Source organism: Maritimibacter fusiformis (assembly GCF_008086115.1).
In the GTDB taxonomy this organism is placed as follows: Bacteria; Pseudomonadota; Alphaproteobacteria; order Rhodobacterales; family Rhodobacteraceae; genus Muriiphilus; species Muriiphilus fusiformis.
The window spans coordinates 1-56133 of record NZ_VSIY01000001.1; the positions used below are offsets into that span (position 1 = coordinate 1).

The 56133-nt window shown below is 62.6% G+C and carries 53 protein-coding genes, 2 tRNA genes and 2 pseudogenes (1 of these 57 only partly in view); 31 read left to right on the forward strand and 26 right to left on the reverse strand.

Translation table 11 applies throughout. The features are described 5' to 3' along the window. Window positions 1-48: 48 nt before the first annotated feature. Together FVF75_RS17670 and FVF75_RS00010 are read left to right on the forward strand one after the other, a co-directional pair. A pseudogene (locus FVF75_RS17670) lies at window positions 49-452 on the forward strand (transposase); the annotation flags it as partial. 228 nt (window positions 453-680) lie between these two features. Next, window positions 681-1478 (forward strand): site-specific integrase, encoded by a 798-nt coding sequence (locus FVF75_RS00010; protein ID WP_148375693.1) that lies wholly within the window; start codon window positions 681-683, stop codon window positions 1476-1478. A gap of 91 nt (window positions 1479-1569) precedes the next feature. Here the strand turns inward: FVF75_RS00010 and FVF75_RS00015 are convergent. Further along, a tRNA-Leu gene (locus FVF75_RS00015) sits at window positions 1570-1655 on the reverse strand. A 278-nt stretch (window positions 1656-1933) separates the two neighbouring features. Here FVF75_RS00015 and FVF75_RS00020 point away from each other — a divergent pair. The 5 genes from FVF75_RS00020 (at window position 1934) to FVF75_RS00040 (ending at window position 5733) form a co-directional block, all read left to right on the forward strand. Beyond that, window positions 1934-2512: a YqaA family protein gene (locus FVF75_RS00020; protein ID WP_148375694.1), complete on the forward strand. Its 579-nt coding sequence runs from the start codon at window positions 1934-1936 to the stop codon at window positions 2510-2512. Then, the gene (locus FVF75_RS00025; protein ID WP_148375695.1) at window positions 2509-2997 is read left to right on the forward strand and encodes a disulfide bond formation protein B; all 489 of its coding nucleotides are present in this window, start codon (window positions 2509-2511) and stop codon (window positions 2995-2997) included. The genes FVF75_RS00020 and FVF75_RS00025 overlap by 4 nt, the downstream gene beginning before the upstream one ends. 81 nt (window positions 2998-3078) lie before the next feature. Next, on the forward strand, window positions 3079-3864 hold the full coding sequence (gene surE, locus FVF75_RS00030; RefSeq protein ID WP_148375696.1) for a 5'/3'-nucleotidase SurE: 786 nt from the start codon (window positions 3079-3081) through the stop codon (window positions 3862-3864). After that, window positions 3861-4505, forward strand: coding sequence for a protein-L-isoaspartate(D-aspartate) O-methyltransferase (locus FVF75_RS00035; RefSeq protein WP_148375697.1), 645 nt, complete (start codon window positions 3861-3863; stop codon window positions 4503-4505). The genes surE and FVF75_RS00035 overlap by 4 nt, the downstream gene beginning before the upstream one ends. A gap of 88 nt (window positions 4506-4593) precedes the next feature. Then, complete coding sequence (locus FVF75_RS00040; protein WP_148375698.1) at window positions 4594-5733, forward strand: LysM peptidoglycan-binding domain-containing protein; 1140 nt, start codon at window positions 4594-4596, stop codon at window positions 5731-5733. A 39-nt stretch (window positions 5734-5772) separates the two neighbouring features. Here the strand turns inward: FVF75_RS00040 and FVF75_RS00045 are convergent, their stop codons facing one another. Next, window positions 5773-7317, reverse strand: a complete 1545-nt coding sequence (locus tag FVF75_RS00045; protein WP_148375814.1) for a helicase HerA-like domain-containing protein — start codon at window positions 7315-7317, stop codon at window positions 5773-5775. A 464-nt stretch (window positions 7318-7781) separates the two neighbouring features. Here FVF75_RS00045 and FVF75_RS00050 point away from each other — a divergent pair, with 464 nt between their 5' ends. Beyond that, window positions 7782-8417, forward strand: coding sequence for an invasion associated locus B family protein (locus FVF75_RS00050; RefSeq protein WP_148375699.1), 636 nt, complete (start codon window positions 7782-7784; stop codon window positions 8415-8417). A 72-nt stretch (window positions 8418-8489) separates the two neighbouring features. On the opposite strand, the gene FVF75_RS00055 is transcribed toward FVF75_RS00050, so the two are convergent. The 3 genes from FVF75_RS00055 to FVF75_RS00065 form a co-directional block, all read right to left on the reverse strand. Beyond that, window positions 8490-9701, reverse strand: a complete 1212-nt coding sequence (locus FVF75_RS00055) for a beta-ketoacyl-[acyl-carrier-protein] synthase family protein (protein WP_148375700.1) — start codon at window positions 9699-9701, stop codon at window positions 8490-8492. An 8-nt stretch (window positions 9702-9709) separates the two neighbouring features. Beyond that, window positions 9710-9976 (reverse strand): acyl carrier protein, encoded by a 267-nt coding sequence (locus FVF75_RS00060; protein WP_148375701.1) that lies wholly within the window; start codon window positions 9974-9976, stop codon window positions 9710-9712. A gap of 95 nt (window positions 9977-10071) precedes the next feature. Then, a complete protein-coding gene (locus FVF75_RS00065; RefSeq protein ID WP_148375702.1) occupies window positions 10072-11691 on the reverse strand; it encodes a L,D-transpeptidase family protein in 1620 nt (539 codons plus the stop codon). 335 nt (window positions 11692-12026) lie between these two features. Between FVF75_RS00065 and mepK the strand changes: the two genes are divergently transcribed. From mepK to FVF75_RS00105, 8 genes are all read left to right on the forward strand, one after another. Beyond that, the gene (mepK, locus tag FVF75_RS00070) at window positions 12027-12596 is read left to right on the forward strand and encodes a peptidoglycan L,D-endopeptidase MepK (protein ID WP_148375703.1); all 570 of its coding nucleotides are present in this window, start codon (window positions 12027-12029) and stop codon (window positions 12594-12596) included. Between the two features lie 123 nt (window positions 12597-12719). Continuing rightward, complete coding sequence (locus tag FVF75_RS00075) at window positions 12720-13460, forward strand: glutamine amidotransferase (protein WP_148375704.1); 741 nt, start codon at window positions 12720-12722, stop codon at window positions 13458-13460. Window positions 13461-13517: 57 nt separating this feature from the next. Beyond that, window positions 13518-15554, forward strand: a complete 2037-nt coding sequence (locus tag FVF75_RS00080) for a tetratricopeptide repeat-containing sulfotransferase family protein (RefSeq protein ID WP_148375705.1) — start codon at window positions 13518-13520, stop codon at window positions 15552-15554. 9 nt (window positions 15555-15563) lie between these two features. Further along, window positions 15564-17639 (forward strand): tetratricopeptide repeat-containing sulfotransferase family protein, encoded by a 2076-nt coding sequence (locus FVF75_RS00085; protein ID WP_148375706.1) that lies wholly within the window; start codon window positions 15564-15566, stop codon window positions 17637-17639. After that, entirely contained in the window at window positions 17636-19618 is a 1983-nt protein-coding gene (locus tag FVF75_RS00090; protein WP_148375707.1) for a tetratricopeptide repeat-containing sulfotransferase family protein, read from the forward strand. The genes FVF75_RS00085 and FVF75_RS00090 overlap by 4 nt, the downstream gene beginning before the upstream one ends. Window positions 19619-19751: 133 nt before the next feature. Continuing rightward, window positions 19752-20177 carry a hypothetical protein gene (locus tag FVF75_RS00095; RefSeq protein WP_148375708.1) on the forward strand — a complete coding sequence of 142 codons (426 nt, stop codon included), beginning with the start codon at window positions 19752-19754 and terminating at the stop codon, window positions 20175-20177. Further along, window positions 20174-21538, forward strand: coding sequence for a relaxase/mobilization nuclease domain-containing protein (locus FVF75_RS00100; protein ID WP_148375709.1), 1365 nt, complete (start codon window positions 20174-20176; stop codon window positions 21536-21538). Before FVF75_RS00095 ends, FVF75_RS00100 begins: the two co-directional genes overlap by 4 nt. A 20-nt stretch (window positions 21539-21558) precedes the next feature. After that, window positions 21559-21777: a hypothetical protein gene (locus FVF75_RS00105; RefSeq protein ID WP_148375710.1), complete on the forward strand. Its 219-nt coding sequence runs from the start codon at window positions 21559-21561 to the stop codon at window positions 21775-21777. 28 nt (window positions 21778-21805) lie between these two features. On the opposite strand, the gene FVF75_RS00110 is transcribed toward FVF75_RS00105, so the two are convergent. Together FVF75_RS00110 and FVF75_RS00115 are read right to left on the reverse strand one after the other, a co-directional pair. Next, a complete protein-coding gene (locus FVF75_RS00110; RefSeq protein ID WP_148375711.1) occupies window positions 21806-22255 on the reverse strand; it encodes a hypothetical protein in 450 nt (149 codons plus the stop codon). After that, entirely contained in the window at window positions 22252-22488 is a 237-nt protein-coding gene (locus FVF75_RS00115) for a hypothetical protein (protein WP_148375712.1), read from the reverse strand. The genes FVF75_RS00110 and FVF75_RS00115 overlap by 4 nt, the downstream gene beginning before the upstream one ends. Window positions 22489-23020: 532 nt before the next feature. On the opposite strand from FVF75_RS00115, the gene FVF75_RS00120 reads away from it, so the two are divergent. Next, window positions 23021-23200 (forward strand): hypothetical protein, encoded by a 180-nt coding sequence (locus tag FVF75_RS00120; RefSeq protein ID WP_148375713.1) that lies wholly within the window; start codon window positions 23021-23023, stop codon window positions 23198-23200. Window positions 23201-23233: 33 nt separating this feature from the next. Here the strand turns inward: FVF75_RS00120 and FVF75_RS00125 are convergent, their stop codons facing one another. The 7 genes from FVF75_RS00125 to FVF75_RS00155 form a co-directional block, all read right to left on the reverse strand. Next, window positions 23234-23665, reverse strand: a complete 432-nt coding sequence (locus tag FVF75_RS00125) for a hypothetical protein (protein ID WP_148375714.1) — start codon at window positions 23663-23665, stop codon at window positions 23234-23236. A 134-nt stretch (window positions 23666-23799) separates the two neighbouring features. Further along, window positions 23800-24708 (reverse strand): ArdC family protein, encoded by a 909-nt coding sequence (locus FVF75_RS00130; protein ID WP_148375715.1) that lies wholly within the window; start codon window positions 24706-24708, stop codon window positions 23800-23802. Between the two features lie 370 nt (window positions 24709-25078). Next, window positions 25079-27166, reverse strand: coding sequence for an RNA-directed DNA polymerase (locus FVF75_RS00135; protein WP_148375716.1), 2088 nt, complete (start codon window positions 27164-27166; stop codon window positions 25079-25081). Window positions 27167-27188: 22 nt separating this feature from the next. Beyond that, window positions 27189-30599: a DEAD/DEAH box helicase family protein gene (locus FVF75_RS00140; protein ID WP_148375717.1), complete on the reverse strand. Its 3411-nt coding sequence runs from the start codon at window positions 30597-30599 to the stop codon at window positions 27189-27191. An 8-nt stretch (window positions 30600-30607) separates the two neighbouring features. Next, window positions 30608-31195: a restriction endonuclease subunit S gene (locus tag FVF75_RS00145; protein ID WP_148375718.1), complete on the reverse strand. Its 588-nt coding sequence runs from the start codon at window positions 31193-31195 to the stop codon at window positions 30608-30610. Further along, on the reverse strand, window positions 31195-32733 hold the full coding sequence (locus FVF75_RS00150) for a type I restriction-modification system subunit M (RefSeq protein ID WP_148375719.1): 1539 nt from the start codon (window positions 32731-32733) through the stop codon (window positions 31195-31197). The genes FVF75_RS00145 and FVF75_RS00150 overlap by 1 nt, the downstream gene beginning before the upstream one ends. Further along, window positions 32702-32914: a hypothetical protein gene (locus tag FVF75_RS00155; protein ID WP_222861175.1), complete on the reverse strand. Its 213-nt coding sequence runs from the start codon at window positions 32912-32914 to the stop codon at window positions 32702-32704. The genes FVF75_RS00150 and FVF75_RS00155 overlap by 32 nt, the downstream gene beginning before the upstream one ends. Before the next feature lie 807 nt (window positions 32915-33721). Here FVF75_RS00155 and FVF75_RS00160 point away from each other — a divergent pair. From FVF75_RS00160 to FVF75_RS00185, 6 genes and pseudogenes are all read left to right on the forward strand, one after another. After that, the gene (locus FVF75_RS00160) at window positions 33722-34771 is read left to right on the forward strand and encodes a hypothetical protein (RefSeq protein WP_148375720.1); all 1050 of its coding nucleotides are present in this window, start codon (window positions 33722-33724) and stop codon (window positions 34769-34771) included. Between the two features lie 324 nt (window positions 34772-35095). Next, on the forward strand, window positions 35096-35350 hold the full coding sequence (locus FVF75_RS00165) for a hypothetical protein (protein WP_148375721.1): 255 nt from the start codon (window positions 35096-35098) through the stop codon (window positions 35348-35350). Window positions 35351-35382: 32 nt separating this feature from the next. After that, window positions 35383-35610 carry a hypothetical protein gene (locus FVF75_RS00170; protein ID WP_148375722.1) on the forward strand — a complete coding sequence of 76 codons (228 nt, stop codon included), beginning with the start codon at window positions 35383-35385 and terminating at the stop codon, window positions 35608-35610. 113 nt (window positions 35611-35723) lie between these two features. Next, complete coding sequence (locus tag FVF75_RS00175; protein ID WP_148375723.1) at window positions 35724-37367, forward strand: type IV secretory system conjugative DNA transfer family protein; 1644 nt, start codon at window positions 35724-35726, stop codon at window positions 37365-37367. 35 nt (window positions 37368-37402) lie between these two features. Next, entirely contained in the window at window positions 37403-37963 is a 561-nt protein-coding gene (locus tag FVF75_RS00180; RefSeq protein WP_148375724.1) for a hypothetical protein, read from the forward strand. Between the two features lie 24 nt (window positions 37964-37987). Then, window positions 37988-39019: pseudogene (locus FVF75_RS00185) on the forward strand (recombinase family protein); the annotation flags it as partial. 30 nt (window positions 39020-39049) lie between these two features. Here FVF75_RS00185 and FVF75_RS17675 read toward each other — a convergent pair. The 7 genes from FVF75_RS17675 to FVF75_RS00215 form a co-directional block, all read right to left on the reverse strand. After that, the gene (locus FVF75_RS17675) at window positions 39050-39316 is read right to left on the reverse strand and encodes a hypothetical protein (RefSeq protein ID WP_246137954.1); all 267 of its coding nucleotides are present in this window, start codon (window positions 39314-39316) and stop codon (window positions 39050-39052) included. Between the two features lie 208 nt (window positions 39317-39524). Beyond that, window positions 39525-39601: transfer RNA gene (locus FVF75_RS00190), tRNA-Arg, on the reverse strand. 78 nt (window positions 39602-39679) lie between these two features. Then, the gene (locus FVF75_RS00195) at window positions 39680-40393 is read right to left on the reverse strand and encodes a class I SAM-dependent methyltransferase (protein ID WP_148375725.1); all 714 of its coding nucleotides are present in this window, start codon (window positions 40391-40393) and stop codon (window positions 39680-39682) included. 215 nt (window positions 40394-40608) lie between these two features. Then, complete coding sequence (gene rpsI / locus FVF75_RS00200) at window positions 40609-41103, reverse strand: 30S ribosomal protein S9 (protein WP_148375726.1); 495 nt, start codon at window positions 41101-41103, stop codon at window positions 40609-40611. 2 nt (window positions 41104-41105) lie between these two features. Further along, on the reverse strand, window positions 41106-41570 hold the full coding sequence (rplM, locus tag FVF75_RS00205; RefSeq protein WP_148375727.1) for a 50S ribosomal protein L13: 465 nt from the start codon (window positions 41568-41570) through the stop codon (window positions 41106-41108). 155 nt (window positions 41571-41725) lie between these two features. Then, window positions 41726-42688: an SLAC1 anion channel family protein gene (locus FVF75_RS00210; RefSeq protein WP_148375728.1), complete on the reverse strand. Its 963-nt coding sequence runs from the start codon at window positions 42686-42688 to the stop codon at window positions 41726-41728. Between the two features lie 72 nt (window positions 42689-42760). Then, a complete protein-coding gene (locus FVF75_RS00215; protein ID WP_148375729.1) occupies window positions 42761-43183 on the reverse strand; it encodes a PaaI family thioesterase in 423 nt (140 codons plus the stop codon). 57 nt (window positions 43184-43240) lie between these two features. Here FVF75_RS00215 and FVF75_RS00220 point away from each other — a divergent pair, with 57 nt between their 5' ends. Further along, window positions 43241-44035, forward strand: a complete 795-nt coding sequence (locus tag FVF75_RS00220; RefSeq protein WP_148375730.1) for an enoyl-CoA hydratase — start codon at window positions 43241-43243, stop codon at window positions 44033-44035. Here the strand turns inward: FVF75_RS00220 and FVF75_RS00225 are convergent. The 3 genes from FVF75_RS00225 to FVF75_RS00235 form a co-directional block, all read right to left on the reverse strand. After that, on the reverse strand, window positions 44032-44577 hold the full coding sequence (locus FVF75_RS00225; RefSeq protein WP_148375731.1) for an RSP_2648 family PIN domain-containing protein: 546 nt from the start codon (window positions 44575-44577) through the stop codon (window positions 44032-44034). The genes FVF75_RS00220 and FVF75_RS00225 overlap by 4 nt on opposite strands. After that, window positions 44574-45770: an RSP_2647 family RNA methyltransferase gene (locus FVF75_RS00230; protein WP_148375732.1), complete on the reverse strand. Its 1197-nt coding sequence runs from the start codon at window positions 45768-45770 to the stop codon at window positions 44574-44576. Before FVF75_RS00230 ends, FVF75_RS00225 begins: the two co-directional genes overlap by 4 nt. A 95-nt stretch (window positions 45771-45865) precedes the next feature. Next, the gene (locus FVF75_RS00235; protein ID WP_148375733.1) at window positions 45866-46456 is read right to left on the reverse strand and encodes a DUF6778 family protein; all 591 of its coding nucleotides are present in this window, start codon (window positions 46454-46456) and stop codon (window positions 45866-45868) included. Window positions 46457-46739: 283 nt separating this feature from the next. Between FVF75_RS00235 and edd the strand changes: the two genes are divergently transcribed. Next, the gene (gene edd, locus FVF75_RS00240; protein WP_148375734.1) at window positions 46740-48545 is read left to right on the forward strand and encodes a phosphogluconate dehydratase; all 1806 of its coding nucleotides are present in this window, start codon (window positions 46740-46742) and stop codon (window positions 48543-48545) included. Between the two features lie 10 nt (window positions 48546-48555). Continuing rightward, on the forward strand, window positions 48556-49200 hold the full coding sequence (gene eda, locus FVF75_RS00245) for a bifunctional 4-hydroxy-2-oxoglutarate aldolase/2-dehydro-3-deoxy-phosphogluconate aldolase (protein ID WP_187392940.1): 645 nt from the start codon (window positions 48556-48558) through the stop codon (window positions 49198-49200). A 76-nt stretch (window positions 49201-49276) separates the two neighbouring features. Here the strand turns inward: eda and FVF75_RS00250 are convergent, their stop codons facing one another. Together FVF75_RS00250 and FVF75_RS00255 are read right to left on the reverse strand one after the other, a co-directional pair. Then, on the reverse strand, window positions 49277-49546 hold the full coding sequence (locus tag FVF75_RS00250; protein WP_148375736.1) for a hypothetical protein: 270 nt from the start codon (window positions 49544-49546) through the stop codon (window positions 49277-49279). Continuing rightward, the gene (locus tag FVF75_RS00255; protein ID WP_148375737.1) at window positions 49543-52341 is read right to left on the reverse strand and encodes a bifunctional [glutamate--ammonia ligase]-adenylyl-L-tyrosine phosphorylase/[glutamate--ammonia-ligase] adenylyltransferase; all 2799 of its coding nucleotides are present in this window, start codon (window positions 52339-52341) and stop codon (window positions 49543-49545) included. The genes FVF75_RS00250 and FVF75_RS00255 overlap by 4 nt, the downstream gene beginning before the upstream one ends. Before the next feature lie 102 nt (window positions 52342-52443). Here FVF75_RS00255 and FVF75_RS00260 point away from each other — a divergent pair, with 102 nt between their 5' ends. From FVF75_RS00260 to FVF75_RS00280, 5 genes are all read left to right on the forward strand, one after another. Continuing rightward, window positions 52444-52914, forward strand: coding sequence for a YbaK/EbsC family protein (locus FVF75_RS00260; protein WP_148375738.1), 471 nt, complete (start codon window positions 52444-52446; stop codon window positions 52912-52914). Window positions 52915-53027: 113 nt separating this feature from the next. After that, window positions 53028-53504, forward strand: a complete 477-nt coding sequence (locus FVF75_RS00265; RefSeq protein ID WP_148375739.1) for a DUF2852 domain-containing protein — start codon at window positions 53028-53030, stop codon at window positions 53502-53504. 68 nt (window positions 53505-53572) lie between these two features. Then, window positions 53573-54028 (forward strand): RDD family protein, encoded by a 456-nt coding sequence (locus FVF75_RS00270; RefSeq protein WP_148375740.1) that lies wholly within the window; start codon window positions 53573-53575, stop codon window positions 54026-54028. Between the two features lie 110 nt (window positions 54029-54138). Continuing rightward, window positions 54139-54969, forward strand: a complete 831-nt coding sequence (locus FVF75_RS00275; protein WP_148375741.1) for an arginyltransferase — start codon at window positions 54139-54141, stop codon at window positions 54967-54969. A 269-nt stretch (window positions 54970-55238) separates the two neighbouring features. Beyond that, window positions 55239-56133, forward strand: partial view of an acetolactate synthase 3 large subunit gene (locus tag FVF75_RS00280; protein ID WP_148375742.1) — the 5' portion only. 860 nt of this gene lie beyond the right edge of the window; 895 of the gene's 1755 nt are visible here — the first part of the coding sequence; its start codon is at window positions 55239-55241; the stop codon falls past the right edge of the window.

Consider the following 56133-nt stretch of genomic DNA (forward strand, 5'->3'; position numbering starts at 1 on the left):
TAAGAACATCATCATGTTCTGGAGGCTGACCATGTTCTGGAGGCTGACATGGCGCAGCATTTTCTCCTGTCCGCGGCGGCACGAACATTGTCGCTCAAGGTGATTTTCTCGGAAGGCGAAGACGTGGCGTATCGCCGGTTCTGTCGGCTGCGCTGGCCCGAGACGGGGGGAAAGCCGATCTGCCCGGTCTGTGGCTGCATCGATGTCTATGATCTGAGTACTCGACGTCGATACAAGTGCGCGGCTTGTCATCCGCTGCCCGGCAGGCGATTGCGAAGCAATCGGCCGAGAGGGGCCAGTTCAGCGTAACCTCCGGCACCATCTTTGCCTCGCGCAAGCTGTCATTTGTCGATCTGCTCGGGGCGATTTGCCTGGTCGTGAACGCCTCCAAGGGGCTGTCGGCGGTCCAGCTCTCCCGCGATCTCGACGTGCAGCACAAGACGGCGTTCGTGCCGATGGACCAGAAACCGACCATGCATTAACATTCAAACCGGATCACCCTATGGGGGCAGACCAAGAGGAAAGAACATAATATCAAGTTCTGCTGGGAGGGCGATCCTCGAAAACTTGATGATGAGTACTGGGCGGCACAGGCGGGCAGACATCCAACACAACGAAAGCCGTCCAAGCATACTTGGGCTAAATTTATCCGCGAGTGGCGTAGCGACGCACGTACCCAGATGAAGCTCTCCGCTGGCACCAAGAAGTCGTATAATTGCGAGTTCGAGAAGATACTCGAAAAGAACGCCGATAAGCCGATGTCTTCGACGACCAAGTCAGCCATCCGGAAAAAACACAACGCCATGGCAGCGACGCCAAGAGCAGCCGACTGGATGTTGCAAGCCGTTTCTATTCTTTGGAACTATGCAAAAGACAAGCGGGACTGGCCGCTTGGAGACAATCCGGCCCAGGGTGTCGACAAATACGGCTCACAGCGAGAATTCTTAGCGTGGCCAGATTGGATGCTCGAGGCGCTTGCCAACGCGCCCGGCGACGTGCGGATCGCCGGGGAATTGATCCGTGGGACCGGACAGAGGCCTGCTGCGTCGATCAAGATACTCAGAAGCGCTTTCAAGGGCGAATGGGTTACCGTCACAGATGAAAAGGGCGATGAGACATTCGATATCTATTGCCCTGCCCGCCTGAGAAAGTTGGTCGAGAGCCTCGAGGAAGGCCCGAGGCATGTGCTTGCGAAGTCGGAGAATGCGCCGCGCTCCTATGACGTTGTAGAAAAGCCATTCCGTACATGGCGCAACACTCTCGCGGAAATCGCCGAAAAACACGACGATGACGCACAACGCTACAGTCTCCATGATCTCCGGAAGCGCGCATGCGTTGAACTTGCCGAATCTGGGTGCTCGGATGCAGAATTCCAGGCCGTGACGGGCCAGAGCCTTGAAACGGTTGCAAAGTACCGAAAAGAGGCGAACCAAAAGGCGATGTCTCAAACAGCGCAAATGAGGCGGTTCAAAGAGTGAAGTAGGAATCAGCGGTGGGAGACACGCAAAAAACGGAAAAGCCGCCGATTAAGGATCGGCGGCTTTCTCTTTCAAAGTCATAGACTTGAAATGGTACCCGAGGTCGGACTCGAACCGACAAGGCCGTTAAGCCGGGGGATTTTGAATCCCCTGCGTCTACCATTCCGCCACTCGGGCCCGTCAGGGCAAACCGGCGCGCGTCCCGCGCCGGGTTGCGGGAATATTGCAGGGCTTCGCACCGGGGGCAAGGCCCCGATTTCAAACTGCGGGCAAGGCCCCGATTTCAAACTGCGGGCAAGGCCCCGATTTCAAACGGCGGGCACGACCCCGATTGCAAGCTGCGGACAAGGCCCCGAATGCACCGGCACGCCACAAGCGCACGGCCCCGCCCGTCTGCCCCTTGACCCGCCCCGCCTGTCGTGGTGCATAGCCTGAAACGAGCAGGCTGGCGGCACATGCTGAGACGACTTTACGACTGGACGATCCGGCTGGCCGAAAGCCCGCATGCGCTCTGGGCGCTGGCAGTGGTGGCTTTTGCCGAAAGCTCGGTCTTCCCGATCCCGCCCGACGTGATCATGATCCCGATGATCATCGCCCGGCCAAACCGCGCCTTCCTGATCGCCGGTGTGGCGCTGGCGGCCTCGGTGACGGGCGGCATCGCGGGCTATCTGATCGGCTGGGGGCTGTTCGAGAGTGTCGGCCGCCCGGTGCTGGCCTTCTACCACATGACCGACAAGTTCGACGAGTTCCGCACCGCCTACAACGACTGGGGTGCCTGGGCCGTGCTGATCGCAGGCGTCACGCCGTTCCCCTACAAGGTCATCACCATCCTGTCGGGCGCGACAGGGCTGAATTTCGCGGTCTTCATGGTCGCCTCGGTGGTGGCGCGGGGCCTCAGGTTTTTCGTGGTCGCCGGGCTCTTGTGGAAATTCGGCGCACCGATACGTGATTTCATCGAAAAGCGTTTGGGCTTGATGTTCATCCTGTTCGTCGCTTTGCTGCTGGGCGGATTCTACGTGGTGAAATACCTATGAAAACCCTCACGTCCCGGCAGTTGATCCTGATCGCCACGCTGGTCTCGGTGGTCTCGATCCTCGGCGCCTGGACCTTCGAGAGCCTGGGCTATGCGCCTTGCAAGCTGTGCTACTATCAACGTTACCCGCATTACGCCGCCATCGTGATCGGCGCGCTGGCGCTGGTGTTCGGGCTGCGCTGGCTGGCATGGGCGGGCGCATTGGCCGCGGCGATCACCTCGGGCATCGGCTTTTTTCACACCGGGGTCGAACGCAAGTGGTGGCCTGGCCCGGCCTCGTGTTCGGGGCAGGACGTGGCGGGCATGTCGACCCAGGATCTTCTGGCCCAGATCACCGAGGCGCCGCTGGTGCGCTGCGACGAGATCCCGTGGCGCCTGTCGGACCTCATTCCCTGGGACGTGCTCGACCTGTCGATGGCGAATTTCAACGCCGTCGGCTCGCTCGTCCTTGTGTTCATCTGGATCGCCGCTGCCCGCCGGGCCTGACGGTCTGATCGCAAGGCGCCCCTGCCCGCTTGCCGCGCCCGCCCGCCTCGCCTATTGAGGACAGGCAGAACGGGGCCTTTCATGCGAATTCTCATCACCAACGACGACGGTATCAACGCGCCCGGCCTGGCCGTGCTCGAAGAGATCGCCCACGAAATCGCGGGCCCCCGGGGCGAGGTCTGGACCGTGGCGCCGGCGTTCGAGCAATCGGGCGTCGGCCATTGCATCAGCTATTCGCGCCCGATGCTGGTGGCCGAGCTCGGGCCCCGCCGCTTTGCCGCCGAAGGCTCGCCCGCCGATTGCGTGCTGGCGGCGATTGGCGACGCGATGCCCGGCCGGCCCGACCTGGTGCTGTCCGGCGTCAACCGGGGCAACAACGCCGCCGAGAACGTGCTTTATTCCGGCACCATCGGCGCGGCGCTCGAGGCGGCGCTGCAATCGCTGCCGGCCATTGCCCTGTCGCAGTATCTCGGCCCCGAAACACAGGATGCCGACGACAAGTTCGAGGCCGCGCGCCGGCACGGCGCGGAGGTGGTGCGCGCGCTGCTCGACAAGGCGCCGTGGGAAAGCAGCAATGACTACCGGCTGTTCTACAACGTGAATTTCCCGCCAATCCCGGCGGCAAGAGTTCAGGGCGTGCGCGCCGCGACGCAAGGCTGGCGCCCCGACACCGTGTTCACCACCGAGGCCCAGACCGCGCCCACCGGGCGGCGGTTTCTGTGGGTCAAGGGCGGCCCGCAGCACCGCCCTACGGCACCGGGCAGCGACGCCGCGGCCAATCTCGAAGGCTATATCTCGGTCACGCCGATGCGCGCCGATCTGACCGCGCATGACCAGATCGACACACTGGCAAGGGTTTTTGCATGACGCCGCCGGCCTATGATGCCGAACACAAGATGCAATTCGTCTTTGCGCTGCGCTCCAAGGGCGTGACCGACAAGCGCGTGCTGGCGGCGATGGAGGCGATCGACCGGGGCCTGTTCGTCAAGGGCGTCTTTGCCGAACGCGCCTATGAGGACATGCCGCTGCCGATTGCCTCGGGCCAGACCATAAGCCAGCCCTCGGTGGTCGGCCTGATGACCCAGGCGCTGAAGGTCGAGCCGAAAAACAAGGTGCTGGAGGTCGGCACCGGCTCGGGCTACCAGGCCGCGATCCTGGCCAAGCTGGCGCGCCGGGTCTACACCGTCGACCGGCACCGGCGGCTGGTTCAGGACGCGCGCGAGATTTTCGACCGGCTCGATCTGCACAATATCACCGCGATCATCGGCGACGGCAGTTTCGGCCTGCCGCAGCAGGCACCGTTCGACCGGATCGTCGTCACCGCCGCCGCCGAAGACCCGCCCGGCCCGCTCTTGGCTCAGATGGCGATCGGGGGTATCATGGTTTTGCCGGTAGGACAGTCCGACGCGGTGCAAAGCCTGATCAAGGTCACGCGCCACGAAACCGGATACGACTACGAAGAGCTTCTGCCGGTGCGCTTCGTGCCCCTTGTCGAAGGGTTGGGGTAGCGGCATCGACCACCAGGGGCCGCAGGGGTGCCGCTAGAGCACCGCGGTCAGAAAAATCGGCCCGAAGCGGCCGGAAGAGGACGAGAGCATGGGTTTCCCGAACGGACAATTTCCGCGCGCGGCTGTTGCGGTGGCCGCGCTTGTGGCGTTGGCGGGCTGCGCCGACAACGGATACGATTTCGATCTGCGCGGCATGGCCGGCGGGTTTTCCACCACCGAAGCGGCCCTGAACGCGCGCACCGCCGAGCGGCCGCAACCGGACGCGCGCGGGGTGATTTCCTATCCGACCTACCAGGTCGCGGTGGCCCAGCGCGGCGATACGCTGGCCAGTGTCGCCAACCGCGTCGGCCTGCCGGTGAACGAGGTCGCGCGCTACAACGGCATTCCGGCGGAAACGACCCTGCGCGCGGGCGAGATCATCGCGCTGCCGCGCCGCGTCGATGGCATGAGTGCGGCACCCACCGCCGCGGGCACCATCGACGTGACCACGCTGGCGGGCGATGCGCTCGACCGGGTCGGGACCACGCCGACCGCCCCCGCCGCCGCTCAGCCCGGCGCCGAGCCGGTGCGCCACCAGGTGCAGCGCGGCGAGACCGCCTATTCCATCGCCCGGCGCTACGGCGTGTCGGTCCGGTCGCTGGCCGACTGGAACAGCCTCGATTCCGCCCTGACGGTGCGCGAGGGGCAATATCTGCTGATCCCGGTGGTGCTCGAACGCATGGCCAGCGCCGTTGACGGCAGCCCGCCGGGCGTCGGATCGGCCACCCCGATCCCGCCCTCCGCCGCCGCCCCCCTGCCCGATGAGACCGCGGCACCGCTGTCGCCCGATACCGGGCCGACCTCGCCCGACCTCGGCGAAAGCCGCACCGCCGCCTCGTCCGCGCGCATGGCGATGCCGGTCGACGGCAAGATCGTGCGCGCCTTCGAGAAGGGCAAGACCGACGGCATCGACATCTCCGCCACCGCCGGAAGCGCCGTGCGCGCCGCCGCCGATGGCACCATCGCCGCGATCACCCGCGACACCGACCAGGTGCCGATCCTCGTGATCAAGCATTCCGGCAACATCCTGACGGTCTATGCCGGGATCGACTCGATCAAGGTCAAGAAAGGTGACCGGGTGACGCGCGGACAGGCCATCGCACAGGTGCGCGCCGCCGATCCGGCCTTCCTGCACTTCCAGGTGCGCGAGGGCACGGTGTCGGTCGATCCGCTGGATTATCTGAACTAGGGCCGGTGCGGGCGACGCGGCCCGCGCTGACCGGACCGCTCAGCGCCCCTTGAACAGCGTGCCCAGGATGCCACGCACCATGCGCCGGCCGGTGGTGCCGCGCAATTCCTTGACCACCGCCGTGGTCAGGGCCGCCCCCATCCGGCTGCCGGTCGACTTGCGCGAGGCCGGACGGCTGGCTTCCCGCCCGTTCGGGTCGTAGCGCCGCGCCTGCCGGTATTCGCGCGCCTCCACCTCGGCACTCTCAAGCGCGCGTTCCTCCGCCTCGGCCGCCTTCGCCGCCTCTTCGGCGCGCTTGGTGAGGATCTCGTGGGCGCTTTCGCGGTCGATCCGGGTCTCGTATTTGCCCGCCACCGGCGAGGCGGCGATCACCGCCATGCGTTCAGCCACGTCGATCGGGCCAAGCTGCGACGACGGGGGCCGGATCAGGGTGCGCTGGGCCACGCCAGGCGCGCCCTTCGGCCCCAGCATCGAGGTCACCGCCTCGCCCACGCCAACCTCGCGGATCACGTCCTCGATCACGAAATCCGGGTTGTCGCGATAGGTCTGGGCGGCCTGGCGCAATTCCTTGCGGTCCTTGGCGGTGAAGGCGCGCAGCGCGTGCTGCACCCGGTTGCCAAGCTGGCCGAGGATATCGTCTGGCACGTCGGCGGGGTTCTGGGTGATGAAAAAGACCCCGACACCCTTGGAACGGATAAGCCGCGCCACCTGTTCGACCTTGTCTATCAACGCCTTGGGCGCGTCCTCGAACAGCAGATGCGCCTCGTCGAAAAAGAACACCAGCTTGGGCTTGTCGGGGTCGCCGACCTCGGGCAACTCCTCGAACAACTCCGACAACAGCCAGAGCAGGAAGGTCGCATAGAGCCGGGGCGCGCCCATCAGCCGGTCGGCGGCCAGAATCGAGATCCGCCCGCGCCCGTCCGGGTCGGTGCGGATGATGTCGGCAAGCTCCAGCGCCGGTTCGCCGAACAGGTTCTGACCGCCCTGGTTGTCGAGCACCAGAAGCGCGCGCTGGATCGCGCCGACCGAGGAGGTCGCGACATTGCCGTAACGCAGGCTGAGGTCGTCGGCGTTCTGCCCGACCCAGATCAGCAGCGATTGCAGGTCGCTGAGATCGAGCAGCGGCAGGCCCTGTTCGTCGGCGACCCGGAAGGCGATGTTCAGAACCCCCTCCTGCACCGAGGTCAGTTCCAGCAGTCGCGCCAGCAACAGCGGCCCCATCTCGGCCACGGTGGTGCGGATCGGGTGGCCCTGTTCGCCGTAGAGATCCCAGAACGTGACCGGGAAGGCATCATAGCCGTAGTTGTCGAAACCGATGGTGCCGGCCCGCGACATGAAGGCATCATGCAGCTTGAAGCCCTCCGACCCGGCCTTGGCCAGCCCGGCAAGGTCGCCCTTCACGTCCGACAAGAACACCGGCACCCCGGCGGCCGAGAAACCTTCGGCGAGGATTTGCAGCGTCACCGTCTTGCCGGTGCCGGTGGCCCCGGCGATCAGCCCGTGGCGGTTGGCATATTTCAAGGCCAGCCCCTGCCTGGTGCCGTAGTCTTTGCCGCCGCCACCGATGAAAACCTTGCCGTCCATGTCATCCATGCCGTGCTCCTGCCCCGCCTGCCATCGTTCGGTCCGAAAATACATTCTTAAGGGTTTTGTGCCACAGTTTATCCACCCGGACCCGCGTTCGTGCGGTCCGGGCGTTTCCTCCCTGTCAGACTGGCCGTGCCCCCGGGCGCGGCCTTTTTTGTCGGACCCGCTCATCCCGGTGATCCGTCAAAAACTCCGCATTCACTTGCTCGTGACTGTTGACCCCTGCGACCTTCTGTCGTAGCGTCGCGCCACAAGCCGGCCAGTCCGGCAGGGAGTGCAAAAACGGGAAAAAGGGTCCTTGCTGCGGGCCCTTTTTCTTTTCAGTGTCCGGCGCGGTGTGGTCGGCCAGGCAGGTCGGCGATTTTCCCCGTCCCCCCGCTCGCCCCGGATTTCACGCCTGACAGCCCAGCCCTGCCGTGATAAGCAGCGGCGGAGAATTTCAACAACACGGGATACCTGGAATGGCAAACGTTCTCAAACCCCTCGGCCTTGCCGCCCTGATCGCGCTGGCCGGCCCCGCCCTGGCCCAGGATGACGGCCTGCCGCCGCTCGACATGGGCACCGACGCAGAAGCCGCCCCGGCGGCGGACGGCGCCGCGCAGGAGCCGCCCACCTATGTCGACGAGGTGTTCGACGACTGGCAGCGCGAATGCCTGCGCCTGCCGGAAGACGCCGAGCAGGACGATCCGTGCCAGATCACCCAGATGCTCTATCAGGAGCCGGGCGAAAACCCGGTCGGCAAGATCACCATCGGCCGCCTGCCCGCGGGCGGCGACGCCGTGGCCGGCTCGACCATCATCGTGCCGCTCGGCACCCTGATCCCGGCGCAGCTGACGCTGGGCGTCGATAGCGCGGCGGCCAAGCGCTACCAGTACCGGTTCTGCGAATCGGTTGGCTGCGTGGCTCAGATCGGGCTGACCAATGCCGATATCGCGGCGTTCAAGGCGGGCAAGGTGGCCAATATCACCGTGGTGCCGATGCAGGCGCCGGACGTGGAAGTGACCCTGCCGGCCTCGCTCAAGGGCTTCACCGCGGCCTACGACTCGCTGACGGTGCCGCCGGCCCCGGCTCCGGCCGAGGAACCCGCGGCGCAGTAAACTGCCGCCAGACAGAAACGCACCGCCGCGCGAGCCTCTCGCGCGGCGGTTTTTCTGTTCACATGGCAAACGCTACGGGGCGCGGCCCAGTGCCAGGACCGCGTTGAGCCCGCCGAAGGCAAAGGCATTCGACAGCACCGCGGCCACGCTGGCCTCGCGCGCCTCGTTCGGCACGACATCCAGCGCGCATTCCGGGTCGGGTTCCTGATAGCCGATGGTGGGCGCGATCACGCCGTCGCGCAGCGCCATGATACAGGCCAGAAGCTCGACCGCCCCGGTGCCGCCGATGATGTGGCCGTGCATCGCCTTGGTGGACGAGATCATCAGCCGGTCGGCGTGGCGGCCAAACACCTCGGACACCGCGGCGCACTCGGTCTTGTCATTGGCCGCGGTGCCGGTGCCGTGGGCGTTGATATAGCCGATGTCCTCGAGGCCGATCCCGGCATCGCGGACCGCGCCCGCGATTGCCCGCGCAGCACCGGATTTCGACGGCATCACGATATCGGCGGCATCCGCCGTCATCGCGAACCCGGTCACTTCGGCGAGGATCTCGGCGCCGCGCGCCTTGGCGTGTTCCATCTCCTCGAACACGAAAACCGCTGCTCCCTCGCCCTGAACCATGCCGTTTCTATTGGCCGAGAACGGGCGGCAGGCGTCCTTGGACATCACCCGCAGCCCTTCCCAGGCCTTGATGCCGCCAAAACACAGCATCGCCTCGGAGCCGCCGGTGACCATCACGTCGGCCATGCCGGCGCGGATCATCATCATCGCCTGGCCCATCGCGTGATTGGAACTGGCGCAGGCGGTCGAGACCGCGAAACTCGGGCCGCGCAGGTTCCACTGCATCGAGACATGGCTGGTGGCGGCGTTGGGCATCAGTTTGGGCACCACGAAGGGATGGACCCGGTTCTTGCCCTCCTCAAAGACGGTGCGGTAGTTCTCGTCGGTGGTGTTCATCCCGCCCGCCGAAGTGCCGAGGATCACCCCCGAACGATCGGCCAAGGCGCCGGCAAACTCCAGCCCCGCCTGCTCCAGCGCCTCGCCCGCCGACAGCAACGCGAACTGGGTGAAGCGGTCGTAGAGCGCGATTTGCTGCCGGTTGAAATGGTCCTCCGGCACATAGTCGTGGATCTGTGCACCGATCCGGATCGACAGCCGGTCGACATCGCGAAACGCCAGGTCGGAAATTCCCAGCCGCCCCTCGCGCATCGCTTCGAGGGTTTCGGGCACATTGCGCCCAAGCGCGTTGATCGTGCCCGCGCCGGTGATGGCGATCCGTCGCACCCGTCGCCTCAGGCTTTCCGGTCGGCGATCAGCCGTTCGACAGCGGCGACGATGGCGGCCACCGACGAGACGTCGAACTCACTCTCGCCCGGCGCGTTGGCGTTGAACGGCACGGTGATGTCAAAGCTCTCTTCGATGGCGAAGATCGACTCGACCACCCCCAGGCTGTCGATACCGAGGTCGTCCAGGGTGTGGTCCATGCGCAGTTCGGACGGATCGCGCACCGCCTGCTCGGCGAGAATCTCGACCACTCTGGTCCGGATTTCGTCTGACATACGCTCGATTTTCCCCACGCTTTCGTGAGGCGTGTTTAGTCCTTTTGCCCGATCAAGGGAACAGAAAACCGCGCGCCGGCGGCGCGCGGCAAGCCTCAGCTTTCCAGGCCAGGCAGGGTCACGCCGGCCTGCACCAGGGCGTTCCAGACCTTGGCATCGCGGCCATAAACGTCTTCGCGGTAGTTCATCCGGCCGCGCGCATCGGTGAAGGCCGTGCGATAGACCAGATGCGTCGGCACCGGGGTTTCGAGCGAGATCCGCGTCAGCTGCCCGGTATCGAGCACCCGGTGGAACGTGCCCTGCGGGTCGTCGGTCTGGGCGGCCAGCAGCGCATAGGCAAACTCGAACGGTTTTTGCAGCCGGATGCAGCCGTGGCTGAACGCCCGGCGTTCGCGCAGAAACAGCGATTTCGACGGCGTATCATGCAGATAAACGTTGAAGCGGTTGGGGAACATGAACTTGACCAGCCCCAGCGCATTGCCCCGACCCGGCGGCTGGCGCAGGTCATAGGGGAAGTTGCGGGCGCTGTAGGCACCCCAGTTGACCGCGCTGCGCGGCACCACGCGCCCGGCGCCGTCGATCAGTTGCAGATGCGCTGCGCTGGCCCCGCCCGAAGCGATCATGCCGGGCAGGTATTCACCCACCGAGATCGAGCGCGGCACGTTCCAGGCCGGGTTGACCTCCATGTATTCCATCACGTCGGAGAACTCGGGGCTCTGCGTATCGGCGGCGCGCTGGCCGATGACCGAGCGGGTCTCGAAGGTGATCTTGCCACCGTCCACGATCCGCGCGGTGTAGTCGGTGAGGTTCACCCAGACATAACGCTGCGAGCGGTCGATCGACAGCCAGCGCTCGCGCTCCATCGCCACGATCACCGACTTCAGGCGCTCGCCGATCGGGGTGTTGATCGCCTGGATCGTGTTCGGCCCGGCAACGCCGTCCGGCTCGAAGCCCATGTCCTCCTGCACCATCTGCACGGCACGCTGGATATCGGCGTCATAGGTCATGGTGGCCGACCGGCCAAGATAGCCCATCGCGATCAGCCGGTTGCGCAGCGCGACGACGGCGGGCCCGCTTTCGCCCGGGCGCAAGGCGCCCGCGTTCACCGTCGGCCCCCAGCCGCCGGCGGCCAGCAGACGCTCGAGCTCGAGCTTCTTGCGCATCAGCCGGGCGTATTCCTCGGAGGTGGGCACCAGGCTGCGCATGAACTCTTCGGGGTTGTCCGCCGCCAGGAAACTCTGCAGCAACTCGGTGCCATCGCGCCGGTTAGGATCGCGCGCCATGTTGCGGTCGATCTGCTTGGGGATCAGGATGCCGGTCTGGATCTGGTGGGCGTAGGTCAGGAACAGCCCGGTCAACTCCACTTCGATCCGGCCAAGATCCCGCTGGCTGGAGACATCGCGCATCGAGGCCAGCAGCCGGTCGGTGTCGTAATTCGTCACCGGCAGCCCGTGCGCCTCGGCCGAACCGATCGCCTGCAAGAGCGCAACCAGCCGTGCCCGCTCGCCATTCGATTGGCCGGTCCAGACCGGGGCATAATCGATCTCGCGGTAGAAGGCCGCGACCTCCTCGTTGTCCACCGCCGCTTCGGCGACCGCCTGGGCAAAGGCGGGAAACCGCATGTCATAGGTGTCGGCCTGGGCCGGAGCGGCAAGGCCGACGGCCAGCGCGGTCAGGGCGGGGAAGAGAAACGAAGTTCGCAGCGGCAGCAGCATAGTCAAACCCTCGAAATGTTACACAACCTTGGCGGGCGGATTCCCGTTTTCTTCAAATTTGCGCGCGATTTCCGCAGTCTGTCCACTCACAAACCCGCCAGATCGACGGATTTGCGGCTCCTGCGGCAGGGCTGCGACAATATGGGCACGGTTTACCGGGGCGAAAGGTCTTTCAGCAGGATTTTGCCGATTTCGCTTGCGCAGTGGCGCAGAGGGAACAAACGGCTTGGACCGAGATTCGTGTTGTGTCATAAACTTCCCAGCGTCTGGGGATGAGGCGCAGAAACGGTCGCCAAGAATGGCGGCCAGGGCAGATACGGGACGCACTGGGACAGATGACAGATACCAGCTCAAACGGCATCAGCCGTCGTGCGCTGCTGGGTGTATTCGCGGCCACCGCCGTGAGCGCAGCGCCGACATTCTCCAAGGCAGCAGGCTTCTTGCGTGGCGCGGGCGACATTCGGCGCCTGGCGATGTACTCGGGCCGCACCGGCGAAATGGTCGACACGATCTACTGGATCGAGGGCGACTACATTCCCGACGCGCTGAACGAAGTCACCTATTTCATGCGCGACTGGCGCACCGACCAGATCAAGGGCATCGACAACCGCACGATCGACATCATGGCCGCCGCCCACCGGCTGCTCGATGTCAGCGAACCCTACACGCTCCTGTCCGGCTATCGTTCGCCCGAAACCAACGCGATGCTGCGCAGCCGCTCGCGCGGGGTTGCGCGCAACTCGCTGCACATGACCGGCAAGGCGGCCGATCTCAGGCTCAAGGACCGCTCGGTGAACCAGATGTTCCAGGCCGCGAAAGCCTGCAATGCCGGCGGCGTCGGCAAGTATTCAGGCTCGAATTTCGTGCACATGGATTGCGGCGCGGTGCGCAGCTGGGGCGGCTGACCCCGGCGGCATCCGGCAGAAACCCCGGCCATGTGCCGGGGTTTTGCATTTCAGGGGGTGCGCGTCGGCACCGTGCACGACCTCATGCTTGACCGTTCACCCGCCAGCCGCTAGCGCAACGCCATGAAACCGTTCCTTCTGCTGCAACTGCGCCCCGAGACCGAGGCCGCCGACAATGAATACGCGGCCTTCCTCGACAAGGGCCGGCTGGCCCCGGAGGGCGTTCACCGCATCCGCCTCGACCAGCGCGCCCTGCCCGAGACGCTTGATCTGTCAGCGTATTCCGGCGTGATCGTCGGCGGCGGCCCCGGCTGCGTCTCGGACCCGCCCGAGGACAAGGACCCGGTGGAACAACGCATCGAGACGGCGATTCTCGGGTTGATGCCCGAGATCTGCGCCCGCGACGTGCCGTTCCTGGGGTGCTGCTACGGTATCGGCATTCTCGGCCACCACCTCGCCCCAGGCATCGTCTCCAAGGCGCGCTTTTCCGAGCCGGTGGGCGCGGTCGACTGCACCCTGACCGAAGCCGGGCGCGTCGATCCGCTGCTGGCCGACCTTCCCGACAGCTTCCGCGCCCTGGTCGGCCACAAGGAGGCGGTGCAGGCTCTGCCCCCGGGCAGCGTGCACCTGGTCGGCTCCGCCCCGGCGCCGTTCCAGATGCTGCGCTACGGCCGCAACGTCTATGCCACCCAGTTCCACCCCGAAGCCGACGCGGCGGTGTTCGAGACCCGCATCCGCATCTACCGCCACAAGGGCTATTTCGCGCCAGACACCGCCGATGCTCTGATCGACGAGATTCGCGGCGAGGATGTGCGTTATGCTGAGTTGATCCTGCGCAATTTCGTCGCCCGTTACGGGCACTGACGGGCTGGCATCGGCCTTGCCGCCGTGGCAAAACAGGCGCGATCAAAGGAGACACCGATGTCGATCGAAAGCACGCTGCGCAAGGCTGCGGACCTCGCCCGATCCGGCGACCGGCAAGGGGCCGCGCGGCTTTTTCGCCAGGTTCTGGCCAAGGCCCCCGGCCACCCCAAGGCGCGCCAGGGGCTTCAGGCCCTGTCTAACTGCGGCCCGGTTTCTCCGGCCGCCCCCGGAATGGAGCCGCCGGCAGCGCAGATGGCGCGACTGAAACAGGCCTTCGACAAGGGCGACCTGGGTTTCGTGCTGCGTGAAGGCAACCGGATGCTCAAACTCTTCCCCAGGTCGCGCGGCCTGATCAACGCGCTGGGCATCAGCGCGGCCCGCGCCGGCCGGCCGCGCGAGGCGTTGGGGCATTTCGACCGCGTGATCGCACTCGATCCCGGCAATATCGGGGCGATGGTTAACAAGGCCACGGCGCTCCTCACCCTCGGTGACATGGAAGGGCTGGAACAGACCTGCCGCGCGATCCTGGCGATCCGAGACGACGTGCCCGACGCGCATCAGAAACTGGGTTTCGCGCTGGCCAATACCGGACGGATCAAGGAGGCCGAAGACAGTTTTCGCGCCGCCGTTCGTCTGGCCCCGGACAATCCGCGCTCGCGGATCGGCCTGGGCAATACGCTGGCGCTTCAAGGCCGCGCGGACGAAGCACTGACGGTCTACCGCGCCGCCGAGGAGCGCGCGCCCGACAACCCCGACATCAAGCGCAATATCGGCAGCATGCTGGTCACGCTTTATCGTCCCGACGAGGCACGCGACGTCCTCATCGACGCGATCACGCGATTTCCGCGCAATTCGATGCTGCGGGTAACGCTGGCCTATGCGCTGCGCGAGTTGGGCCAGCCCGCAGAGGCCGCCGCCGAAGCCGAGATCGCCGTCGAGATCGACCCGAAGAACGCCGAAGGTTGGGGTCACCTGGGCAGCGCGCGGCTGGAGATGGGCGATACCGAGGGGGCAAACGCCGCCTTCGACACGGCGATCGAGGCCGACCCGGGCCAGATGGCCGCCCTCGGGCTGCGCTGGCGGGCCGAGACCCTGCCGCTCGACCACCCGCACTACGCCCGCATCACCGAGGCGATCGCGCGCGCCTCGACCAGCGCCGAGCATCGTTCGGCGTTTGAAATGGTGCTGTTCCGCGCCCATGACAAGGCTGGCGACACCGACGCCGCCTTCGCCCATCTCAACCGCTCGAACAAGGTGAGGTCCGAGGCGGAACCTTATGATATCGAAGCTGAAAGAGCGGTGTTTGAAGCCATGAAGGAGATGTTCTCATCTGCCTTCGACGGGCTGGACCAGGATGCCATCGCCGCCAGCCCCCTGCCGCACCGCCCGGTGTTCATCGTCGGGATGCCACGGTCCGGCACGACGCTGGTCGAACAGATCCTCGCCTCGCATTCCCAGGTGCACGGGGCCGGCGAGATCCCACCGGCCTCGATGGCGCTGGCCGAATTCGGCTGGGGCAAAAGCCGTGTCGGCATGCCCCCTGACCCCGCGATGCTGGGTCGGGTGCGCCAGGTCTATGGCGATTTCATCGGTCGGCTTGGCGCGACCGCGCCCGTGGTCACCGACAAGACGCCGCTCAACTTCCGCTGGCTGGGTTTCATGCTGTCTGCGATGCCCGAGGCGCGGGTTCTGTTCACCCGGCGCGATGCCCGTGCGACCTGCTGGTCGAACCTCAGCCACAGCCTGTCGGGCAAGGCCAACAACTTCGGCAACGACATGCTGGACTGCGCCGAAATGCACCTGATGCACCTCGACCTGATGGAGTTCTGGCAAGGGCTGTTTCCGGACCGGATCGCGATCGTGCCTTACGAGACCCTGACCGAAAACCAGGAGGAAGAAAGCCGCAAGCTGGTGGCCGCCGCCGGGCTCGGGTGGGAAGACGCCTGCCTCGACTTCGAACGGACCGAACGCGGCGTGCGCACGATGTCGTCGCTGCAGGTGCGGAAAAAGATGTATACCGGCTCATCCGAGGCCTGGCGCCGCTATGAGGGCTACCTTGGCCCGATGATCGCCCGTCTCGACGGGGTGGCCTGAATCATGTCGGTGGAACAGACTTTGCGCCGCGCGGCGAAACTTGCGCGCAGCGGCGACGGGGCCGGGGCGGCCGCGCTCTACCGCGAGATCCTCGCGAAGTTCCCCGCCAACGCCCAGGCCAAACGCGGGCTTCAGGCGATGGCCGGTGGACCGTCCCCCGCCGCGGCGGCCCGGCGCCCGGGCGCGGCCCCTGCCCGCCCCGCCGGTGCGATGCCGCCACCGCGTCAGATGCAGGCGCTCGATCAGGCGTTCCGGCAGGGCCGGTTCGACCGCGTGATCGCCGAAGGCCAGCGGCTGGCCCTGATGTTTCCCGCCGCCCCCGGCCTACTCAATCTGATTGCGCTGGCGCTGTCGCGCAGCGCGCGCCACGACGAGGCGGTGACCTGGTTCGACCGCGCCGCCAAGGCCGATCCGCTGTTCGCCGGCGCGCCGGTCAACAAGGCGCAATCGCTGATCGCGTTGGGGCGACTGACCGAGGCCGCCGAGGCCGCCCGCGCCGCCGCCCGCCTCGACCCCGGCATGGTGCAGGCACACTTGTTGCTGGGTTACGCGCTGGTCAATTCGGGCGACGCCAAGGCCGGCGAGGCCAGTTTCCGCACTGCCGTCAAGCTCGCGCCGCAGGTTGCCGAAACCCATCTCGGCCTCGGCAACGCCCTGAGCGCGCAGCATCGCCAGGATGAGGCGCTGGCCGCCTTCGAGGCGGCGCGCGACATCGCCCCGGACAGCATGGATGCCGCCAACAACATCGGCAACACGCTTCGGGCCCTGAACCGCCCGGACGAGGCCGTCGCCGAACTGGACGCAGCGCTGGAGCGCCAGCCCCGAAACCCGGTGCTGATGACCAATCTCGCCCGCGCCCAGCGCGACCTTGGCAGGCCCGAACAGGTGATCGCGCTGGCAACCCGTGCGTTGGACATCGACCCGGCCGATGCCGACACCTGGAGCTTGCTCGCCAGCGCGCATCGCGAACTTGGCGATGCCAAGGCCGCGGTGGCCGCCTACGACGAGGCGCTCGAGATCGACCCGGACAACCCGAGCGGGCTGGCACTCAAATGGTTCACCACGCCGCTGACGCTGGACCATCCCGATTTCGCGCGGATCGGAACCCTGTTCGACCGCGAAGACATTGCCCAGACCGACCGGGCCACGCTGGGCTTCATCCTGTTCGCCACCCTAGATGCCGCCGGCCGCCATGACGACGCCTTCGCCATTCTCGACCGCGCCAACCGCCTGCGCCGAGAGGCCGAGCCTTATGAAATGGACGACGTTCTGCGGCAGATGGACCAGATGCGCGCGCTGTTCGCTGATGAGCTGCCCGCCCCGCCCGCCGGCGCAATCGACGCGCCAGCCAAACCGCGCCCAGTTCTGATCGTCGGCATGCCCCGTTCCGGCACCACCCTTGTCGAACAGATCGTCGCCTCGCATTCCCAGGTTCACGGAGCGGGCGAACTGGAAGACCTGAACCGGATCATGAGCGCGCTGGGCTGGACCCACGGCAAGGCCGGCCAGCCGCCGACACCCGAGGCGCTGCAGCGGGTGCGGCACGACTACCTCGACTACCTCACGCGGCTCGACACCTCCAAGCCGGTGATGACCGACAAGATGCCGATCAACTTCCGCTGGCTCGGCTTCGTGCTGTCGGCGATCCCCGAGGCGCGGGTGCTGTTCGTGCGCCGCGATCCGATGGCGACCTGCTGGTCCAACTACCGCCATGTCTTCATGGGCCAGGGCAACAATTTCGGCTGTGACCAGCGCGATACCGCGGCGATGTATCGTCTGCATATCGACCTGATGGCGTTCTGGAAGGCACGGTTCCCCGGGCAGATCACCGAGATCTCCTACGAAGCCCTGACCACCGATCAGGAGGCCGAAAGCCGGAAACTGGTGGCCGCCATCGGGCTGGACTGGGAAGAGGCCTGCCTCGACTTCCACAAGACCCGGCGCGCGGTGCGCACGACCTCCACGGCTCAGGTGCGCCGCAAGATGTATACCGGCAGCAACGAGGCCTGGCGCCCCTACCGTGCCCATCTCGCGCCGATGCGGGACGCGCTCGGACCGCTGGCCGACCCGGAGCAGCCGCAGTGAGCGTCGCCGCCGCACTTCGCCGGGCCGCAAAGCTGGCGCGGGCCGGCGACCGGGACGGGGCGGCGCAGGTCTACCGCGAGGTGCTGGCGCGGTTTCCGGCCAATCCGCAGGCGCGCAAGGAGCTGGCGGCGCTCGGGCAGACCGGCGCGGCGCGCCCCGCTGCGGCGCAGTCGGCCACCGCGTCCGGGACATCGCCCTCACACACCGGTCCGGCCCCCACCGAGGCCGAGTTCTCGGCCCTGACCCAGGCTTTTTCGCGCGGTGACACCGACCGGGTGATTGCGGGCGCGCAAGCGCTGATCCTGCGGTTTCCGGCGCATGCGCCCAGCCACAACCTGCTTGGCCTCGCCCAGGCCAAGGCGGGGCGCTACGAAGCGGCGCTGGCCAGCTACGACCGCGCGCTTGCCGCCGATCCGGCCATGGCGATCGCCCATCACAACAAGGCGGCGGCCTTTGCCGCGCTTGCCCGGATGGACGAGGCCGCCGCCTCCGCGCTTGAAACCGTGCGGCTCGAACCCGCCTATGCCGAGGGGCATCTGTCGGCGGCCTACGCGCTGCTGGCGCTGGGGCGGCTGGACGAGGCGCAGGCACATCTGCACGAGGCCGAGGCCAACGCCCGCCGCCAGCCCGGCGTGCGCGCCCGGGCGCAGCTCGGCATGGGCAATCTTGCCTTTCGCCGCGCCCGCCCCCATGCCGCCGCCCGGCATTACGCCCGCGCCCATGAGCTTGACCCGCACAATGTCGAGGCGCTGACCAACCTGGTCCTGGCCCAGCTTGCCGAGGGGCGCCACGAACAGGCCAGCGCCACCGCGCGCGCCGCGACCGAGCTTGAGCCGCGCAATCCGCAGGCCTGGACCAACCTCGCGCAATGCCTGCTGGAAGGCGGTGAACGCGACCAGGCCCGCGCGGCGCTTGAGCGCGCGCTCGCCATCGCGCCGAGGCACGTCGCGGCGCTGGCGCTGATGGGCCGCGTCGCCCCGCCCGCCCCCGGCACACCCGCCTTTGCCCGGCTGGCCGAAATGGTCGCGTCACCCGACCTGCAAGAGGCCGACCGCGCGCAGCTTGGCTTCGTGCTGTTCGAGGCCGAGGACCGCGACGGCGATCCGGCCCGTGCCTTCGCCCGGCTCGAGGCCGCAAACCGGATGCGGCGCAGCGCCCAGCCCTACGATATCGCCGCCGACCGGGCATTGGTCGCGGCGATGCACAGCACCTTCGCGCCCGACCGTCCCCTGCCGCGCGCACCCCGCAAACCGGCGGCCACGCCCCGCCCGGTGTTCATTGTCGGAATGCCGCGCTCGGGCACCTCGCTGGTCGAGCAGATCCTGGCCGCCCACAGCAGCGTGCATGCCGGCGGCGAGTTGATGGCGCTCGGGGCCGCGATGGAGGATCTGGGCTGGTCGCCGACCGAACCCGGCCCGCCCCCCGACGCGGCGATGCTCGCGCGGCTGCGCACCGACTATCTCGCAAGCCTGGCCGAGATCGGCACCGACCGCCCGGTTGTCACCGACAAGATGCCGCTCAACTTCCGTTGGCTGGGATTCGCGCTGGCCGCCATGCCCGAGGCACGCGCGCTGGTCACCTTGCGCGACCCGGTTGCCACCTGTTTTTCCAACTACCGGCTGCACTTCACCGGCGGCGGCAACAATTTCGGCAACGACCTCGGGGACCTGGCCGAGTTTCACCGCCTGCACCTCGACCTCGTCGCCCTCTGGGAACAGCGTTTCCCCGGCCGCGTCGCACGGGTTCCTTACGAGGCCCTGACCGAGAACCAGGAGGAAGAAAGCCGCAAGCTGGTGGCCGCAGCCGGGCTGGAGTGGGAAGACGCCTGCCTGGATTTTCACAAGGTCGAGCGCGCCGTGCACACCTCGTCGAGCGAACAGGTGCGGCGCAGGATGTATACCGGAAGCTCGCAGGCCTGGCGCAAATACGAGGCCTGGCTTGGCCCGCTGATCGAGGCGCTGGGCGAACCGGCGCGCTAAGGCAGGGAAATGGCGCGCCTAAGCGGAGAAAGTTCGAACACTTTCTTCGCGACTCTGGAAGAGTGGGAGCGCCATCTCAGAGCCGTTGAAGCCTCTAACACCGTAACCCAGGATAACAATCCGAGGTGCGGTTATGAGCATTTCGGAACGTGATTTCAATGCGGTAGCAGCCGCCACCCCCAAAAAGAAGCCGCGCGAGGCTCCTTTCTCGCTCCGCCTGTCCTTCGAAGAGAAGGCTCTTTTGCGCGCCGCAGCAAACGGCGCTCCTCTTGGCGCTTACATCAAGGCCAAGCTCTTCGACGAGCCGCTGGAGAAAGTTCGCCGCCGCAACACCAACCCTGTCAAAGATCATGAAGCCCTGGGCCGCGTTCTCGGCGCGCTTGGAAAGTCCCGCCTCTCTCAAAACCTGAACCAGATCGCGCGCGCGGCGAACATGGGTGCACTGCCAGTATCGCCGGAGCTCGAAGACGAGCTCCGCCAGGCCTGTGCGGATGTCGAAACCTTGCGCAAGGAACTGCTGCGGGCGCTTGGCAGCTTGTCGAACGGAGGCTCGTCATGATCCTGAAAGGCAACCAACGAGGCAATGCAGCCAAGCTGGCAAAGCATCTGATGAACACCCACGACAACGAGCATGTCGAGCTTCATGAATTGCGCGGCTTCATGAACGAAGATGATCTGCATGAAGCTCTGAGAGAGGCCGAAGCCATCGGCAAGGGCACACGCTGTCAGCAGCATCTGTTCTCGCTCAGTCTGAACCCGCCGCAAGATGCCCATGTCGATATTGCTACCTTCGAAACCGCCATCGAAATGGCGGAACTGAAGCTCGGCCTGAGTGGCCAGCCGCGCGCGGTCGTGTTCCATGAGAAGGAAGGCAGACGCCACGCGCATGCGGTCTGGTCACGGATCGACACCGATACGATGACGGCGCGTCAGCTATCCTTCACAAAACGCAGGCTGATGGATGTCTCGCAGGAGCTTTACCTACGCCATGGTTGGGACATGCCAAAGGGCATGCTGGATCGCGCCGCCAAGAACCCGCTCACCTTCACCCGCGATGAATGGCAACAAGCCCAGCGGACAAAGCAAGACCCCAAGATCATCAAAGCGCTCTTCAAGGATTGTTGGGAGCGCTCCGACTCTGTCGATGCGCTCAAATCTGCCTTGGAAGCGCGTGGCTACTATCTCGCGCAAGGAGATCGGCGCGGCGTCGTTGCCGTGGACTATCGCGGCGAAGCTTATGCGCTGTCGCGCTGGTCGGGTGTGAAAGCCAAGGATGTTGCCGCCCGTTTCAAAGACACTGGCGCCTTGCCGTCCGTCGAAGATCAGCGTCAGAAGATTGCTGGACTGGTCGCGGACAACCTTCGGGACCACAAGAAGCAGCTTGAAGACGGCTACAAGCGTCTGCGTCCGACGCTGGAACTGCGCCGCACGCAGATGGTCGAGCGTCATCAAATCGAGCGCAACGGACTGGCAGAACTCCAAAAAGGCCGCGAAGCCCGAGAAGCCAAAACGCGGGCAGCGCGTCTTCCGCAGAAGGGTTTCGGGAAGCTGTGGAGCCGCCTGACGGGCAAGTATTCCGAGTTGAAAGCGCAGAACGAACACGATGCCTGGCAGGCCTTGCGCCGCGATCAGGCGGAGCGCGACAAGATGATTGCCAAGCAACTGGATGAGCGACAGCGGTTGCAAGAGGCCATCCGAAAACAGCGCGAAGAACGCTTGCAGGAGCTCGTCGCCGTTCGCCAGCAGATCGCCAACTACATGCTCATGAAGCAAGGCAAGAATCCGACCGTCATGCCCAAGGACGCAGCTCTGGCCCATGGCAGAAAGGTCGATACACAACAGAAAACCCGAGAAGTGCGCGAAAAGAAGGGGCGCGAGCGAACCCGCACGCGGGATCGCGGCCCTGGCTTTGAGCGCTGAACGATAGAAAGGAGAAAGCTATGCGACACATATTGATGCTAAATCTTGATGACGCGCATGCCGTCCAGCTTGATGAACTCCGCCAGCATTTTCACCTGGCGGCAGACGATACGCTGCGGTTGATCATCCGCCTCGCTCATGCACGCCACAAGCAAAAGCCTGATGTTCTTGCGCCGGAATTCAAGCCGCGCGCGAAGCGCGAAGAATGGCTTGATGACGACGACCACAGGCCTGAATAGCGCCGCCCCGATGGGGCGGCGTTATTGCTCAGAGCAGATCAAACATATCGACTTGCTCGGGCGCGGCCTTTTCTTCGGATGGAAGAAATATGCTGGCAGGGCCGATCAGGACGCAATCCAGCTTTCCCCATTTCACGCTCATGCCGTGATAGAAGCCTTCTGGCCGTCCACGGGCAGCAGCGCTGAGGCGAGCGTTTTCGTGGTAGGTGATTGTCACGCCGTCGAAGAACTTGCGCTCTATGATGCGGTAGGCTTGCACGGCGCGGTGGTTGCCTATCGACGCGCCGCCGACGTTGACCCAAAGGGCATTTTGCCATTTGAAGGGTGAGCGGACGCGGCCCTCGGCGATCTTGTCGGCGCTGTAGGAGGCGCTGATATCACCTTCTCCGATCTGGCGGTCTCGCGTATGGCACCATCTGCCGGACGCAAGACGGGCAGGATCAACGAAGAATTCCTGCAATTTGACGGGGGCGCTCATGAGCGCCCCGCGTCGTTTGCTGCGTCGGGGGCATCTTCCAGCGGCAGGCGCAGGACGATGCGGCCATTGATCGGACAGGTTTCAAGCTGGAGCGTATATCCCCGCTCATCTTTGTGCTTCCATGCGGCTCCGACCTTGTTCCAGTAGGCCTTGTCGCCTTTCTGGGTGACGTGCCACGCCAGATGGTCCGGCGCATTCAGGGGCAGGTTTTGGTTGGTTTTTTCGCGTGCCATGATGTTTCTCCTTTGCTTGTCGTTGGCTTGCTAACGCCCTCCCGACAGGCCGAAGCAAAGGATCGGCTTTCATGTTCAACACGGATTCTTGGAGCGGGCAGGACATTGAAAGGCGAGCCGCTTCGGCCAGGGATTAAGGGCTCTCTGAGGCAAGCCAGAGATGAGCAAAGGAACTCAAGGCAGCACGGAAAACGAAAAGAGCGGCCAGCCTGACGCCTATGCGCTGACGGGCGAAACGGACGTGCGCCTGTACCCAGATCGATGATTGTGCCTCTGGAATACGCCGCCGCTCCTGGATGCACGGGAGCGGACAAACGCTGTTGCCAGACCTCTTCCAAAATCCCGATCAATCCCGCCAGCACTGCGAAGATAACCGCATCAAACGGATAGCGAAGCGCCATCTGCGCATCCGCCTGTTTGCAAGATCAAGTTACCTCCCGAACCATCAGGCCTTCCATAGGCCGATGATGGTTGTGCGGGGCCGAAAGGCCCTGAGTGGTTCGGGGCCTCCTTGAAGCAAAAGGAGGATGAGATGACACTCGTCTCACGTTTTGAAGCAGCATCCCGCAGCACGGCAGAACTGCACGGCCTATTGGCCGAGGCGTTCAACGCCTTCGCCGCCGCGCCGCGCGGATCGCAAGAGCGCCGCAACGCGCTCCGATCGATGTGCAACATCGAAAACGAGTTGGCGACACGCGCACCAGGTCTCTAACCGACCAGCGGTCAGCCGTCAGGCTGGCCGCATTTATAATTTTGGAACGGAATATATGATTCCGGCATGGATAATTTCCCCATCGGCATCAAATGAACATACGGCGTCCAGCCTTGCGCCTGGCCCAGGATCGAAGTTCTGTTCAATGTCTCGACGTTCTTCTTCTGTAGGAGCTTTGCAGTATGACCAAGAATCTTTGAACCACCCCGGCACCTCTGCTGCCACAAACCCAATGTATTTTCGCGCTTGATTGGGCTCGACTGCGTATCTTTCGTCTTCCATGTCCACCACAATTCCCCTTAACCCATTCGAGAATACAAGAGGAAATTCATTCTCTGCGAGTTCGGGTAAAGTGTGGTATCCAAGGCGGAAATAGTTATACGTTTCCCAAACGGCAAACAGTGAAATTGCGACAAGGAAGATAATCCATCCCCACCTGCGTTTCTTGCTTTTCTTGTAATCCATTTCTTTGGCTCAAAAGTTTAAAAAGAAACAAATATATACAAACGGATAGTCAGCAATCAATCAAAAATTCCGACGGAGTAGAAGCGGCTGGCCCTCAGGCCAGCCGAAAATTTTTCGGACTGCGAAGTCGCCGCTTACGCGGCGATTCCTTCTCTCTCTTCCTCTTCGATGAGAGGTTGCAGACCGTGCAGGAAATCTGCGGCGCGCTGCGCGTGGGCGGCGGCGGCGAAAATTGCTCGCTTGTCTTCCTTCAAGACCTTGAGCCAACTTTGAATATAGGCGGCATGATCCATGCCTGGCTCGGGGGTCAGTTCCAGATCAGCGCAAAGGAAAGCTGCGCCGAGCTCAGCGACCAGTTCCTCGCGGGCGTAGCCTTCATCACCCCAACGCTTACGGCCAAAGTCGCGGTCAAGGCGGGTTTTGTGCTTCGTCCAGTGGGTTAGCTCATGGGCAAGCGTGGCGTAGTAGCTCTCAGGGCTGCGGAAGGTTTCGAAAGCTGGCATCTGCACGTGATCGGTGCCGCCGCTGTAATGGGCGCTGTTTCCACCATGTCGGATGTCTGCGCCAGTGTTCCCGAAGAACTCTTCAACGCGCTCGATCCTCAAGGCGGGATCAATCACTGGCTCGGGCTTCGAATAGTAGTGCTCGGGCAAGCCTTCGATCTGCTCGACGTTGAAAACGCTATAGCCTTTCATGAAAGGGATTTTGCGCTCTTCCTCGCTGCCGTCGTCTTGTTCCTCGGTCTTGGTGATGGTGTTGGCATAGACCACCAGATTCCCGCGCTCGCCCTTCTTGACGTGTGCGCCGAGCTCCTTGGCCTGTTTGAAGGTCATCCAGTACGGCGAGAGATAACCAGCCTCGACACTCGCGCCCCAGAGCATCAGCACATTGATTCCGTTGTACGGCATGCCGTTGTGCCGCAGCGGCTTGGTGATCTTGCCTTCAAGGTTTCCAGCGTTCCAAGGCTTGAGCCATGACAGCTCGCCTCGCTCCAGATCGGCAATGATCTTGTCGGTTACTTTCTGATACACATCTGTTTTCATGTCCTTTTTCCTCCTTTGGAATAGTCGGTTGCGCATGCAACCGGACTAGGCCCGCGCCAATGAGCGGGGGGAGGCCGTCAAGATCGAAAGCATCGGATGGTGGTGCGGGCGCAGGCGCAGCCGAGCCACGGCTCCGATGCTTTCTCCCGCAGCCCTGGCAAGGGACTTGAGTCTTGACGGAGGATGGGGCCGGAAGGCCCCCAGAAATGGGAAAGAAACGCGCGGCTCCTATAGAGCCGTGCTCAGCCAGAGGGGTGCATCAAGCACGCCGACAATCACGCAAGGGATGGAAGCCGCAAGGCCGAGACGCCTCTTGGGCGGCTCGGTTTACGACAGCCCGACCCGAAGGGGTGCGAAAAAGTAAATGAATCTATGGAACGACTACGTGCTCGATTTCATCGAACGCCAAAATTAACTGCTTTCGGATCTTGTAGAAATCGTGGTGCTTTAGTCTCCTCGTCGGCTTTCCTGTCTTCAAGCTTCGAGGATGCGCTACGCTGGATTCGAGACGCACGGCATGAAGGGCATCAAGGGCGGGAATAGCGGCAGGCAATAACGCCGTGAGTACGGGGTCTTTCAACGCTGACCCGTAGTTTGGATAGGTTTTCCTAGGTTTGTGTCGTTTATAGATTTCCGAGAGCAGAAGATCACACCAACTATCAAGGTGAACAAGAAACTTCTCGATATTGGCTTCTCGATCTCGCTTTAGCATGATCATCATGCGCTCTGCATGTTTGTGGCCTGTGCCAAACAATGCTTTCCAATCGAATACAGTGCGCTTTCGATCCAGCACATAGGCGATGATTTCAGGAATTCTGCTATCAGGCGCACCGACCACGCGTATGATCTTGGCTGCACGCAGGATATGTTTTGCCGTCGTCTCTACTGTGCCGTATGGGCTAGCGAGCTTATGCGAGCCTTCGACAAGCCTGGCGGCGCAAATTCGGGCGACTTCGGAACCGTCTTCGCGCATGCGCAAATTCAAGAACGCTTCATAGCTCGGCACGCCATAGATATCGGGGCCGAGGACGTTGACAGAACGCTTCTTGATCCACCAATCCGTCTCTGCGGCAACAAGCCCGTCATATTCAGCATGGGTGAGGTTTCCTGAAGAGAGAGCACAAGCGATCAAGGACGCCTTGTATGTCGGTTGAAGTGGCAGTGCGCCGGGTTTTGGCCGCAGAAGCCGATCAGCGGCAGCCTTGCCAATGTCATGATCGTACGGTGGAGGTAGGCGCCCGAGACAAGCATCCAATACGGTTGCCAGAACGGAGTGATAAAGCTCTTGATCATCAAGATACGTTTTGATTTCGGCAGCGAGACCAGCGGGTACTTTCGTATATCTCGAAATATACGATGCGATCTGGGGCGCATATTCGGGGTGAGAATGCAAAACCTTGATTAGCCGCGCATTCAAGCGATGGCTCGGAGTGACATTGGCAAGCAAGTATTTGAATCTGGTTGAGCTCGATGCAGAAACGCGCCCGCGCCGACAGAGTTCAAGAATGCGGGCAGTCAGCTTCTTCTGGTTAACGAACGGCACAAGTGAGGGTTCTGGTGGACGACTTACCGATTTAATCTCATCTTCAGGATCGTTGACCTTTCGAATGTTGATTTTTGAGGTCTGGGGAAAGAGGCCGATCTCCTTGGAAGCGATGTCGAGTTTGATCAGCTTGGCACGAAGGTCTTTTTCAGTCTTGGCAAGAATCTTGATGTCATCAACGTACCGCAAATAGATTGTACGCCGCCCGCCTTGTTCTCCCGCCTTGTCCAGATGTTGAAGGACCGCTTCGGACAACATGCCCGATGGGAGTGGCCCCTGCGGAATCCCATGCTCATGATAGATATTAGCAGGACCGTTACTCCAGGTCGAAGATGTCCATTTCCGAAGGCACAACATCAAATACTCGATGGTCTCTTCATCAATCTTCAGTTCTTTCAGAAAATGAACGAGAACGTGATGATCAATTGAGTCATAGAATGATGCCAGATCGAAATTGGCTATGTGGTCGAAACCGCGAGAATGGCAATCTCTTAGGCGGTTCGCGAATTTCTTATAGCTTCGCTGCCATTTGATGTTAAAAAACTTGGACGATTTCCCTGCATAGAGATGGGCAAACACGCGCTTTTCATAGCGTTGCTTTGTCTGCCTCTTAAGCTCTTCGGAGATGACATTGACAATTGCCTGATAGACAATCTGGTCTTCTACTTTAAGCAAGGTAATCGGTCTAAGTACGCCTGATGGCTTTGGCACGAGAACTTTCGAGGCATGAGCTACCTCATATCGATCCCTTATGCCCTCCGCCCTGATCCACTTCAGATGTGTGTCTGACGCGATGGCAAATGCGTCGTAAGAATCTCGGAAGTATGCCTTATACGCCGCGTCTGGATTAGACATTGTCCAGCGATAGGCGCGCCTCAAGTTGGAAAGATCAAAAACCCTAGAAAGATTGGTCACTTTGAAGTTCGATTTCTGACGATCATGCCGCAGCCCGCGACTTTACGTCGTTGATAACCTTCACGAGTGCTTTCACGTCGCCCAACTCGAACACGCCGTTGACACCTTGATCATCGAAGTCCGTGAAGGGGCTCTCGTATAGGCGTCTCGGGTCCATAATGCCTCGCTCGGTTAAGTGATCAATAACCAAATCGATGAATTCGATCTGGTTTGCGGTGAACGTCTTGCCCGCGAGGAATGAGGAAAATGCTTCCTTCGCCGCTTCGCGATCCAACCCGACGAGTGAACGAATGAATAGGCCAAGTCCGCCTTCGCTCCGAATATTTTCGAGCCTTGTATCGTCAGCCAAGCCTTCTTCGGTGAAGATGCGCTCAAGCTCTTCAATGTCTTGTTTGGTAAGCTGTTCGTTGCGGCGCAGCTTCTGTAATGTGATGTGATCACTGTGTTCTTGAAGGAAATGTCTGACCTTCATCATGAAGCGAGCTTTGTCCGTACCGCTCCCGATGTCAGGCAAGACGACATCTGTTCCCTCACCAATTTCGTCTTGGAAGTCGGTGTACACGATCTTCCGTGAGGCGGGCTCGATGAGTTTCACAAGCCCACGAAGTTTTCGCCGCACTTCTTCGAGCATCGGCAAGGTCACGTCTTGCCAATACTCTTCCGTTTGGAGTTCGGCGATCAACGCCATGTGTGCAGCGACCATTGGCACATTGGCAAGGTCTTCAAGAGACGATGCGATGGTCTGAATTCTGTCCTGATATTTGGCGAAGGTGGCATCAGTACGAAGCAGCGCGAGTTGGGCCAGTAAAACAAGATAGTCGAACTGCTTGGCTTCCAGCTCATCATCCTTCAGCGCGGACGGGAGGCCAGCGATATGCTCGGTTAGTTCGAGGCGGTCTTCGATGCTCAGGCTTTCCCACGCCTCGCGTTCTTGAAATTTTTCCACATAGCGGCGCTTCGGTCGAACGATGAAGTTGTCAAGATTCATGCCAACAACTTCATCAAAGAGTCGTTGTTCTATGGAGTCCCTGAGTGCAACTAGCTCGCTGTCCGAGGACGCGTCATCTGTTGAGATTTCGTCCATAAGCTCGACGCGTGTGACGAAGAGCTTCTCGCTGATCGACGGGCCAAGAGCACCGTCCTTTACGTTCGGGTTTTGATTGAAAAACTCGAAATTCTGACAGAAGTCGAAGACCAGAAAGTCCTCTTTGTCCATGTCCGGCCCGAACAGATCGGGGCACAGGCGGGTTCCACGCCCAATCATCTGCCAGAACTTCGTCTTGGATCGGACGATCTTGAAAAATACGAGGTTCAATACTTCAGGGACGTCGATCCCAGTATCAAGCATATCTACAGAAATCGCGATATACGGAGGTTTCTTCGGATCGGAAAAGTCGTCAATCAAGGATTGTGCATAATCGACGCTGTAGTCGATAACTTGCGCAAAATGCCCTCTAAGGTGCGGATAGTTCTTGTCGAAACGCTCGGCGATGAAGCGGGCATGCTTGCTGTTCTTGGCGAAGATGATCGACTTACCGAGTCTATCGCCTTCCTCAACCTTCAAACCGTTGGTCACGAGGTGTTCGAGCACCTTGTCCACGGTATCCGCATTGAATAGCCATCGATTCAGATCGGATGCTTCCACCCTGTCTGGTCGGTCGTCTCCGTCCTCTGTCCACTCAAGCGCATCCCATGCTTCCTTCTCTTCTTCGGAAAGGTCATCGTAGTTGATGCCTTCACGCTGAAACTTTAGAGGCACGGAGACGGCGCGAGGTGGCACCAGGAACCCGTCAGCTACGGCCTCATCAAGGTCATAGGAATCGGTAGGCACGCCTTTTTCGAGTTCGAAGAGCGAGTAAGTATCTCGGTCGATCTCATCCCTTGGCGTTGCGGTAAGGCCGACGAGATAGCTGTCGAAGTATTCGAAGATTGCGCGGTACTTGCGGTACACGGAGCGGTGAGCCTCATCGATGATAACAAGATCAAAGTGTCCTGGCCCGAAGCGCCGTGCGCCGTCTTCAACTTCGTTTATCAACCCCATCATCGTCGGATAGGTCGCAAGGCAAACCCGTGCGCCATGATGATCGTTCTTCTTCGGATCATGCTTTTGCAGAAGGTTCGCGCTCGGCGCTGAGGGTAGATGCGCTTTGAAAGCGCCGTGTGCTTGATTGACCAAGGCAATGCGGTCGGCAAGGAACAGTACACGCTTTACCCAATTTGCCCGCATGAGCTGATCGACCAGCGCAATGACAGTGCGGGTCTTGCCAGAGCCAGTCGCCATGACGAGCAGAGCTTTGCGAAGGTTATCCTTCTCAAGCGCATCACCTACACGCTTGATCGCGCGGGTCTGGTAGAAGCGTCCCGCGATGTCAGCATCAACTTCAACCTTCGCAAGCGCCTTTTGGCTAGTGCGCCGCTGATGGAGTAGCTCCAATTCGGCCTTCTTGTAGAAGCCTTGAACAGGGCGCGGCGGGTAGCGAGAATCGTCCCAAAGCCAATGGTCGTAGCCGTTGCTTAGGAAGATGACGGGCCGCTGCCCGTACTTCGCTTCGAGACAATCAGCATAAAGCTTGGCTTGCTGTTGTCCGACGCGGGAATCTTTCTTGGTGCGTTTGGCTTCGACCAGTCCGAGCGGCTTGCCGTCATTGCCCCATAGAACATAGTCCACAAAGCCTTCGCCTGAATTACTCGGCATGCCGACAACGGGGAACTCTCTGTCGCGCGGGTGATCGAGCGTCCATTCTGCCTCATGCAGAAGAAGGTCGATGAAGGCGTCACGGGTCTTTTCTTCATTGTAGTCGTGCGTATCGGGTGCGGCCTGGTTCGCCTTCTTCGTTGCGGCGATCTCTGCCTGAAGACGCTTAATCTCGTCATTCAGCTTTTCCCGCTCGGCTTCGGTCGCAAGGCGGGCTTCGCGCTCTTGCTCCAACGCCTTCTCACGGGCATCGAAGTCCTCGCGCATCTTCTTGATTTGCTGGACGGTGCTCGCCGTGATCGTCAGCGTTTTTTGCAGGCTGTTTGGGTCAAACTGGATAGCGGCAGAAGGTTTCGCTCCCTTGGCGTAAGTGCGCACCAGCCAATAAGAGAAGTGAAAAAGCTCTCGGAGCGCCGTGATGGAAGACTGCTCGCTGATCTGTCTGCGGCTGTCATGAACAGCGCGGTTGCCGAGGTCCTTGATCAGCTTGGCCTTGGTGACAAGCGCGTTGCCTGCCAACTTCCGAAAGCTCGGTTCATGGATCAATGCGGACAGAGCGTCGTCGTAAGGGCTCCGGAGGGACGGATCGGCCTCATACATCCACTTGATGGCTGTCTCCAGCGCCAGCCGCGCATAGAAGCAAGACCCGCGCGGGTCGGAAATCGCCATCTGTTCAGCTCTACTGGCGTGAACATACACAGGGGCAAAATCGGTTTTGAGGAACTCAAACTGGCTCATCACATCACCTAAATGTTCCCCTTGAATACATCGGCAGCAATTGCCTCAAGCAATTCAGCTGTCAGAAATGCTCCTTCCAAATACTGTTTTTTCAGCCTAGACACATCATCCAGGCGCGCCGCAATCTCCTGTTGCGTACTTAGGTCTGGGTAAGGAACTTCCACATTGCTTACTAGATCAATATTGAGGTTCTTGACCGTGGAGCCACCAGCCAGGAGCTTAAATTTCTGGTAAATTGCCTCCGATCCAAGGAGATAGTAAAAGTAGTCCGTAGAGATGTCGTTTGTTCGCGGTCTCAATAGAAGCCATCCATCGTGAATACATCCGTCCGTCTCCATGATGTATGGGCGACCAAAGCTCATAGAGTTTGATAGTATAAAGTCTCCTGGCTTGACGCGTCTCGAACGCTTAACACCATCTTGGATAATTTTCTTTTTCGTTTCAGAAATATACTTTGAGCCTTCTACGCCATCTCCTATCATGACCCAATTGATGCCATCTGGATCTTCAGTAATGAATTTTGAAATGGGGCGCGGCGATCCGCCCCGTGCGATCTCGAATATTTCACCAAGTTTCTTGGAAGTATAATTTGTCATTATTTGCCCCTCTCTTCGATTTCGAGGAGGTGATCTGAAATCATTGCGTTAAGTGCAGAGAGGTCAGAGTAAATCTCGCGCGGACTTCGAAACTCCTTCTCTTCCAATACTACGTTTCTGTATCTACTCGGCTGAAGGTCATAGCCAGACGATTCTCTAACTTCATCAATGGAAACAAAAAAGCTTTGATCGCTCGGCTTCCGATTTAATTCACCGTCAAGATTTTTCCAGCGAGCAAGAAGGTCAGGCAAGTTGTTCTTCGTGTGCTCCAACTTCGACAATTCACGCTCAGGAAAGCAACCGAGAAGGCTGTGATCGAGCAGTTCTTGTCTCTTGTCATCAAGTGAAAGGCCGTCTTCTGACAATTCGTAGAACCAAACACGATCAGTTCCACCTACACCAGTCTTTGTAAAAAGTAAGATTGCAGTTGATACCCCAGAATAGGGCTTGAAAACGCCAGAGGGCAAGGTGACAACGGCATCAAGCTTATGCTCTTCACAAAGCGTTTTTCGCACTAGCCTGTGTGCATTTGACGAACCAGAAAGTACACCGTCGGGCACGACCACAGCAGCCCGACCGCCTGTCTTCAGTAGGCGCAGGAAGAGCGCGACGAACAGGAGCTCGGTCTTTTTCGTTTTGACGATCCTCTGTAGGTCCTTGGCCGTGCTGTCATAGTCAAGCGAGCCAGCGAAAGGTGGATTGGCAAGGATCAGGGAGTACTTGCCCGCGTCGGCGTTGTGCTCTTCGGCAAGGCTGTCACGGTAAGACACATCGGCGTCTTCGACGCCGTGCAGTACCATGTTCATCGCACCTATACGCAGCATGGTTGGGTCGAAGTCGAAGCCGTGGAACATCTCATTGTGAAAATGCGCCCGCTGCTTTTCATTGCGGAATAGCGCGGGATGGTTGGCGCGAAGATATTCACCCGCCGCAACCAAGAAGCCGCATGTGCCCGAGGCAGGGTCGCAGATCAAATCATCAGGCGTCGGAGCGGTCAGTTCGACCATCAACTGAATGATGTGGCGCGGCGTGCGGAACTGGCCGTTCTGTCCAGCGCTCGCGATCTTGCCAAGCATGTATTCGTATAGGTCGCCCTTGGTGTCACGATCATCCATGGGGATGCCATCGAGCATTTCAACAACCTTGGATAAGAGCGATGGACTGGAGAACCCAAGGCGGGCATCCTTCATGTGCTTGCCGTAGCTGGAGCCTTCTTCGCCAAGCTGGCGAAGAAATGGAAAGACGTGCTCATCGATGACAGTCATCATCTCGCGCGCTTCGAAATTCTTGAAGCGTGACCAGCGCATGTCCTCGTAGGCGCGGCCTTTGTCGTCGTTTCCTTCAGGGAAAATTCGTCGCTCCATCGAGATGCCAAGTGTCTCGGCCTTGCTCTCTTCGAGCGTGTGCAGGTCATCCAGCCGCTTGATGAAGAGCAAGTACGTGATTTGCTCAATCACGGAGAGAGGATTCGAAACGCCCCCTGACCAGAACGCATTCCAGATTTGGTCAACCTTGTTTCGAATTTCGCCTGTCAGCATGCTCGTCCCTGCTTTCGTTTTTCGTGTTGTCTTCAGAAGGAACGGGGTGGCTCTCGACATAGGCGCGCATGAACTCTCGGATCATTTGTGCGGCTGGTTTGTCGTCGGCCTGGCATGCTAAGAGGAATTCATCGCGTAAATCGCGACTTACTCGGACCCGCATGCCAACGTCCTTCTTCATGACGGTAAGTGTAACCAATGGTTACACATTTTGGAAGTCTAGAATGACTTCGATATCATGCGAGCTGGGTTCAGGGCGCGGCGACAGGCCCTATGATCGGGTTCAGCGCCGATGCGCTGGCGGCATCCAATCCGCGTAGGGTTGGTCAGGGTTCCAATGGGGCTCGAAGGCTCCGTGGTCGATGGGAAGGTTCCAAGGCAAGGGCAGCTATGAAATGCTTCCTTCCTGGTCTCGATGAAGCTCGTCTCCATGAAGTGGTCATGGGGGTATCGGTGGGAGCAGGAACGCTCCCCTGATTGGTGATCGAACGGCCAGCCGTTTGTGCATGGTTCGGTGCAGGTGGAGAGGCACGTCTCCAAGCCCTGCGAGTGGTTCCAAGGGGCGCGATAGCCCCATGGTCCTCCTGAAGGGATCGATGGGTGCAGGGAGAGCGAAGTCTCCTGCGACTGATTGAACGGGGATACGTTCTTGGCTCGGGAATGGGTTCAATGCCCTGAAAGAGCCACAGGCCGGGGGGATGCAACGGGGGCGCGCAGCGGGCCCCCTTGCCAAGCAGCGTGGTACTACCACGCACAGCTTGCGTTCGCTCTTATCTCAGCCGTCACACCAACGGGGGCAGTGGTACTACCATGTTGCCAGATGGGCTTTGTACCGGACTGGACTGTTATCGAACCGTCGAATTCGTGGTCAGAACGTGGTGTTCCTTTTGATACTCAGAAAGCCAAGACCCCTGTAGTCTCGGTGCTTGAAACTTGATATCACAACATACATCTTTATGCAGGGCCTGCATCGAACGGGCAGTCACGGATGGCGAACTATGGTCAGCGACGGTTTGGGTTGGAACTCAAGCAATTCATCCTCAACATCGAGGATACTTGGTGGGAGCCATCACCAGACAGAGACTTCGCTTGGAATGCTTTCCAGATCGGTAAGTGGATCACCCAGCACGAAGAGGAAAACAGTCGTTCCGGGGGCGGACACCAGAAGGAATCGCAACGCTACAGTATTCTGGCGAAGGAAGCTTTCAGAGTGCTCGGCACGCTATGGGTCGATCATCAGGTCTTGCCTGAGCCTGAATGGTTGTACGAGCTACTTGCCGATGCCCCTGGCAGTAACTTCGAGGCCAGCAGCGTCGCATTATTTCTCCGCGAGGAATGTCGTCAATTTCTCATCCGCAGACGGGATGGACAGAACCCCGATATACCGACTCTGGCCGATGGCGAGAGAAAACAAAGGCGTTATCGACGCCGACAAGACTTACCCGATCCAGAAAAACCAGCGTGGGCAACAGTGAACAGGAATCCACCCAAGAAAGTCCAAATACCGTGTCGGGTTACGCCTGAGATTAGAGCCTTGATTGGCAACGCAGCGGATGACGAGGGCATTAGTCAAGCGCGGTGGCTCGAAGAGGCAATCGCCGAAAAGCTCAAATCCCAAGGCTATAACGTTTCGCTTGCAGAGCGAAAAGAAGTAGTAACGGAACAGCCAGCCAAGAAACCAAAGCGCACCCAAAGACGTGCCATACCACTGCCTGACGCAAGCCCTGGCATTGCGGCGAACCGCGCAGATAAGGCCACAACCTTTCGCATGGGTGAAAGCTTGGCAGCACAGATCGACAAAGCGCGCGGTGAAGAGCTTGACCGCTCGGCATGGATGAACCGTGCGATCCAAAGCTTTATGAAGGACAAGGGCAAGCTTCCGAAGCCTGACAACGTGCGTGATACCATGTCTGAACCCGTCTCCCTGCGCTTTGACAAAGATTTTTTTCCAAAAGTTGAAGCTGCTGCGTCCGCATCAGGACTGACAAATTCTGAGTGGTTTCGCCGTGTGGCGCGCTGGTATCTCGAACAAAATTAACTTCTTACGCCTGCGCCGTAGTACGTTTCTACAATAGTGATATCACAACACTGGCAAACTTAGCCATTTGGCGGAAGGCGTGTGGTTTGTAGTACGCTCTTGAAGTCGATATCACCTTCCCTATCTCGGTTGGGCGAAGGGGGACAGCCCCCCTCGCAGACCAGCCGGAGGCAACGCTCTCCAAACAGACCCAAAGACCAAACCCGCCGAAACTATGCGTTTCGGCGATCGCCCAAACTCGCCCTCAAGAGGCCCAAACAGAAGGACTTTAGAACCATGTATCCTAACCCCGGCCAATACGGTCCACGCGGCCCCCAAGGCCCCATGGACGATATCAAAGGAGGGTTTGCGACCACGGCGGCAGCCATGGTGGCTATCCTTCTCGGCTCCCCGTTCAACGCAGTGACAGCACCGTATGTCATCGCAATGGCGGAGCGCAGCTATTCCCCTGAGGTCGTCGACCTCATCGGAATTGCCTGGATGATCTTGGCGTACCCGTTCGTGTTCTTTGCGGCACGGGCGAGCATCCTCGCGGCACTCACTGCGGCAGGTGTCTATATCGCCTACCGCTTCATCTGACCCCCCACAACTCATCACACAAAGGAACAGCTATGTTTAATCGCGCACCCAAGAAAATCACCAATCCCAAAGCCGAAATGGCACAAAGTGCCCTCTATATCATCGGCGTAGTTTTCGGTTTCGCTGCCTTCGGCGCACTTACCAGCGGTGAGTTCCTCGGCATTTTGATCTGTGGAGGTATCTCCATTGGAGCAATCCGGTGGGGGGCATCCATCAAGACAACCTGGGAAGCGGACGGTCAGGTCACCCGCTACAGGTGAAAGTAGTTCATGGCGATCCCACTACGGTGGGATCGCCCGCGCGCGCTTTTCCCGCAAATTGAGAAGAGCTGTGCCCTCGGTTCCACTCAAAGCTATGCAGAAAGGATTTTGCCATGAACCCTCATGAAAGTCCCTACGGCTCGGCGCGTTTCGCCGATGATCTTGAGGTCCTGCGCGCCTTTCGTGATCGGGGCGGTGTTCCGTTCGGCTTCTATAACAGGCGCAAGCTCTTCCACGCAAAACAGGCGGGCATGCTGCTGATCGGCGGCGCTGGCTCGGGCAAGTTCACAACCGTGCTTGCACATGTGATGGATGCACCTGGCCGGAAGACGGAGCCGCCGCGCTACGCGTTCTTCGACCCGAAGCGCGAACTCCGCACCGTGCTTGAGCCCTATTTTGCGCACATCAAGGCGGCGGTCTTCGAAATCAATACCCATGGCACGCTCGGTTTTTACGGCAATCGAGTCTCGCTGTTCCCGCATTTGACGCCCGATAGCCTTCGCTTGGTCGGCGATAGCCGCCGCGCGGCGCGCACCTTTATTGCCGAAAGCGGCGGAGGCGATGCGCGGTTCTTCGAGCAAAAAGCTCAGAACTGGCTTGATCCGTTGATCCGCGGCCTCGTGCATCTGGATGGCGGCGTCTCGCCTTCTTCGCTGTACGAGCTCGTCGGCATGATCCGCTCCGCACCCGAAGCTTGGGCAGAAATCTCCACCCTTATGGCCGATCTGGGCGAGCCGGACCTGCGCGTCACTTTCGCTGAGATGCATACCATGGCTGAGGACGCCAGCCGTACCTACGAGTCCATCATGGCGGAGATCGCGAACGCGGTTGCCTTCATGAACGATCCGAGGCTTCAGGATACGTTCGTCAGCACTGCGCAGGCCGACTTCTCGCTCGAAGTGCTGTGTGAAGCCTCGGATCGGCCTGTTTTCGTGTTCTTCACCACGCCGCCGGAGATGACGCAGCAGAATGCGGCGCTGATCCGCCAGTTCTTTTCGACACTGCGCACGCTCAAACAGGCCAAGCCAAACGCCCCCACGCTGAACCTTGTCATCGATGAGGCCGCCCAACTAGGCGCGTTCCCTGAAATTGCAGAATTCTACTCCATCGGGCGCGGCTTCGGACTTTGCCCTGTCTGCGTCTATCAAGACTTTGGCCAGATCAGGAAAAATCTCGGCCCCACAGGAGCCATGACACTCTCGGCCAGCGCTGATCTCGAAATGTACCTGGGCGGGGGAATTTCAGACCTCGAAACGGCGCGGATGCTGAGCGCGAAACTTGGCAACCAAACGCTGGAGCTGGAAGACCATCTCGTCCAGGAACGGGCGCAGCGCTCTCGCCGCGAGGCTTTATACGAAGCATTCTTCGGCAAAGGTAATCCCATGCGCACGGGCGCAGCCCTGCGCGCGCTGGACTATGAGCAGCAGCACAAGCGCAAGATTTCCCGCCCGCTGCGCACGCCGGAAGAAATTTTGGGTATGCCCCAAAGCCAAGCGCTTGTCTCGGCGTCGGGCTACGGCATCCCGCCATTCTTCGCGGAGAAGACACCGTACTACCAGAACGCAACCTATACCGGACTCTACGGCCCCAATCCTTACTTTGACCGGGACCTCAGCACCGTGAACGTGCCTGGCCGCATAGGCCGCAGGAAAACGCTGCGCGTCATCCGCGAGGCCGTACCCGCAAGCCACGCCCACCTTCCTCAATACCAAAGCGGTGAATGGCATTTCATCGAAGGTCATCGCCCCAAGCCCTGAACTTATCAACCGCAACCAACCCAAAAGGCAACATCATGAAAAGGATCAACAAAAACTCCCCCGAAACCCGCAGAATTTGTGAAGACCGCATAAATTATGCTAAACTGAAAAAAGATGGAGCAATCGCGGCGTCCGAAGTCCGCACGGAAGAACAAGCTCCGGTTTCAGAGGTTTCACACGAACATGCGCATCCGCTGCACGCGGATGATGGCACGCGCGCGCCTGCATATCACCAAGAGAAGGAGGATGCAGCGATGAATGAAAGCGAAACGAGAGTAACCGATACAGCAGAAACACAAGATCGGTTCTGGTTCGTACTGAATGTGGAAGAACGCATTGCCAAGATCGACTATGCGTTGATCGGAGAAACGTTCAGCCACCTTAATATCTCTGCGGAGCAGGAACGGGAGATCATGACGACGCTCTACCTGCTGATGGCAGGCGTCGTTGACTTCGGGTTCGGCCTCGCGCCGTCACAGGAAGTCTGTGGAAAACTTGAGGCTTTCCACGAAGTGTGTGCCACCGATTCGCCAGATGTGGTAAGGTCAGACAAAGACACCCTGACCGAGACGTTCAACACTTGTGCGGCTGAATAACAGCACGCTGAAGAAAGAGGAGTCATGCAATCAGTTCAAGTACATAGCACCCATGAAGCCCGCAAAGCGGTTATCTATGCCCGCGTGTCCTCGCACAAGCAGCTCAAACAAGGCGACGGCTTGTCCTCGCAAGAAGTGAGATGCCGGGAATACGCCAAATACAAGGGCTATGAAGTGGTGAAGGTCTTCTCCGACGATATGTCGGGAAGCCTGACTGCGCGCCCAGGTATGGCGGACATGCTCGCGTTCCTGCGTCGCCATCGCAAAGACCCGCACGTTGTCATTATCGATGACATTTCGCGCCTCGCACGCGGCCTTGAAGCGCATCTCAAGCTTCGTGCCGATATTAACTGCGCGGGCGGGATACTCGAAAGCCCGTCGATTGAGTTCGGCGAGGATTCCGACTCGATTTTGGTCGAAAACCTGTTGGCCTCGGTTTCACAGCACCAGAGGCAAAAGAACGGTGAGCAAACGAAGAACCGTATGCGCGCAAGGCTACAAAACGGGTATTGGCCGTTTCAGGCCCCCATCGGCTATCGCTTTGAGTCCAAGAGCGGCCATGGCAAGGTTTTGGTGCGCGACGAGCCTATAGCCTCGATCCTCAAAGAAGCTCTTGAAGGCTACGCATGCGGTAGGTTCCAGACGCAAGTGGAAGTGAAGCGCTTCCTTGAGCGTCAACCGCTGTTCCCGAAAGACCTGAATGGCCGCGAAGTGCGTAACCAGCGCGTCTATGAAATGCTGACCCGCGTGCTTTACGCCGGATATGTCGAGCACGACAACTGGGGCGTCTCGCTGCGTGAAGGCCACCACGAGGGGCTAATCGATTTCAGCACATTCCAGCGTATTCAAGAGCGTTTGACGGGCACAGCCAAAGCGCCAGCGCGAAAAGACATCAGTCAAGATTTCCCGCTAAGGGGTTTCGTTTTGTGTAACGATTGCGGCGAAGCCCTCACCGCTTGCTGGTCTACGAGCAAGACGGGCAAGAAGCATCCATACTATCTTTGCAAGACAAAGGGGTGCGAGAGCTACCGCAAATCTATCCGCCGCGACGCGCTCGAAGGAGATTTCGAAGGCTTGTTGCAGTCGTTAGAGCCTGCTCAAGGGCTCTTCAAGCTCGCTCGTGCCATGTTCAAGGACGCCTGGGATTTGCGGTTGGCGCAGTCGCGCAGCACGGGCAAAGCGCTTCGTAAGAAGGCTGCGCAGGTCGAGAAGCAGATCGAGGCGCTTGTAGAGCGCACTGTCGAAGCTAGCAGCGCAAGTGTGATGACAGCCTTCGAGCGCAAGATCAAAAAGCTCGAAGAGGACCGAATCCTGATCGCGGAGCAGATCGCTTCTGCTGGAAAGCCCAAGCATACCTTTGAGGATTCGTTCGAACTCGCCATGAACTTCCTAGCAAGTCCTTGGTATATCTGGAAAAACTCTAGCTTGGCTGGGCAGAAAATGGTGCTCAGACTGGCTTTTGTCGAGCCTATCGGCTACTGCCGGAATCAGGGTGTTCGAACCCCGAAAATTTCTTTCCCCTTCAAGGTGTTAGGGGGTATTTCATCGTCTAATTGCGAAATGGCGCACCCGACAGGATTCGAACCTGTGGCCTCTGCCTTCGGAGGGCAGCGCTCTATCCAGCTGAGCTACGGGTGCCTGCGGGCGGACATACGGCATTCGCTCGCGGCCCGCAATTGCAAATTCCGTGTCACCGGGCCACCCGGTCGCAGGGTCTCAATACAACTGATAGGCGATGGTGCGGATCAGACCGCCGAATTGCGGCACCTCGCACAGAACGCGTTCCTGAACCGGTCGCAGGTCGAATGGCGGTTCGGTCAGAACCACCCCGCTGTCGTTGTGAAGCCTGATGCTCTGGGGATTCCGGTTGTCGATGTTCGGGACGAAATCCGGTGCCGATGGCACATGCTCGGTGACGATCAGAACGCGATAGCGCGCCACCAGTTTCGGCAGCGCGCGCGCGATGAGGTCGTTGGGCAAATGCTGCAACACCTGCCGGAGCATCGCGACGTCGCCTTCGGGAAGATCGTCGGAGCAGAGATCAAGCACGCGGAAATCCACGCCCGTGCCCGGGTATTTGCGGGCATTGTAGCGGATAAGTTCCGGCACCACGTCGCAGGCGATGTAGCGGCCAAACAGCGGACGGATGCGATTGCCCACCGAGAAATCGCCACAACCCAGATCGACCGCATCAAGCTTGCGGTGGTGCGCGGCCGTCCAGCTTTCGATCGCCGCAACATAGGGGTCCACGATCGTCCGGTCGTGCGAGCCGCTGCCGGAATAGAACCGCTCGCCCTTGCCGCCCCAGCTGCCCTTGCGGTAGATCTTCCGAAACGCGTTTCGAACCGCGACATCCTCGGAAAACCGCGACGCAGTTCTGGCTTTCGTCAGAACGCGAAGCGGATAGCGCAGGTCGGACATTTTCCACATACTACACCATGTCGCACAGCTTCGCCGTGTTCAATGGGGATCGGCCCAGTTCCTGGGTCTTCGCCCACGGCTGAACAACCGCATTCAGGTGCGCCCCGGTTCTATGCAGCAGGATTAGGCTGTCATCTGCTGCGAGGAACACGAAGACGTTGCCGCGGCGCAAAACGAAAAAGGGCCACCCGTCGGGCGGCCCTTTCGCATCGATCGATGGCAGGTCAGCGCTTGGAGAACTGGAAGCTCTTGCGCGCCTTGGCCTTGCCGTATTTCTTGCGCTCGACCACGCGGCTGTCGCGGGTGAGAAAGCCCGCGGCCTTGAGCGCGCCGCGCAGCGACGGCTCATAGAGTTGCAGCGCCTTCGAGATGCCGTGCTTGACCGCACCGGCCTGGCCCGACAGCCCGCCGCCCTTGACGGTGGCCATCACGTCGAACTCGTTCTCGACACCGGCCACCTGGAACGGCTGGCGCAGGATCATCTGCAGCACCGGGCGGGCGAAATACTTGTCCATTTCCTTGCCGTTCACGGTGACCTTGCCGGAGCCCGGTTTGATCCAGACGCGGGCGACCGCATCCTTGCGCTTGCCTGTGGCATAGGACCGGCCCAGCGTATCGCGGACAGGCTCGCGCGGGGCAAGGGTTTCGGTCACGACAGCCGCTTCGGTGCCTTCGACAACCGCGTTCAGCTCATCGAGCGATTTGATCTCTTCAGCCATGATCAGCCCTCACGCGTGTTTTTCTTGTTCATCGATTTGACGTCGAGCACCACGGGCGACTGCGCCTCGTGGCCATGCTCGGCGCCGGCGTAGATGCGCAGGTTGGACATCTGCTTGCGCGCAAGCTTGTTGCCCGGCAGCATCCGCTTGATCGCCTTCTCGACCAGGCGCTCGGGATGGGCGCCTTCGAGGATCTCGCCAGCCGTGCGCGACTTGATGCCGCCCGGATAGCCGGTGTGCCAGTAATGCACCTTGTCGGTACGCTTCTTGCCGGTCAGCTGCACCTTGTCGGCATTGATGACGATGACATTGTCACCGCAATCCATGTGCGGGGTATAGCCGGGCTTGTGCTTGCCACGCAGGCGCATGGCGACAATCGAGGCAAGACGGCCCAGAACAACGCCCTCGGCGTCGATCAGGATCCACTTCTTCTCGATGTCTGCGGGGGTCGCAGAATAGGTTTTCATGTCTTTCGGCCCTTGATGGGTTTGGGATGCGCCGGTTCTAGTGGTTTTGCGCGCCCCGTCAAGTGGCGAATGATCGTGAAAAACCTTGCAGAACAACACCTTAAGTTTTAGGTATCATTTTACCCCACGTTTTTCAGCGCCCCGGCCCGCCCCGCTCACTCCGGCCGGCAGATTTCGCCGCGCCAGATCGCCAACGCGGTGCGCAGCGTCAGCGCCACGACCACGATCACCAGGATCACCAGAACCCAAAGCCCGATGTCACGGTGCGGCCCGGACCCCTCGAGCCGTCCGAACAGGAACGACGCCATCGACAGCGCCGCCAGGGGGAAACTCAAGGCCCACCAGCTCAGCGCGAAGGGCAGCCGCGCGAGTTTCGGCAGTTGCACCACCACCAGCGCCGCGAAGATGTAGGCGGAATAGATCAACGTGCGGGCAAAGCCGTCGATCACCCCGTTCATCCCGACATAGGCGACAAAGGCGACCGAGGGCGGCGCGATCAGAATCACCATGGTCGGAAACAGCCGCCCCGGCATCGGGTCGTGGAACACCAGCCGGTTGATCACCATCGTCAACAGGATGCCCCAGAACATCATGCCGCCCGCAAAGAACAGCCACGAGATCTCGATGAAGCCCATGCGCGCACCGGCGATCGGCACGATCACGTTACCCACCGCCGGGATGAACCAGGCCGGCGACAGGTGCCCGACCTCGAAACTGCGATGGCTGATCCAGCCCGAGACAACGGCAATGGTCAGGATGCCCTGCCCGGCCACGCCGATCAGCCAGACCCACCCGGCAATCTCGGGCCGGCTTTCCAACAGCGCCACCGACAGCAGCAGAAGCGAGATCGTCATGGTCGGAAAGAAGGCCAGCTTGACCGGGTGATGCCATTCCTCGATCACCGCGCCGGGATAGCGCAGCAGCTTGGCGAAGTAGACCAATGCGATCAGCCCGAAGGCCACCAGCGAGACCCAGAGCATCACGCCCGACGCCGCCGCGGCCACCGGGATGAACCGGCCCGCGGAATGGAGCGCCAGCGTCAGGCCGAGCAGGCCCATGACGATGGCGAAAAAGGTGACCGGGTAGTGTTTCAGCCGGCTGACCGGGGCATCGTTCATCATTCGTCCTTTCGCGTGACGTTGCACGAGATTGCGTCGGGGGCGCAGGCCGGGTCAACGCGGCAGATGGTGTCAGCGCTCGGGCGGGATCGAATAGGTCATCGAGGCGCGCGCGACCGGCGCATCGTGGCCCTCGGAATAGATCATCACGTCGCCCACGGCCAGCACCTTGCCCAGCTTCAACAGCCGCGCCTCGGCGCGCAGGTTGGCGTGGGCGGCGGGCTTGCGCATGAAATCCACCGAACAGCTCGTCGTCACCGCCAGCGCCTTGGGGCCGATCATCGCGAGGATCGCAAGATAGATCGACACATCCGCCAGCGCGAACATCGCCGGGCCGGACACCGTGCCGCCGGGGCGCAGGTGCTTGTCCTGCACCAGCTTGCGCACGGTGATGCGCATCGGCGAGACATCGAGAATCTCGAAATCGTCCGCCACCTGCGGAAACGCCTCGTGGATGAAGGCGCGCAACTCGTCGAGCGTCATTTTCAGGCTCATGCTTTTCCCTCCGGCCTCTCGCCCCTATCGTGGGCGACGACGATGCAGGAGGACAAGATGGCAGACCCGATTCTGATCCGTGAGGACGCAGCGTCAATCGCGCGGCTCACACTGAACAACCCCGGCGCGCTGAATGCGCTGTCCGACGAGATGCTGGCCGCATTGAAGGCCGAGTTCACCCGGATCGGCGAGGATGCGAACATCCGCGCGGTGGTGCTGGCGGGCAATGGCAAGGCGTTCTGCGCCGGGCACGATCTCAAGGAAATGCAGGCGGCGCGCGCGAACGCGGACAAGGGGCGGGCCTATTTCCTCGACCTCTTCACCCGCTGCGGCGAGGTCATGCAGATGATCCCCGCCCTGCCCCAGCCGGTGATCGCCGAGGTCCACGGCATCGCCACCGCAGCGGGCTGCCAACTGGTCGCCTCCTGCGACATGGCGGTGGCAGCCGAGGGCACCCGATTCGGCGTCAACGGCGTCAACATCGGCCTGTTCTGCTCGACCCCGATGGTGGCGCTCAGCCGCAACGTGCCGCGCAAACAGGCCTTCGAGATGCTGACCACCGGCGAATTCATCGACGCGGCGCGCGCCCGCGAGGTCGGGCTGGTCAACCGGGTGGTGGCGCATGAGGCGCTGACGGACGAGGCGATGGCGCTTGCCGGCGTGGTCGCCGCCAAGCTGACCGCGGCGGTCCGCATCGGCAAACGCGCCTTCTATGAGCAGGCCGAAATGGGGCTGGCCGAGGCCTATGACTATGCCGGCGAGGTGATGGCCGAGAACATGCTCTACCGCGACACCGCCGAGGGGGTGCAGGCGTTCATCGAAAAGCGCAAACCGGACTGGGCGGACAGCTAGTCGGCCTCCAGCGCCTTGCCCAGACGCGGCAGGCGCGCCTTTTTCATCAGCTTTCGCATCGGCCAGGCCTCGCCCGAAAGCCGCTCGGCCTCGGCGCGCACCGCTTCTGCGACCTTGCGGACAGATTCCGGGTGGCTGTCGTAAAGCCTGCGCAGGAACAGGTCGGGCACGTCCCGCGCGATGCCTTCCTCGGTCAGGGTGTGACGGGGGAAATCGCTGGTGTTGAGCGTCAACAGGATATCGGCCGACCCGGCAATCGCGGCGGCCAGCACATGCACGTCGTTTTCATCCGGCAGCCACAGCCGCGCCAGATCGCCATCGCGCGGCGACACCGAGGCCCTGGGCCAACGTGCCTCAAGCACCGCGATCTCGCCGCGCGCCAGCGTTTCCTGCCCCGGCCCCAGCTTGGCCGCCGCGCGCGCCCATTCCTCGAGGATGCGCGCCGACCACAGCGGCTCGAACAGCCCTTCGGCGGCCACGCCCATCACCACTTCGCGCATCACCGTGGGATAGAGCACGCAGGCGTCCAGCAGCACCTTCACGGCATCAGCCGGTAGAACAGCGCCTTGAGATAGCCGCTTTCGGCCAGTGCGGGGTGCTGCGGATGGTCCGGCCCGGCAAAGCCGGTGTGGATCAGCTGCGCCCCGCGCCCGGCGCGGCCGATGCCACGGGTGCAGGCGGTGCGAAACCTGTCGAGATCGGCGGCGTGCGAGCAGGAACACAGGCCCAGATAGCCGCCCGGCGCGACCAGCGGTGCGGCCAGGCGTGCAATCCGCTCATAGGCGCGCAGGCCCGCCTCCAGCGCCTTTTTCGTGGGCGCAAAGGCGGGCGGGTCGCAGATCACCACGTCGAACTGTGCCCCCTCCTGCGCCAGCGCCTCGAGCACGGCAAAGGCATCGCCCTGCCGCGTCGCGAACCGCTTGGAAAAGCCCGACCGCGTGGCCCCCTCTTCGGCCAGCGCCAGCGCCGGCGCCGAGCCATCGACCGCCAGCGCGCCCGTGGCCCCGGCGGCCAGCGCGGCCAGCGAGAAGCCCCCGACATGGCTGAACACATCGAGCACCCGCGCGCCCCTGGCGAGCCTTGCGGCAAAGGCATGGTTCGGGCGCTGGTCGAGGAACAGCCCGGTTTTCTGCCCGCCAATCAGGTCGGCCATGTAGGTCGCGCCGTTCATCTCCACCGGCACCGGGCCGTCGAGCGTTCCGGCGATAACCCTGGTCTCGTCGTCCAGCCCCTCAAGGCCACGCGCGCGGCCGGAGGCGCTTTTCACGATGGTCGACACCCCGGTGACCCCGGCCAATGCTGCAGCGAGCGGCTCCAGCAACACCTCGGCCCAGGCGGCGTTGGGCTGGATCACCGCGACATTTCCGAACCGGTCGATCACCACGCCGGGCAGCCCGTCGGCCTCGGCATGCACCAGGCGATAGAACGGGGCCTCGAACAGCCGCGCCCGATGCGCCAGCGCAGCCTCCAGCCGCGCGCGCAGCCAGTCCGGCCCGATCACCGCATCCGGATCACGGTCCAGCATCCGGGCGAAGATGCGCGAATTGGGGTTCACCGCGACGGTGCCCAGCGGCGCGCGCTCGGCATCCTCCAGCCGCGCGATCGTGCCCGGCGCCAGCGCCTTGGTGCGCCGGTCGGTCACGATCTCGTTGTCATAGACGCAGGGAAAGCCGTGGCGAACGGCGCGCGGCTGCACCTTGGGTTTCAGGCGGATGATGGGGCGATCTGCTGTCATGCGCCCTGCCTACAGGAGGACCGAAAAGGCGAAAAGCGCAAAAGGAAAGGCGCGCGCCGGGCCGGGCGCGCGCCTTGTTGTGCCTGTGGCCTGCCTCAGCCGGTGGCGCCAAGCTCACGGCGCACCATCCCGACCAGCGCTTCGCTGATCCGGCTGCGCTGGGTGATGCCCCGGGCCATGTCGGCGATGGCATCTTCGCTGGTATGGGCGTCGATCTTGAACCCGACCGGACGCGCCGCCTCGATCACCTCGCCGGTGGCCGCGTCGAGCACCGCCATGGTCATCTGGATATCATGCGTGGCCAGCCCCGACGGCGCGCTGAACCGGGCCTTTTCGCTCAGGGCATGGAACCGCGTCACCACGACTTCAAGCCGGACCTTGCGCGCACCGTTGAGGTCCGCGACCGCGCCGCGAAGCGCGTCGGTCACCAGACCGTCGACCTGGGCACGGCGGTCGCCCGGCCCGTCCTCGCGCCAGACGATATCGCCGCGCGGCTTGTAGCTGTTGTCCTCGGCGACCACCAGCGATGCCGGCACCGCGACCTCGACCGCCACGACCTTGTAGTCACGCGGCAGCGCCACGCCCGCCGGCGCATCGCCCGCCCCGCCGATCAGCGGCATCAGCGGCGAGGCACGGGTCACGTCGCCGACCTGGGCACAGGCGCCCAGCCCGAATGCGACAGTCAAAGCCAGGGCGACTCGAATGGGTGTCATAATGGTTCTCCATGTCCCGACCCGGCGCGGGCCGTCGTTGTATTTGGAGGAACATTCCCGCCGAATGGCGGCAGAAATGTGGAAATGGCGAGCCAAAGGTGCGGTTTTCGACCTATTGTCGAGCTGCGCGAAACAAATCAACCCCGCGATCGCGGCGATGATCGGTGCGGCCCCTCGTGTTAGCGCTAACCCTTGTTAGCGCTATCTGGGTGTGCTAGCCCGCGATTGGCGGACCGCCGGACGAACAGGATACCCCATGGCCTTGCACCCGAAACTGACCGATATCACCCAACGCATCGTCGAGCGCTCGCGCCCGCGCCGCGCCGATTACCTCGAACGCATGGCGCGCGCCGCCGAAGACGGGCCGAAACGCGCGCACCTGAGCTGCTCCGGCCAGGCCCATGCCTATGCCGGCGCGGGCGAGGATCAGGACGCGCTCGCCAATGGCCGCGCCCCCAACCTCGGCATCGTCACCGCCTATAACGACATGCTGTCGGCGCATCAGCCGTTCAAGGATTTTCCCGACCTGATCAAGGCCACCGCCCGCGCCGAGGGCGCCACCGCCCAGGTCGCAGGCGGGGTTCCCGCGATGTGCGACGGCGTCACCCAGGGCGCGATGGGCATGGAACTCAGCCTGTTCTCGCGCGACGTGATCGCGCTGGCCGCCGGGGTCGCGCTCAGCCACAACACCTTCGACGCCGCGCTCTATCTCGGGGTCTGCGACAAGATCGTGCCGGGGCTGGTGATGGCGGCCGCGACGTTCGGCCATATCCCGGCGGTGTTCGTGCCCGCAGGTCCGATGACCACCGGTATCTCGAACGACGAAAAGGCCAAGGTGCGCCAGAAATTCGCCACCGGCGAGGTCGGGCGCGCGGAATTGCTGGCCTCGGAAATGGCGGCCTACCACGGGCCAGGCACCTGCACCTTTTACGGCACCGCCAACTCCAACCAGATGCTGATGGAATTCATGGGGCTGCACCTGCCGGGGGCGAGTTTCGTCAACCCCGGCACGCCACTACGCGATGCCCTGACCGGCGAGGCCACGCGCCGCGCGCTGGCGATCACGGCACTCGACAACGAGTTCACCCCGGCCAGCCAGGTGCTGGATGAGCGCGCCTTCGTCAATGCGCTGGTCGGGCTGATGGCCACCGGCGGTTCGACCAACCTGGTGATGCACATGGTCGCGATGGCGCGCGCCGCCGGGATCGAACTGGCGCTGGAAGACTTCGCCGATGTCTCCGCGATCACTCCCCTGATGGCGCGGGTCTATCCCAATGGACTGGCCGACGTGAACCATTTCCACGCCGCCGGGGGCCTTGGCTACCTGATCGGCGACCTGCTGGCCGAGGGGCTTTTGCACCCCGACACCCGCACCGTCGCCGGAACCGGGCTGGCCGCCTATGCCCGCGAACCCAAGCTCGACGGCGCCCGCGTGCGCTGGGAGCCCGGCCCGCGCGAAAGCCTCAACGACAGGATCGTGCGCCCCGTCGCCGACCCGTTCCAGAAGACCGGCGGGCTGGTGCAACTGACCGGCAACCTTGGCGAAGGTGTCATCAAGGTCTCCGCCGTCGCCCCCGAGCGTCACGTCATCGAAGCCCCCGCGCGGGTGTTTCACGATCAGGACAGCGTGCAGGCGGCCTTCAGATCCGGCGATCTGGCCAGCGACGTGGTCGTCGTGGTGCGCTTTCAGGGGCCGAAATCGAACGGGATGCCGGAACTGCACGCCCTCACCCCGACGCTGTCGGTGCTGCAGGACCGGGGCTTCAAGGTGGCGCTGGTCACAGACGGGCGCATGTCCGGGGCGTCGGGCAAGGTGCCCGCGGCGATCCATATCTCGCCCGAAGCGATGGACGGCGGCCCGATCGCGCGCATCCGCGACGGCGACATGATCCGGCTTGACGCGGACGCGGGCACGCTGAACGTGCTGGCCGAGGATTTCGACAGCCGCGCGCCCGCCACCGCCGACCTTTCAGCCAACCGGACCGGCCTTGGCCGCGAGTTGTTCGAGGTCTTTCGCCAGAATGTCGGCCCCGCCCGCGACGGCGCGGCGGTGGTCGTGTAAGGAGTTGCCGATGACGCCCCAGGACGCCAGCGCCCGCACCGCAGAGATCTGCCGCCTTGCCCCGATCGTGCCGGTGCTGGTGGTCGAGGACGTGGCCCATGCCGAACCGCTGGCCCGCGCCCTTGTCGCGGGTGGCCTGCCCGCGCTCGAGGTGACGCTGCGCACCCCGGCGGCCCTTGACGTGATCGCGGCAATGGCCCGGGTCGAGGGTGGCGTGGTCGGGGCCGGCACGCTGATCACCCCCGACGACGTGCGCGCCGCCAAGGCCGCGGGCGCGCAGTTCGGCGTCTCGCCCGGCGCCACCGACGCGCTGCTTGACGCCTGCGAGGCCGAAGACCTGCCGCTCCTGCCGGGTGCGGCCACCGCGTCGGAGGCGATGCGGCTGTTCGAACGCGGCTACCGGGTGCTGAAGTTCTTTCCCGCCGAGGCCGCGGGCGGTGCGCCGTTCCTGAAATCCCTCGCCTCGCCCCTGCCGCAGATCGCCTTTTGCCCGACCGGCGGGGTCAGCCCGCAGAACGCGGCCACCTACCTAGGCCTGCCCAACGTGCTGTGCGCCGGTGGAAGTTGGGTCGCCCCGAAAGACATGGTGATGGCCGAGAACTGGTCTGGCATCGAGGCGCTGGCCCGCGACGCCGCCGCCCTGCCGCGCGCTTGAACTGTCGCGCATAAGCCATAGTATTTGTACTAGAAACTAATCGACTCAGGCAAGCGGCTCTCCCGAAAGCGCGTGCCTAATGCCGCCGCCCGCGCGCGCCGCCGCGCCGACCGCGTGGCTGGGCGACCCCGGCCAGACCCTCGCGCAGAACCCGGCTCATCGGGTGTTCGGGCGCGGCCTTGGCGTGGCGCGCGTGCAGCGCTGCAATCTGGGTGGCCTCGTCCGGGGCCTCGGGCCGCGACAGGGCCCAGTCGAAAAAGATCGAGCGGCACTCGGCCTCGCTGATCCCCTCGATCCGGTAGGCTTCGCGGATCAACCCGCGCGGATCAAAACCCTCGTCACTCATGTCGCCGCCTCCCCGGGTTTACGCGCCAAAATCGCCTCGATGGCCTCCTCGGCGGCCCGGCTTCGCGCCGCGACCGCCGCGCCCAGATTCTCAATGCTGGCTTCGCCGGTCGCCCGCAACAGGAAATCGCGCCCGCCCTGCCCGATCGCCTCGAGATCCAGCGTCCCTTCGGTCAACAGTTTCGCCGCCGCCTGCATCGGCCGCAACAACCCGTAACTGGCCTTGAGCGCCGCCGCCTCGTCTGCGTTGATCCAGCCGATCGCGACGCCCTGGTCGATCTGCTCCATGACACCGCGCGGCGTTTCGGGCGCCAGGATCGCAGCGCATTGCGCCACAAGCTCGACATCCTGCATCCGTCCCGGCCCGATCTTGGCATCGAGCGGCCCGCGCGGACCCTTGGCTTCGGCAATCCGTGTGCGCATCTCGACCACGTCGGCGATGGTTTTCCCGATATCGCGCGGCGCGTTCAGCACCTCGTCGCGCAGCGCCTCGACCGCCGCGCCGATCTCGTCTTCGCCCGCGACCGGGCGCGCGCGGGTCAGCGCCAGGTGTTCCCATGTCCACGCTTCTTCGCGCTGGTAGGCGCGAAAGCTCTCCAGCGAGGTCGCCACCGGCCCCTGCCGGCCCGAGGGGCGCAGGCGCATGTCGACCTCGTAGAGCTTGCCCTCGGCCATCGGGGCCGACAGCGCGGTCACCATCGCCTGGGTCAGGCGCGCGTAATAAGCCCGGCTGGCCAGCGGCCTGCGCCCGTCCGAGGCCTCGACCCCGTCCGGGTCGTAGATCACGATCAGGTCGAGGTCCGAGGTCGAGATTATGCTGCGCGCGCCCAGCGATCCCATCGCCACAAGCACCGCGCCCTTGCCCGGTGGCGGCCCGTGCTTTTCGGCGAACTGCGCCACGACCACCGGCCACAGCGTCGCCAGCACCGCGTCGGCCAGGTCGGAATACTGCCCGCCCGCCTCGGCCCCGTCGATCAACCCGCGCAGGTGATGCACGCCGATGCGGAAATGCCATTCCTTGGCCCAGCGCCGCGCATCGTCAAGCTGGCCTTCGTAATCCCCCTGCAATGCCGTCAGCCGGGCCGAGAGGTCAGCGGCCAACCTGGCCTGCCCCGGCCATTCGGCAAAGAAATCGCCCCCGATCACCGCGTCGAGCACCTGCGAATTTCGGCCCAGATAGACCGACAGCGCCGGGGCGGTGGCGGCAATGTCCACGATCAGGTCGACCAGCGGCGGGTTGGCCTCGAACAGCGAGAAAAGCTGCACCCCGGCGGGCAGGCCGCGCAAAAAGGCGTCGAACTGGGTCAGCGCCTCGCGCGGGCGCGCGGCCTTTTGCATCCGGGTCAGCAGGTCGGGCTTGAGGCGCTCGAAGATGCGCGACGCGCGGGCCGAGCGGCAGGCCGGGTAGTTGCGCCAGCGCGCAAGCATCGCCTCGGTCTCCTCGTCCAGTCCGGTCACCGCCGCGCGCGGCTCATCGGGGGCGAAAAAGCCCTCGGTCAGCGTGTGCACCTCGTCGAGCGCCGCCGCGAGACGCGCGCGCAGCGCCGCCACGTCGCCCTCGCCCATCATCGCGGCCAGCCGCGCGAACCCCGGCCCGGTCGAGGGCAGACGGTGGGTCTGGGCGTCGTTGACCATCTGCACCCGGTGCTCGACCTCGCGGTGGCTGCGGTAGTGCCCGGTCAGGCGCGCGGCCACATCCTCGGGCACCCAACCCCTGTCGGCCAGCGCCGCGAGCCCCTGAACGGTGCCGCGCTGGCGCAGGTCGGGGTCGCGCCCGCCGGCGATGATCTGGCGGGTCTGGGTGAAGAACTCGATCTCGCGGATGCCGCCGCGCCCGAGCTTAATGTCGTGATCCTCCAGCACGACCTTGCCGCCCAGCCCCTTGTGTTCGCGGATGCGCAGCCGCATGTCGTGGGCGTCCTGGATGGCAGCGAAATCGAGGTGCTTGCGCCAGACGAAGGGGCTGAGCCGCTCAAGATAGGCCGCGCCTGCCGCGATATCGCCGGCACAGGGCCGCGCCTTGATATGCGCCGCGCGCTCCCAGGTGCGCCCGACGCTTTCGTAATAGCCCTCCGCCGCGCCCATCGACAGGATCACCGGGGTGACCGCCGGGTCGGGGCGCAGGCGCAGGTCGGTGCGAAACACGTAACCCTCGCCGGTCATCTCCGACAGCATCGCCGCCATGCGCCGAGTGGCGCGCACCAGGCTGGAACGGGCGTCATGGAAATCGACCGGGTCATAGCGGTCCTGGTCGAACACCATGATCAGGTCGATATCCGAGGAATAATTCAGCTCATGCGCGCCCATCTTGCCCATCGCGATGGCCACGGCGCCCCCGGCGGTGGCGATATCGTCCTCGGTCGCGCCGGGCAGCTTGCCGCGCGCGATCTCGCGCCCGACGTGGTGTTTCAGCGCCCGGTCGGTGGCCAGATCGGCAAACTGGGTAAGTGCGCCGGTCACCTCTTCCAGCGTCCAGACCCCGGCCAGGTCGGCCAGCCCGGTCAACAGCGCCACCCGTCGCTTGGCCAGCCGCAGACTGCTGCCCAGCGCCTTGTCGGTGTCGCCCTCGACCCGGGTGGCATCGTCGAACGCCGCCTCGGGGCCGATCTCGAACGCCTGCCGCAGCCAGTCGCGGTCGCGGTCGATCAGGCTTTTCAGATAGGGGCTGGACCCGGCGGCGCCCCGGATCAGCTCGACCAGCTCGGGGGCGAGGTCGTCGAACGCCCCGGCGCTGTCCGCGCCCTGGTCGCGGTCGAACGGAATGGGCTGGCGGGTGATGCGGGCGGCGAATGTCATGGCTGGCAAGATGCGTCGCGCCTCGGGGGCGGTCAAGCGGGGGTGGCCAAGCGGTGGCCGGCATGGAATACCGGCGTGGACCATGAAACCCGGAGGCGGCGCATGTCAAAATCACTGAAACGGGTGCGCGCGGCGCTGGAGGCCGGCGGCATCACGGCGGACATCCTCGAGATGGCCGAGGGCACCCGCACGGCGGACGAGGCCGCGCGCGCGGCGGGCTGCGACATCGACCAGATCGTCAAGTCGATCGTGTTTCGCGGCGAGGCCGACGGGCGGGCGGTGATGTTCCTGACCGCAGGCGGCAACCAGGTCGACCCGGCCAAGGCCAGCCATGCTGCGGGCGAGGCGCTTGGCAAGGCCGATGCCGCCCTGATCCGGTCGCAGACCGGCTTTGCCATCGGCGGTGTCGCGCCCATCGGTCACCTGAACCCGATCCACGCCTTTTTCGACCCGAGGCTGCTGGATTTCGCCCTCGTCTGGGCCGCCGCCGGCACGCCCCGGCACATTTTCGCCGCCGATCCGCGCGAAATATTGCGCCTCAGCGGGGCGCAAAAGATTGATTTTACATCATAATCGAAATTAATGTGAACTGCCTTCACATTTTTCCTTGAAACCCGGACCACGGGTGCCAATCTGTTCAATGTGAAAAGGGTTCACATCAAACCTCAGTCCGAAAGGAGCCATAAATGTCTACCGCCACCGAATTCGACCGTTCCGGTCCGCAGAACTGGTTCACCAAGTCGGAAGCCTGGTTGGACGAACGCGGCAAGGGCGCGTGGATCGCCGTCATGGTCGTTGGCTTCATCGCCTTCTGGCCGGTCGGTCTGGCCATTCTGTTCTACCTGATCTGGAGCAAACGGATGTTCAACAAATCCTGCGGCCACGGTCGCACCCACTCGCACCGCCACACCGAGCGGATGAACCGCCGCCATGGCTTCCGTTCGTCCGGCAACACCGCGTTCGACGCCTACAAGGCCGAGACGCTGCAACGGCTGATGGATGAGCAGGAACAGTTCGAAGCCTTCCTCGACCGGCTGCGCGCCGCCAAGGACAAGCGCGAGTTCGACCAGTTCATGGACGAACGCGCCAGTGCCCCGCGCGACGAAGCCATCGAGGACGAGAACGCGGACGACGACGCCGACACCGGCAAGCAATCCGCCTGACCCAAAGCCCGACACACGGGCGCGGCCCTGACCGGGGGCCGCGCCTGCAATCTTGCCAAGAGGACCACATGCACACGCCCGATGCTCTCTGGGGCCTGCCCGATCCGCACAGCCAGGCCGAGTTCTACGCCGACGTGCCGACCAAGCGCGCCATCGCCTGGGTGATCGACACCATCCTGATCCTGGCCATCGTCATCCTGCTGTCGCTGATGACCGTCGGGATCGGCTTTTTCTTTTTCGGCTTCCTGCTGCTCGCGGTCGGCTTCGTCTACCGCACCGTCACCATCGCGAATTCGTCGGCCACGCCGGGAATGCGCATGACCGCGATCGAGTTCCGCAACCACCGGGGCGAGCGGCTGGACCTGACCACGGCGGTTCTGCACACGCTGGGCTTTTCGGTCTCGATGGCGATGGTCCTGCCGCAGATCGCCTCGATCATCCTGATGCTGACCACGCCGCGTGGCCAGGGGTTGAGCGACATGGTGCTGGGCACCGCCGCGGTGAACCGCAATGCGCGAAGCTGAGATCGGCGGATATGCACATCCCTGGCGGTCGGGGGGTTGGCGGAACGCCGGTCTGTTGATACGTTTGGCGCCAACGGGCCTTTTCACCGCTTCATAACCGACGACGCACCATGCGCCATACTCTTCCGCTCGCCCCGCAATTCTATGTGACGGCGCCGCAGCCCTGCCCGTATCTCGACGGGCGGATGGAACGCAAGCTGTTCACAGCGCTGCAGGGCGAACAGGCGGCGGAGTTGAACGACGCCCTGTCCAAGCAGGGCTTCCGGCGCTCGCAAAACGTGCTCTACCGCCCGTCCTGCACCGAATGCTCGGCCTGCCTGTCGGCGCGTATCCGGGTGGCGGATTTCAAGCCGTCGAAAAGCCAGCGCCGGGCGATCCGCCGCAATACCGACCTCACCCGCCGCACCCGCGCGCCCTGGGCGACCGAAGAGCAATACGACCTGTTTCGCCACTACCTCGACGACCGCCACGCCGATGGCGGCATGGCCGACATGGACGTGTTCGAGTTTGCCGCGATGATCGAGGAAACCCCGATCAAGAGCCGGGTGATCGAGTATTCCGCGCCGGATGAGGACGGCGGCAAGAGCCTGGCGGCGGTCTGCCTGACCGATGTGCTCGATGACGGGCTGAGCATGGTCTACAGCTTCTACGACCCCGCCCGCGCCGGCGACAGCCTGGGCACCTACGTGATCCTCAATCACATCGACCTGGCGCGCGAAGCCGGGCTGCCTTACGTCTATCTCGGCTACTGGGTGCCGGGCAGCCCCAAGATGGCCTACAAGGCGCGCTTTTCGGCGCTGGAGATCTATACCGGCGGCAGATGGACCGAACTGGCCGACCCGGCCGCGTTCAGCTCGGAACCACACCCGCTGTCCAATGATCCGATTGCCGAACAGGTGGCCCAGATCACCCTGCCGCACGCGGCCCCGGTGCGGCGCTGAATGCGATAAGTTGCGCGCGCGGCCCGAATCGCGGAACAAAAAATCCGGGCACGGCCCGCCCTGCGACACTTTATTCACGCATTTCGGCATTGACGCCCCCGACAGCCCCCCATAATGTCGCCCACGTTGAAAAGGAGCCTGGAATGCAGCGCATTCTTGTAATCGTGGAAGATTGGTGCATGGGACGGTGACGTAACCCTCATATATTCCCATGCGCCCCCGTAAGACCGGGGGCTTTTTTTTCTGATGAGCGTGGAACGGAGAGAACAATGACACGTCAGATGACCGGAGCGAAAATGGTGGTTCAGGCCCTGAAGGATCAGGGTGTGGACACGGTATTCGGCTATCCCGGCGGGGCGGTCCTTCCGATCTACGACGAGATTTTCCAGCAAAATGACATTCGCCACGTGCTGGTGCGCCACGAACAGGGCGCGGTCCATGCCGCCGAGGGCTATGCCCGCTCGACCGGCAGGCCCGGCGTGGTGCTGGTGACCTCGGGCCCCGGCGCGACCAATGCGGTCACCGGGCTGACCGATGCGCTGATGGACTCGATCCCGATCGTGGTGCTCACCGGCCAGGTGCCCACCTTCATGATCGGCACCGACGGGTTTCAGGAGGCCGACACCGTCGGCATCACCCGGCCCTGCACCAAGCACAACTGGCTGGTCAAGGACACCAGCAAGCTGTCCGAGATCATCCACCAGGCGTTTCACGTCGCCAAGTCCGGCCGCCCCGGCCCGACCCTGATCGACATCCCCAAGGATGTGCAGTTCGCCACCGGCACCTATACCCCGCCGGCCAAGGCGCGGGTCAGCCACTACCAGCCCCAGGTCAAGGGCGACACGGCCGCGATCACCCGGCTGGTCGAGATGATCGAGACCGCCGAGCGTCCGATCTTCTACACCGGCGGCGGCGTGATCAACTCCGGCCCCGGCGCCAGCCAGCTTCTGCGTGAACTGGTGGAGGCCACCGGCTTTCCCATCACCTCGACCCTGATGGGTCTGGGCGCCTACCCGGCCTCGGGCGACAAGTGGCTGGGGATGCTGGGGATGCACGGGCTTTACGAAGCCAACATGGCGATGCACGACTGCGATCTGATGATCAACGTCGGCGCACGCTTTGACGACCGGATCACCGGGCGGCTGGACAGTTTTTCGCCCGGCT

Coding starts and splice junctions, on each gene's coding strand:
- FVF75_RS00010 (WP_148375693.1), top strand. CDS start 681: ATGAAGCTCTCCGCTGGCACCAAGAAGTCGTATAATTGCGAGTTCGAG.
- FVF75_RS00020 (WP_148375694.1), top strand. CDS start 1,934: ATGCTGAGACGACTTTACGACTGGACGATCCGGCTGGCCGAAAGCCCG.
- FVF75_RS00025 (WP_148375695.1), top strand. CDS start 2,509: ATGAAAACCCTCACGTCCCGGCAGTTGATCCTGATCGCCACGCTGGTC.
- surE (WP_148375696.1), top strand. CDS start 3,079: ATGCGAATTCTCATCACCAACGACGACGGTATCAACGCGCCCGGCCTG.
- FVF75_RS00035 (WP_148375697.1), top strand. CDS start 3,861: ATGACGCCGCCGGCCTATGATGCCGAACACAAGATGCAATTCGTCTTT.
- FVF75_RS00040 (WP_148375698.1), top strand. CDS start 4,594: ATGGGTTTCCCGAACGGACAATTTCCGCGCGCGGCTGTTGCGGTGGCC.
- FVF75_RS00045 (WP_148375814.1), bottom strand. CDS start 7,317: ATGGACGGCAAGGTTTTCATCGGTGGCGGCGGCAAAGACTACGGCACC.
- FVF75_RS00050 (WP_148375699.1), top strand. CDS start 7,782: ATGGCAAACGTTCTCAAACCCCTCGGCCTTGCCGCCCTGATCGCGCTG.
- FVF75_RS00060 (WP_148375701.1), bottom strand. CDS start 9,976: ATGTCAGACGAAATCCGGACCAGAGTGGTCGAGATTCTCGCCGAGCAG.
- FVF75_RS00065 (WP_148375702.1), bottom strand. CDS start 11,691: ATGCTGCTGCCGCTGCGAACTTCGTTTCTCTTCCCCGCCCTGACCGCG.
- mepK (WP_148375703.1), top strand. CDS start 12,027: ATGACAGATACCAGCTCAAACGGCATCAGCCGTCGTGCGCTGCTGGGT.
- FVF75_RS00075 (WP_148375704.1), top strand. CDS start 12,720: ATGAAACCGTTCCTTCTGCTGCAACTGCGCCCCGAGACCGAGGCCGCC.
- FVF75_RS00080 (WP_148375705.1), top strand. CDS start 13,518: ATGTCGATCGAAAGCACGCTGCGCAAGGCTGCGGACCTCGCCCGATCC.
- FVF75_RS00095 (WP_148375708.1), top strand. CDS start 19,752: ATGAGCATTTCGGAACGTGATTTCAATGCGGTAGCAGCCGCCACCCCC.
- FVF75_RS00100 (WP_148375709.1), top strand. CDS start 20,174: ATGATCCTGAAAGGCAACCAACGAGGCAATGCAGCCAAGCTGGCAAAG.
- FVF75_RS00105 (WP_148375710.1), top strand. CDS start 21,559: ATGCGACACATATTGATGCTAAATCTTGATGACGCGCATGCCGTCCAG.
- FVF75_RS00110 (WP_148375711.1), bottom strand. CDS start 22,255: ATGAGCGCCCCCGTCAAATTGCAGGAATTCTTCGTTGATCCTGCCCGT.
- FVF75_RS00115 (WP_148375712.1), bottom strand. CDS start 22,488: ATGGCACGCGAAAAAACCAACCAAAACCTGCCCCTGAATGCGCCGGAC.
- FVF75_RS00120 (WP_148375713.1), top strand. CDS start 23,021: ATGACACTCGTCTCACGTTTTGAAGCAGCATCCCGCAGCACGGCAGAA.
- FVF75_RS00125 (WP_148375714.1), bottom strand. CDS start 23,665: ATGGATTACAAGAAAAGCAAGAAACGCAGGTGGGGATGGATTATCTTC.
- FVF75_RS00130 (WP_148375715.1), bottom strand. CDS start 24,708: ATGAAAACAGATGTGTATCAGAAAGTAACCGACAAGATCATTGCCGAT.
- FVF75_RS00140 (WP_148375717.1), bottom strand. CDS start 30,599: ATGAGCCAGTTTGAGTTCCTCAAAACCGATTTTGCCCCTGTGTATGTT.
- FVF75_RS00145 (WP_148375718.1), bottom strand. CDS start 31,195: ATGACAAATTATACTTCCAAGAAACTTGGTGAAATATTCGAGATCGCA.
- FVF75_RS00150 (WP_148375719.1), bottom strand. CDS start 32,733: ATGCTGACAGGCGAAATTCGAAACAAGGTTGACCAAATCTGGAATGCG.
- FVF75_RS00155 (WP_222861175.1), bottom strand. CDS start 32,914: ATGAAGAAGGACGTTGGCATGCGGGTCCGAGTAAGTCGCGATTTACGC.
- FVF75_RS00160 (WP_148375720.1), top strand. CDS start 33,722: ATGGCGAACTATGGTCAGCGACGGTTTGGGTTGGAACTCAAGCAATTC.
- FVF75_RS00165 (WP_148375721.1), top strand. CDS start 35,096: ATGGACGATATCAAAGGAGGGTTTGCGACCACGGCGGCAGCCATGGTG.
- FVF75_RS00170 (WP_148375722.1), top strand. CDS start 35,383: ATGTTTAATCGCGCACCCAAGAAAATCACCAATCCCAAAGCCGAAATG.
- FVF75_RS00175 (WP_148375723.1), top strand. CDS start 35,724: ATGAACCCTCATGAAAGTCCCTACGGCTCGGCGCGTTTCGCCGATGAT.
- FVF75_RS00180 (WP_148375724.1), top strand. CDS start 37,403: ATGAAAAGGATCAACAAAAACTCCCCCGAAACCCGCAGAATTTGTGAA.
- FVF75_RS17675 (WP_246137954.1), bottom strand. CDS start 39,316: ATGCTTGGGCTTTCCAGCAGAAGCGATCTGCTCCGCGATCAGGATTCG.
- FVF75_RS00195 (WP_148375725.1), bottom strand. CDS start 40,393: ATGTGGAAAATGTCCGACCTGCGCTATCCGCTTCGCGTTCTGACGAAA.
- rpsI (WP_148375726.1), bottom strand. CDS start 41,103: ATGGCTGAAGAGATCAAATCGCTCGATGAGCTGAACGCGGTTGTCGAA.
- rplM (WP_148375727.1), bottom strand. CDS start 41,570: ATGAAAACCTATTCTGCGACCCCCGCAGACATCGAGAAGAAGTGGATC.
- FVF75_RS00210 (WP_148375728.1), bottom strand. CDS start 42,688: ATGAACGATGCCCCGGTCAGCCGGCTGAAACACTACCCGGTCACCTTT.
- FVF75_RS00215 (WP_148375729.1), bottom strand. CDS start 43,183: ATGAGCCTGAAAATGACGCTCGACGAGTTGCGCGCCTTCATCCACGAG.
- FVF75_RS00220 (WP_148375730.1), top strand. CDS start 43,241: ATGGCAGACCCGATTCTGATCCGTGAGGACGCAGCGTCAATCGCGCGG.
- FVF75_RS00230 (WP_148375732.1), bottom strand. CDS start 45,770: ATGACAGCAGATCGCCCCATCATCCGCCTGAAACCCAAGGTGCAGCCG.
- edd (WP_148375734.1), top strand. CDS start 46,740: ATGGCCTTGCACCCGAAACTGACCGATATCACCCAACGCATCGTCGAG.
- eda (WP_187392940.1), top strand. CDS start 48,556: ATGACGCCCCAGGACGCCAGCGCCCGCACCGCAGAGATCTGCCGCCTT.
- FVF75_RS00250 (WP_148375736.1), bottom strand. CDS start 49,546: ATGAGTGACGAGGGTTTTGATCCGCGCGGGTTGATCCGCGAAGCCTAC.
- FVF75_RS00255 (WP_148375737.1), bottom strand. CDS start 52,341: ATGACATTCGCCGCCCGCATCACCCGCCAGCCCATTCCGTTCGACCGC.
- FVF75_RS00260 (WP_148375738.1), top strand. CDS start 52,444: ATGTCAAAATCACTGAAACGGGTGCGCGCGGCGCTGGAGGCCGGCGGC.
- FVF75_RS00265 (WP_148375739.1), top strand. CDS start 53,028: ATGTCTACCGCCACCGAATTCGACCGTTCCGGTCCGCAGAACTGGTTC.
- FVF75_RS00270 (WP_148375740.1), top strand. CDS start 53,573: ATGCACACGCCCGATGCTCTCTGGGGCCTGCCCGATCCGCACAGCCAG.
- FVF75_RS00275 (WP_148375741.1), top strand. CDS start 54,139: ATGCGCCATACTCTTCCGCTCGCCCCGCAATTCTATGTGACGGCGCCG.